The organism is Paraburkholderia sediminicola, from assembly GCF_046030555.1.
GTDB lineage: Bacteria > Pseudomonadota > Gammaproteobacteria > Burkholderiales > Burkholderiaceae > Paraburkholderia > Paraburkholderia sediminicola_E.
The window spans coordinates 1-55426 of the sequence record NZ_JAQQCH010000035.1 but is presented as its reverse complement, the minus strand read 5'-3'; the positions used below and the strand labels follow the sequence as shown (position 1 = coordinate 55426).

The window sequence follows — 55426 nt, the reverse complement described above, 5'->3', positions numbered from 1 at the left end:
CAAATATGCGGCGCTGGCGGCGCCGGCCCACCGGGGCGCAACGACCGGTTAAGCCGTCCGCGATGAGCCTGGTGGCCCTGCGCGTCAATGAAAGAACTGTTTTGAAGAGGTGAGCGGTGGCAAGACACGAGTTGGATGAAATCGACGTCAGAATTCTCGAGGAATTGCAGCGTGACGGTTGTTTGACGAACGTCGAGCTTGCTTCCCGTGTCAACCTGTCGCCGTCACCGTGCCTCGCGCGGGTGAGGGCGCTGGAGGCGCGCGGCGTGATAAAGCAGCGCGTCACGTTGCTGAGTGCGGAGCAGCTCGGACTGAACGTGAATGTGTTTATCCAGATTTCACTCGATAAACAGGTGCGCGATTCGCTCGACACGTTCGAGCGTGCCATTCGATGTCTGCCCAACGTCATGGAGTGTTACCTGATGTCCGGCGACGCGGACTACCTCATTCGTGTCCTCGTCCGTGATGTTCATGCGCTCGAGCGGCTCATCGTGGATGAATTGACGCGCATCCCCGCTGTGTCGAATATCCGCTCGAGCTTCGCGCTCAAGCAGGTGATGTATGGCACCGCGCTACCCGTCACGTCCCGGCGGTAGTCCCTGCTGCATTTGGGCGTACGGCGCACGCTCTGAGCAACAACCCATTTTGGCGACTCTGCTGTCGCTCCGGGTGGCGCGTATCGGGTCGAGTGTAGGGGCGAGCCATATAACCTTTACCGCAATGTTCCAAAGGCTCGCTGTGTGCCCGGAAACGGTCGCCTGAGAGTAGGAATGTCGAATGTCTCGTTTGGGTCGGGCGCGCCTTCATCGAAGTCGACTGGAGATCTTCGACGCTGCGCCAAGCGGACGACCGGTTTTGAGCAGTGAGCGGGCATACCAGCGCCGATGGGCGAACGACCGCAATGGTCGATGAGCCGGCAGAGCAACGGCACGGGGTAATTGCAATCGAACGACGATGGGTATTGAACGGAGGCGGGCTGGCATTTTTGTCGCAATCATCGGCGGCTACTTTGTTTGCGGAAAACTTCCCTCCACAAACGCACGCGTCTGCGCCAGATCGGTCTTCGCATAGGCGGCTGTCGTCTGCACCGATGCGTGACCGAGCAGCGTCTGCGCGACCGGCAGCGGCACCGCGTGCTCCACCACCAGCGCGCGCGCATAGCCATGCCGTAGCCAGTGGGTCGATGCTGCGCGCAGCATCGTGCGCGTCGCCAGATCTCCGGATGACACCTGCGCTTCGGCGGCCAGAAGCACGGCCTTGACCTCGTCGTACAGGCCGCTGTGACCCAGCGCGTCGCGCTTCTCACTGTGAATGAGGGGCACCCGTTCAAATGGTGACGGCCGCTCCGGCAGGGCCCGTGCAAGACGGTAGGCGCGCAGCGCCGGCATGCAGACGGACGGCAGCGGAATCGACCGGCGCTTGCTGCCTTTTCCCAGCACGTGGAGTGTCCACTGATCCTGCGGGTCAACCTCAAGCCTGGGCAGGCCCTCCGCTTCAGACCACGCCAGTTCTGCGAGTCGCACGCCGGCATAGCGATACAGCGACCAGATCGCGCGGCGACGCGCCCAGACCAGCGCCGACATTGTGGCCGGCGCGGTGCCACTGACCACCGCGTCGCACAGCGCCAGCACCTTGATTGGCATGATCCGGGACGGCGTCCAGCTGTCACGGGTGGCTGCGCCGCCGGACAGTTCAGCGGCGGGATTGGCGATCACGTAGCCGGTCCGCAGCCAGTAGCGGAAAAGGCTCGACACAACGGCGAGCGCCCGGGCACGGGTGGCGGCCTGCAGGCCAGCCGATTGGTTCCGTGTGGTGCCCGTCGCGGGTGTGGTGCGGCGGGTGCGCTCGAGCGACGTCCTGTACGTGAGTAGGTTGTCCCGGGTCAGGTCGGACAACGGCCCCAGTTGATGGCGATCGCACCACAGGATCAGGCGTCGCAGTTCCGCCAGATAGGCGCGCAACGTGTGGGGCGAGCGGCTTGCACGCTCGCGCAGGAAGAGGGCGACGGCCTGGGCGTCGTCCGCCACGCCCAGCGTATTGGTGACGGGCGACGCATTGGCAAAGCGGCCCGCGCGCGCCAGCCAGGCGCGGCCGGATGCGTCCGTTCCGGGCGCAAGCGCCGCCAGCCAGACGGCGGGATCGGCCGACGGGCTGGTGGATTCCGGCATTGCGACGGCGGTCATGGGCGCGTCTGCGCTCACCGCCGGCATCGCTGGTCGTGTGCCCGGCTGGTCCGGGGCGAACCTGAAGCGCCGGTGCTGCTTCAGCAGACGCAGCAGCACTGTGGCGGGCGCCGGTGCGCGATCAGGGGCGACCACCCGAAGCCGTCCGCGCTCCCAGTACTCGATGGCCGCATCGTGATCGAGCAGCAGCGCGAACACCACAGGATGGTCACGTTTTGCGTCGGCGAGCGACGGACAACCGCGCTTGAGTAACGTGAGCGTCCAGCGCGTATAGACCGGGTGGCCGGTGGCATCGGCCATGTATGCAAGTGCGGCGTCGATACCGTCAGGCAGGCGCTGCGGGGGCGCCGTGGCGGTATCGACCCAGCCGGCGAAACCGGCTGACCTGTTCATTTGGAGCGCCGCCGGTTGCTTGCGCTAGGTGCCGGCGACCCGCTGGTTGCCTTCCTGTGCCGGGATGGCCCGGTGGTGCCGGCGCGACTGTCCGGGATCCGCAGCAGCGCACGCTGTTCCGCGACAAGCGTGGTGAGTGCCGCCGCCTCTGCGGCCGCCCGCTGATGCGCGTCGCGCTCAGTGGCCAGGTCGGCCAGCAGGCGATCACGCAGCCCCTCGAGCGCTGCTGCCCGTTCCTGCGCCCGGGTGATCTGTTCCGTCAGACGTTCGCGTTCGGTCTGCAGCGCGTGGCGCTGATGTTCGGTTTCCTGCAGCAGTTGCCTGGAGAGACCTTCGTAGCGCGTATGAATTGCGGCGAATTCCTTTGCGTGCGTCTCTTTCTCTTGCACCAGGCTCGAGGCGGCCGCGTCCAGTTGCCGCTGCAGGTCTGCGGCGGCCGTCCGGTGAGCGTCGGACCGCTCGGTCAGGCTGCGACAGTCGGCCCGGAGGGTCGCCAGTTCGGTGTCGCGCGTGCCAAATTGCGAGCGCAGTTCCGCCAGTTCAACCCGCAGCATTTCCGTGCGCAGGTCGGCGTCGCGGTGAGCTGCGGCCGATGCCTCCGCCTGTTGTATGGCGCCAGCCCGGAGCCGCATCACATCGTCAAGCTGGACGGCGACGGCCGCCTGCCATAAGGCGCGCATGTGCGCCGCAATTTCGTCGGGCAGATCGGGAATTGCCACGCCAGCCAGGCCCGAGCGGACCACTTCGGCCTCGATGTCGTTCAGTACGCGCGACAGGGTGGAAGGGTCACCGGCTCCGAGCCGTGCGCGCAGTTTGCGCACCGACACGACCTTGCGGAAACGCGTGCCGGAGGGCGGGTCAGGGTCGCCGGCCTCGGCGAGCATCGCGAGCACGGCAGAACGGATGTCGTCACGGGTGACGGCGGCGGGGCGCGGCATGACGGATCTCCAGTGCGCCGCCCAGAGGTGCGGGCCCGGAGGGGCGGGCAGGGCACGTGGGCGCGACGCAGGCGGGAAATTCCACTTTAGATTACGCACACGGCTTACGCCAGAAAACCGGTTTCCAGCCGGGAATAAACAGGGAAGCCGCGATAACATCGGTTATCACCGCAAACGCCTCCGCCCCGCTCGGGGCCAACCAGACCGTGCGTACGCGCGATGGAGAACACCCGTTATCGCGACGAGTCTTCCTGAAAAATCTGTGTTCCTAACGGGTATTGATTATTGATTGGGCTAAGCAGCGTTATCTGTCGTTAGCTGGGGACGGTCCGGTCCGTCAAATGAAAGGAATGCGAGAAATGGCTGAAAAATGTAGGGAAAAGTCTCATCTGCCAAGATGAGGTCTTGGCTACGAGTGATCAGCCTGAGAAGCGCCGCCATGCGTACTCTATCGCAGATGAGCCTCGCTTCCGCCCAGAGTCCGACAAGCGTTTCAAACAGTCAAAATACCAGTGGGGCTTCGGCCTGGTAAGGATCCCATAGCACGGGTCGGACACGTAGAATTTGAGATGCTATCTCCGGTGGCAACACGCACTCGTCGAGCGGGTGGCGTCGCCACGCTGCGTGTTCGTTTTCTCGCAAGGGGTCGGGGTCAAAGAGCGCCGGTCGCACCACGTCCGGGAGTTCGAAAAGCAATGCCCGCAACTCCATTAAGGTTGTGTCGGGATGCAGCATTTTGAAAACCCGAAGGTCGAGCGAGGGTCCGGCTAGTGCACCTCGCGAATCCGCGCTTATCGTGCCGACAAGATCGAATCCAAATTTGCCCCGTGGCCCGCGGATCGGCGCGCTTTTACCAGAAATGTAACGTTGCATCAGATTGCTCGACCGTTTTAGACCGTCAGCGCGTCCCAGTGAGCTATCTGCTGCTGAGTACTCAAGCGAGATTGTCGACGGCTTCTTCCGCAAATAGTGGCAAACGGCGTAGGCCCACGCCATGCCGCGCAAGCCGTTGAGGCGCTCCAGTCGGGTTGGTTGGGTTTGAATGTCTGGTGTTGCGAACGGCAAAATCCACTTCCTGCGAGGGCGGAGTTCAGACTGCGCGGAATCGTTCATTCGTAAGGTCCCCAAAAATGTAATTGAAACCATGGTTGCATTTACCGGCGATGTCTGTGACATCTGACGTCTCAGGGCGTTACTATCCTGAAGTTGGTGGTCGGTCGCACCCCAATTATTTTGCACTGCGTTCGCCATGATCATCAATGTTGAGGTTTACCCGCGAGGTCCGAATGGCCGGTGATTTTCGATATACAGCGGATGCCTTAGCCGAGTTGGAGGCCAGGCTGGAGGGGCGGTACGGGGCTCTGATGGGATCAGCTGCGCTGGCTGACGCGTTAGGATTCGCCTCGGTTGGCGCTTTCAGGCAGGCTTGCTGGCGCGGGAGAATCGGGATACCGATGTTCGCTGTCCCGGGGCGGGGCGGACGATTTGCACTCGCGCAAGATGTTGCTCGGTGGCTGTGGACGCTGCGCGAATCAGCTCATTCCCAAGCGTCGAACCGTTGAGCAATCCAGATTCTGGCCGGCGTCGTGCGAGAAGTCTAAATATGGAAGGAGTGAAATGACCATGCGCCGGCTAAATGCGTGGACACGAGTTTTACCGTATTAGCTCCTGTGACGTCTTCGCGGAGCGCCGCGTGTCAGAGGGGTCGTAGAAATATGCCGTGCATTAAACAGAATACCACCCTGCAGTAACTTGCCAAAGGAAACGATATGAAGGAATCCTGATTTGTGAGGCCAAATGGAAAAAGGCCCTTGGGCGACAACCCAAGGGCCTTTGGAGACTGCTATTACGCAACTGATACTGTCCCTATCCTAGTAGGCCTCCATTCCGCTGTCAAGTGCAAAACGGTCCGCCAGTGCAGCGGCTGGCTGCGTGCACTCAAACAAATCGCCACGCGCTTTTGAGATGGTCAAAAAGCCGGAGGGAGGCGCGACATCGCCCGCCGTCGGCGGGGGTGCGGTCGCCATCAGACGGACCCAACGGCCGTGTGCGTGTTTCAACATGATGTGGTTTGGGGATTACCTATGCTTTCTGATAATGAGTTTGATAAATACGCCGCAAGAACGGGGCTGACCGGTAATCCGTTTGTGTTCGTCGAGGAAATCCGGCGACGGAAGGCAGAGCCAGTCATCGGAAATAGCCAGCGCGAAAATTCGCTGGTATTCGTCACATCGAGAAAGATGGCTGGTCGGCAGATACGGACGCGGAGCCGGTCACTTCACGCAAGCGCTGTGAAGTGGCACGAGTTCAATCCGGCCGTCGCAGAGTATTACCTCAATGCACACACTTTTGATCTCACCAGCCGCGATGATACTGGCAAGGTTCGAAACCGGCAGTCGCATACGGTGCAACTCCTCGTCCTTGCCGACGACGAACCTTATTTCGAAGACTGGCGTGAAGAGAAGGATCTCACCGAGGCAGAGCGACGCGATGCCGAGCGCCACGTCAAGATGTCCCGCTACCATCGCGACGAGTTGGGGCGCTGGCATGATCGTTTGCTTGAAGATGCATGCGGCCAGATCGGCCTGAAGCATCGCTTACGTACCAGTAGTGACATCCCACGCACATTTGTCGAGAACATGCGTGTGCTCGAGGACTATCTCGATGATCGAAATCCCTTGTTAGCGACCGACATTATCGCGGATCTCCGCGAGATGGTTAGCAAGGAGCCTGTGCGTTATCTTGACCTACTCGACAAGGATGGACTGAGCGCGGATCTGCTGCTTTCTGCCATTGCAACGGGCATCGTCTACGTCGATCTTTCCTGTGTGCAAGTTCGCGATCTTGACCAGCTTATACTCTTTCGCGACGAGGGTATGAGCCGCGCTCACGCTTCCCTGGTTGAAGGTGTGCTGCCTCAAGAAGCTGTTCCCCTGCCTGGGGTCGGTGCGTTACAGCTCGGCATGACCATCCGCTACAACGACCAGAACTGGGAACTCATTCATCAGAGGCTGGATGACACCGCCGAGGTCCTGTTCCGCACCGCAGACGGTCGCCAGATAGTCATGCCGCGGCATGAGGCGCTGCAGTTGCTAGTCGCGCAACAAGACCACTGCGAACGAAAGCTGACCCTGCAGGCCGAAAAGCGCCGGTCGCTCGCGGACTTTAGCTCTGATGCATTGAAGTTGGCGGCAAGCAAGCTTGCAGCGGTACGCGATGGCTCAGACGGATTTTCTGCGTCTACGCTTTCAAGAGCGAAGCGGGTGGTTAGAGGCGCTGCGTCGACTATCGACGCGCTCATTACGCTCGCAGGTCGGCACGCAGACAAAGGTCACCGCGGACCTCGTCTTCCGGCTGCTGTTGATAGGCTCGCGACCGAGTGCATCGTCAAGCACTACAACAGCCCGCCTGCACCGAGTGCAAGACAGGTGCATGACAAGTTCGTCGAGCGTTGTGTCGCGACGGGTCTTAGCCCTATGTCCTACGTTACTTTCCTCAAGCGGGTGAAGGACCACGTGAGCTTGCGGGACCGTCAGGGTAAGCGTGTCGCGTATCGTGATTCTGATATTCCGCTGATTCTTGACATTCGGGAGCCAATCCACGGGTTATTTCCGCACGAAGTCGTCTATATCGATCACACTTTGGTCAACCTGATGACGGCAGGTCCCAATCGCGAAGATTGGGGAAAGATATGGATAACGGCAGCGGTCGATGGGCACGTGCCAGTGACACGTGCTCTTTATCAAAGCTACGATCCCCCTTCGGCTTGGTCGGCTCTGATGGTCTTGCGGGATTACGTGCGTCGTTGGCGACGTCTGCCACGCGTGGTAGTGGTCGATGGAGGGAAAGAGTTCCGTTCACATGCGTTCAGGATCTTCTGCCAGATATTCGGAATAGATATCCGTTATCGGGGTCCCGGGAGGCCACGCGGTGGAGCGCCCGTTGAGCGGATGTTTGGGGTGACCGAACAGGAACTCATTGGGGGACTCGAGGGCAGTTCCATTCAGTTAAAGGACGCTCGCATGACGACCAAGTCAGTCTCGCCGAACCAGTTTCGGATCTGGACATTTCCCGTCTTCTGCCGTGCCCTGGAGCATTATCTCTTCAAGGTTCGCCCTCTAGCCGTGCACACACGACTAGGGGTGTCGCCGCAAGACTTTGAACATATGCGATTGCAGCAGACAGGATTTCGGCTACATACAACGGTCGAGTTTGACGAAAATCTACTGCTACTTACCTGTCCATCGCCTCCCCAACCCTCGCACCGAGTCTATCCACACAGGGGAATCTGGGAGAGCGGGCACTACTACTGGCACAGTGATTTTTCTAGGCTTGCGGGGAAAAAACTGGAGGTTCGGATTGAGCCCTGGAAGGCCTCAATCCTCTATATCAATACGGGGTCTAAGTGGATCGTTGCCACTGCCCGTAATGTGGACCCACTGAAAGGCCGTACCCGCTATGAAGTCATTCAGGCACAGCGGGCACAACAGATTTTTGCAAGGCTCGCGGCCGAACGAGATCGCCGAAAGCCCGAGCGCGCGACTCGGCTTGTGGAGGCGCGTGACCCGCTTAATTTTGATCTTACGATAGCGACAAAACAGGAAGTCATGGTGGGTTACTACCGCTCCTTGAATATGGGCATTGCGAAGTTCGACGAAATGGAGCGGTCGGATTCCCCGAAAATACCTGAGGTTCCAGGTTGCGAGCCGCCAGACGAGGGCGGTGTCTGGGCTGCCGATGAGGCCAAGGGTGATTTCTCATCCTCAACCCTGGTGGTGGCAGACGAGCTTAGGGCCATGTCCGAAGAACTTGGAGGCTGCGATGACGAAACCGCACTCATCTGAGCATATCCGCCAGATATCCATTGCCGAAAGGCTGCGCTATGGCCGCCTTACCCGTGAGCAGGCGATGGCCCTATCAGATAACGAAAAGAGACGTTACTTTTATTCGATTCAGGTGCGTCACCGAAATCTGGCGAACGTTGAAAAGGAGCTGTCGCGCTATATAAGCGGAAACACCGACACTCGCATTCTCACGCTGATTGGTCCGCCAGGCGCAGGAAAGACTTCTTTTGCAGAAAATATTCTAGCGAACCGTCTTAAGGCAACAGAGCTAGGCCAGCGCCCGTTCATTATGGTCTCGACACCGGCGCACGGCAGTAACAAGGTGCCATGGACGGGCATGTACAGAAAAATTCTAAAGGCCGGTGGAGAGCCACTCGTCGACTTCAAGCGCGTGACCGACGTCGCGGATGGAACCGTCAAGGTTCGAAGTAATTCGATCGGCTCCCTTTCCGCCCTTCGGGATTCGATTGAAAGCATGCTAAAAAACCGGATGACGCTTGTTCTAGCGCTTGATGAGATACTTCACATGCTACGTTTCGGTGCGCACCACGACGCGATTATGGACACCTTCAAGAGTCTGGCCGACGAGACATCCTGCCAGATACTTTTGATTGGCTCCTACGATCTTTTTGACCTAGCCTACAGTTATGGGCAGGTCGCACGTCGAGGGGAAATCTTTTATCTCGGCCGATACGGTCACAATTTTACCGCGGCGAGTAGGCCGAGTGCGCCGGCCAACGTGGAAGATCTCGAAGAATACACATCCATCGTTCTCAAACTCCAGGCTAGATGGCCTTTGGAGGACGTGCCCCAGTTTACTGACATCGCCGAAGATCTGATGAAAGAGACACTGGGCATTGTGGGACTTCTCAAGGAATTTCTAACTCAGTGCCTCGTTTTACAGATTGAGAACAAAGGGAAATGGAACTCAGCGTTCGTCTATCAAGCGATGAAGAAACCATACGTCATCCGAAAAATAAGAAATGAAGTCGAATCTGGCGAAAAGAAAATGCGGGAGGCAGGTTTTTTCGACACTTCTTTTGGTTCGGAGTTTGCCAGCAAGATCGGTGTGAAGAGGTTCGTGGCATGACGAAACGATCTCTCGACGCTGAAAAGATGAGCTCTGCACCGATCCCCGAGAGCAGTGCTGAAGCAGCGTATCCGGTGCTGCCAATTCTTTATCCACTGAAGCCCAAAGGTATTGGTACGGGACAATGTGAAAGCATCGTCAGTTATCTCTGCCGTCTTGCCAATGAGCATCATTTCGCAGTAGATATTTTGATGAATAGGATCTTGTCTGAGATAGGTGATGAGGACTTTTCGAACTGGCAGCACTTCTCAAATTGGAGCAGTAACGTCGCTATCAATATCTCTGCACCACAAAGGACTTCTCGCTTGCTCGCGGCCTTGGAGGCGTCGACCGGAGTGTTGGACATTAGCAATCTTTCACTGCGCAGATTGAGTGATGCAGTTGACCTTCGCGGGTCGTCATCGGTTCAGCAACATCATTGTCCGGAGTGCTTTCGCGAGAACTCTGATCCTTTGGCAGCCCATCGGCCAATGATCTGGGATCTTTCGCTCGTCCGTGTATGCCCGATTCATCATGTTCCTCTTATCTCTTCGAAGTGTGGCGCTCCTCAATCTGGTCGTTTATCTCGATGGAGACGGTTTCATGCGCCGGGTATCTGCGCGACTTGTGGAAGCGTTGGTTATCGATGTTGCGCTACAGATGGTGGTGCCGTCAGTGAAGGGGATCTCTGGGTCGCCAATGAAATGGCGGCTCTAGTCTCATGCGTCTCGAGCGGTGAGCAGTTTTTCGCGATAGACACGCACAGAAGCGTTATAGAGATAGCTACGTCGATTGGCGATGGTTATCCCTACAGATCCGCAAAGATCTGTGGGTTCAGCAAGGCACGGTTGTTCGACTGGATCAACGCTACGAAAAAAGTGAGGCTTGGCGCGTTGATTGCGCTGTGCGCGGCTTCCGGCGTAAGTGTGGTCGATGCGCTGCGCGGGCGAACCGCGCCAAGTCAAACACCAGTTCAGCATCAATACGTTGGAGCTCGGAATCCCCGGCGAGCCGCGGCGTTGACGCGCCGGGCTCTGACGGTGCGCGAGGCGGTGATCGCCGACGCTTGTCCGTCACTCAGAAGCGTCGCCGAGTCGCTTGGTATTAGCATCAAATATCTTGAGCAGAGTTTCCCAGAGGAATCTAAGAAGATAGTCCTGCGTCGTCGGCAATGCGCTCGAGCCGAGACCGCACGCCGTCAGTCTGATGCAAATATGCTTATGCGAGAAATTGCTAACGAACTCGCGGAGGCAGGACGCCGATTCACAAAGCGAAACATATGGTTAAAATCGAAGATCTTGGTAACCAATCGGTCACGATTTGAAGCATCCTGGTTGAAGATAAACAGTGAGTTATCCGACGAAGAATATTCTGTTGATGTCGTCGATGCGGGAGATAATGAGTGAGCGGAGCCACGAACAATCTAAATGATGCGACGCCAACTTGTACGGTGCTGTATTCGCTCGCTCCAAAGGGTCTGGGTACGCACGAATGCGAATCGCTTTTAAGTTATGTCGCGAGGTTGGCGGAGGCTCATCGTGTTTCACTCGCCGCCCTGTGTGAATATGTCCGCCAGCAAACACCTAGCGCAGGTTGGCGGCGGTGGTTGAATCCGGTTGTGGGGTTGTCGCTCCGTGTGCCCGAAGCTTTTATTAGCACTCTCATTGCATTGACTGGGCAATCTTCGATAAAGCTTTGCTCATTCGATAGCCTATCCAACGTGGTGCACCTACATAAAGCGCAAAACTTCAGATCGCAAAGGCACTGTCCGATGTGCGTAAAACGTACTCGATATCCGGAAGGCTGGCATCGTCTGATCTGGAGCATCGAAATCGTGCAAGCCTGCCCTGAGCATAAGGTCCTGCTAGTGGATTCGACCTGTGGTGCATCGCACGACGAATGGGTTTATCAAAGCGATCGTGCCTATACGCCTGGTGTCTGCAAGAATTGTCGAAAGCCTGGGTTTGCTTGTATCGGTAAGGCACCCCAAAAAGCGGCTGCGCAGCAGTTATGGGTGGCTAAGGAAGTCGGAAAGCTGGTCCAAGCGATAACTCGCGGGGAACGCTTCGATGCAAGCAGACTGCCGTCAGGGATCTCGATTATCGTTAAGCAGAGGTGGAAAAACACAGCAGAAGCGGCAAGAGAGCTTGGAGTCGCATTTTCAACACTTCATCTTGCGCTGTCCGGCGAAGCCCGTATAAGCCTGAGACTACTGGTATCGCTCTGTTCAGCCGGCGGTGTCAGCGTTGTGTCTGTCTTGCGCGGCGAAGTTAGTAGCCTGCTTCGAAAGCGCGAGCCAATCGTTTTTCAGAGGTATTTTTCAAAAGACAAGCAACCGAGGCGCGTATCGCGGTTACGAAGTGAAATTGAGCGAGTCTTGGCTCGGGAGCCTGATGTACGGTTGGTGCGACTGGCCCAGATGGTTGGCGTCGATACGAGCTTTTTCTATCGGAATTTTCCAGATGTGATAGAACATCTGAGGGAGATGCGAAAAACGGAAGCGCCTTTGAAGCGTTGGAGGGCGAACCTTAAACTTGCGCGACGCTTTCTGGCGGCGAAACGCGAACTGCTTTCTTTGGGCCGCGAGTTCAGCACTGTGAATGTCTACAATTCTGTTGGGGTAATAGTACGTTCCGGAGTGCCTTTACGCCTGTATCTCTTCGTGCGCGAAAAACTCTAACTTAAAGTGGATGGGGGAAATAAAGCATTTGTTGGCAGAGGAAAGCATATGTTGAAATTATTTTCGATAAACCTTAAGGCGACTTTCCGCGTCAACTTATGCTTTATTAGTCACTCCCGCACACACCGGAACCCCGCATACACATACTGATAATGCGGCTGAAACCAGTTCCGGAAAGCCGGCCGCAGCATGCATTGCGCAGTGCGCGCCGAGCCACCTTTGATCACATAGTGCTGCCCGTCGAAAAAGTTGGCGGAGTAGCCCGGATAAAACGCAAACGCTTCAAACCCCGGCAGCGCGTCGAACACCGTGGCGGTCCACTCCCAGCCATTGCCGAATTGACCTTCCACGCCGAACGCGCTGACGTTGTCCGGATGCGCGTCGACCGGCTGTGGATCCCAGCTGCGAAAATCGAAGTTGCCCGACATCGCATTGGGCGCGCCGTGCGCCGCGCGTTGCCATTGTGCTTCGCTGGGTAGCGTCTTGCCGGCCCAGCGTGCGTAGGCGCTGGCTTCGGCGTGACTCACGTACGCAGGCCAGTCGAGCGGCAGGGGCACGTCGTCGAACATGGTGCGCAGCATCCATGCGCTGCCCTGATCGCTTCCGGTTTGCTGCGACCAGCCGGCGGGGTGCGCGATATGTTCGGCTTCCTTCCACGCCCAATCCTTGTCTGTCCACCACTTCGGTTCGCGATAGCCGCCTGCCTCGATGAACGCGCGAAATTCGCCGTTCGTCACCATGTGGCGGTCGATCTCGAACGCCGGCACGTCGAGGCGCATTTCGCCGAACTCATTGTCCCAGCCAAAACGGCCGCTTTCGCGCGACATGCCGAGCACTGTTGAACCAGCCGGCACGCTAACCATGGCGGGCAACGACGGAACACGTTCAGGGCGGGTGAGCACCGGCTCTCGCAACTCGGTGACCTTCTGCGCAAGCGGCAATTGATGCAGCATGTACGCGAGCGTTTCCGCATGCATCAGCCGATGCTCGATCGCGACGTTCAGCAACTGCTCGGACGCGTCAGCCTGGGCACCCTCGCGGCCGACGCGCGCCGCGTCGCTCAGCGCGTCGAGTTCGCGGTCGATCTGCTCGCGGGCGTGCCGCGCGTAGTCGCGCACGGCGTCGAGCGACGGCCAGTCACCGGGTTGATCGGTCGGAAAACCGCCGTCGACAGGATCGATACCGAAGGCGAAAAGCTGGTCGAGGTGTGGATCGAACGCCGGCAGATCGCACAGGCGTTGATCGAAAAGATTACGATCGAAAGCTTCCAGATGGCCGACGTAAAACACGATCCGGTGGCGCTCACGGATCGGCCGTTCATACAGAAACTCGGGTTTGACGATGGAAAACAGGGCGTCGGTCACTTGACGCGCGTCGATCAGACGCTGAACGAGCGGGTGATGCGGGGCGGGGTCGCGATTCATTTCGCCGGGTCTCCTTGCGGGGGACGGACTAAAGACTGTACCCGCTCGCAGGAGCCATGCCAAGGCGAATGCGTGCTAAAAAACGGAGGATGGGGACGTGGCTGCGCGGGCCAGGTCCGTCGTGTGTGGCTTATACCTTCTGCAAGCCTTCCAGATCGACGATCCGGATATGTTTGCCCTGTGTGTCGATCAGGCCGCGCTTTTGAAATCTTGACAGGGTGCGGCTCACGGTTTCGAGCGTCATGCCGAGATAACTGCCCATGTCCTCGCGTGTCATGCGCAAGTTGAATTCCGCCGATGAATAGCCGCGTTGCGCGTTGCGCTCCGACACGTCAAGCAGGAATGCCGCCACGCGTTCGTCCGCTGAAAGTGAGCCGAGTACCATCATCTGCCCAGCTTCGCGGACGATCTGCTCGCCCAGCAGTTTGTGCAGGCGGTCCTGCATCGAACTGATTTCGCGGCACAGGGACTTGAGGGCCGGGTAGGGGACGATACAAACGGTGCTGTCTTCAAGGGCGACGGCGCTGCATGCATGCACGTCTTCGCTGATGCCGTCGAGGCCGAGTGCTTCGCCGGCGAGGCGCAGTCCGGTGACCTGCTCGCGTCCGTCACGGTGCGCCATGACGGTTTTCAGGGAGCCGGAACGCACGGCGTAAATATTGTCGAAGCGGTCGCCGCTGCGATACAGCGCTTCGCCGCGCTGCACCGAGCGCGCGCTGCAAATGAGCGCTTCGAGTTTGGTGAGTTCGTCAGGCGACAGGCCTTGTGGCATGCAGAGCGCCCGCATCGAACAGCTCGAACAGCGCGCCGCGGTGCGCGCGGTTGCCCTCACCGGCGCGGCACGACGGCTGCCACGCGCCGGTGGCGAATTCAGCGTGGAATCGGCGGCGCCGGCGGAGCGAGTCACAGCGGTAGGAGTAAGCATGTTCTGCAGCCATTGGTCAGGGTAACAACTGATTGTCCCACCGCCCATGCCCCCTGTTTAGCGACAAAATGACGCGTTCGCGCAGTCAGGCATCTTGAGCGATGTCATCCAGCCGCCGCTGCTTGTGGTTATGGACTGCTATGCATCGTGCCGAACGTGTGCTGCCCGATTTTTGGAGATGGCGCTCTGCGCGTGCCACCTCAATGCGGTAGGCACACGCAGTTGCAATAGGCGTTACCCGGCGCTTAAGCCTCTTCGCTTGCCTTGTCCGCCGCGGACGGGATCAGCAGGACGGGCAAGCTCGCCTGACGCACACAGCGCTCTGCGACGCTGCCGAGAATCAGGCGCTGAAAACCGCGCCGGCCGTGTGTGCCCATCACCAGCAAATCGGCGTTGAAGTCGGCGGCGGCTTTTAGCACTACCGCCGAAACGTCGTCGAGCGAGGAGGCTTCGCCCACGGCGAGTTCCCCTTTGACGCCTTGCGCCGCCATGGCCAGGGCGAACTCCGCGCCGAGCTCCTTGCCCTCTTCGATCAGGCGGGTACGCAGAATGGATGGGTCATAGCCGGGCGCTTCGAAATACATTGGCGTGTTTTCGACGACGTAGAGCGGCTGCATGACAGCGCCGGTGGATTTCGCAAGCGCGAGCGCTGCTTCGAATGCGCGGCGCGAGGTGTTGCTGCCATCGACCGCTACAAGGATGCGTGTGTACATATCGACTCTGCGTCTGAAGGATTCGGATACCGCGGCCGTTGCGCCCGGCCGGGCTCATTGACGATTGATTACCGGTGCGAGCTTAAATGATCGCTGAAAAAGCTGCATCCGGTCAGGATGTAAATCAAACACTTGTCAAATTTTGTGATGGCGGTGCTTTACACGAGAGGCGCCGTACAGCAAGTGTTTGCGGTATTCCTGTTAAGCCAAAGTGCATATATCAAACCAAGATAGGGTCAGGTTTGCCTTACAATAAAAACCTACCCAGACAAGCTGCTTCAGCACCGCTGATGAACGAGCGCAAAACAACAGGCCTGCCCGAGAAGATCTACGGCGACATCCTCAATCGCATTCTTGAAGGCGAGTACAAGGAAGGCGAGCGGCTGCCTACCGAGCATGCGCTCGCCGAACGTTTTGCGACGTCGCGGCCGACGGTGCGTGAGGCCCTGGCGCGCTTGCGGGCGGACGGCATCATCATGACGCGGCACGGCTCGGGCACTACGGTCGCGCGACGGCCGGACCCGGATGTGCGCCGGTTCGCACCGCTCGAGACGTTGTCCGACATCCGTCGCTGTTATGAATTTCGCATCGTCACTGAAGCAGGCGCGGCGGAGCAGGCGGCGCTCAAGGCCGACGCCGACGACATCACCGCGATCCAGCACGCGTGGGATCAGTTGGAACGCATCATCGAAACCCACGGCATTGGCGCACAGGACGATTTCATGTTTCACCTGGCGGTGGCGCGCGCCTCGAAGAACCCGTTTTTCATCACGGTCATGTCGTTCATCGAAGAACAGATTCTGTTCAGCATGAACCTGTCGCGCAATCTGTCGCTCGTGAAGACGGTGGAGCGGCAACGGCTCGTGCAGGCCGAACATCTGGCTGTGCTCGAGGCGATTCGCCGTAAGGACGGCCCCGCTGCAGGGAGGGCGATGCGCGCGCATCTCGAGAATGCGCTCGAGCGGATGTTCGGTTCCTGATCTTCCTCGCGGGTCCTCCGTCGGGCCGCAACTATCAGGTAAGCGCTGCCAGTCCGCGGCAACCCGGCAACCGCAACCCGTCCGCAGCAGCCGGTTCGTCGCGACCAGGCAATCGCTCGGGCGCTGGGGCGACCGAGCGACCGGGCACCCTGCGATCAGGCACCCTGCGACCGGGCACCCTGCGATCAGGCACCCTGCGATCAGGCAACCGGCGATCAGGCAACCTGCGATCAGGCAACCGGCGACCGGCGACCGGGCAACCGGGCAAACGCAACTACGGCCCGGCCCCAATCTCGCTTCCAAGCGTCAGGCGTCAGGCGTCAGGCGGCGGCGGCCATCGGCCCGAACAGGGCGGTGCGGGTCTTCGGACTGACTGCGATATCCAGCGCCACTGCACGTTCCACGCCGATCTGCAGAGGCGACCCGAGCCGGCTAATGTCGATCCCGGTCTTGCGCAGCAGCCGTTCGATCGGCGTGGTGGTCACCGTGACGTAACGCGTGATGCCCATCCGGTCGGCGAACGTCACGAGTTCGTGAATCGCCTGCATCGTCAGGTCGGCAAAGCCGAACGACTGCTCCTCGCCGCCGGTTTCGATCGCGAACCGGCTTAGCTCCCAGATATGCCGCCCGACCGGTGCGTCCGCGCCATGCAGCAATTGCGGGAAGGTGTCCTTCAGCATGTTCGGCCCCTCCGTCGGCATCAGGCGCCAACAGCCCCGGACGTGCCGGTCGTCGCCCTGAATCAGCATGTAGTGCGGCCCGAGGGCGTCATAGCCGTCGATCTCCATGCCCGCGATGGTCGGGATGTCCCATCCGAGCCGCCCGTGAAACACCCGCGCCCTCAGGCGGTACATCTCGTTGATGTCTGCGTTGTCAAATTCCTGCCGCATTCCAATCCGGATCGCTGTTTGCATGACGTTCTCCTGAACGTGTTGGGTTACCCAATACGCAAGAAAACTTATGCATTTTGAATCTTTCCGCCACCTACCTACCTGGATAGGTGTGCATGCTTATCGGATAACGCAGAATTCGAGACAAGCTTCAGCCCTCAACCGACGGGACACAAAAATGGAACTTCTCGAAAACCACTGGCAAGCGCAACCCTCGGTCCAAATCCGCCCGGCAGAGCCGTCATCGGCGGTGGATCGTGTTCTGATCATTGCCTATCGCAAGAAGAAGAAAGAAAGCCAGCGCCGCTTCTGGGCACGCTTTGGCGTGACGCAGTCGCGTGGCAGCCGGTTTGAATCGGGTGCCGAGATTCCGGCGCCGGTGTCGATCCTGCTGGGCCTCTATTTCACCAAAACCGTTTCCGATGCCGATCTGGGCCGGGCCGAGCGGGTGCTGTACAGCCGCGACGCCGCCGCCTTTCTCAACCCGGGTCAATAAGCCCCAACTGCGCGGCGATCACGGCCGCCGCGCGCCGCGAATTCACACCGAATTTCGTCCTGATGTTCTTCATGTGGAAGTTCACGACAGCTTCCGAGCAGCTCAGGATATGGGAGATTTCCCAGGTGGATTTGCCGCGCGCGGTCCATTTCAGGCACTCGCGTTCGCGCGGTGTGAGTTTGGGCAATAAAGTTTGAGTGTGCGTATTCAAATGGCGCTGGCTGGTATCGATTACCAGATCGCGCAATAAGACCAGATTCGGCAGTGCAACATTGACATGGCGCCAGAATGCTTCGGTCGGGTTGTTGTCGTTGACGAAGCACATCATGCCGGCTTCCTGGTTCGGCCCATGAATCGGCAGCGTCACACCGGCGCGCAGGCCGTGCGCACGGGCTTCCTCGTACATGGATTGCTGCGGTGCGGTTGTAAAAATGTCGGGCGACCAGATCAGCGGCGTAGCGCGCGTCGCGCAATGCGAAACAGTCGGGTCGATATGCACGAGCCCCTGCTCGTCGTAAGTGCGCCGCCATGCCGGCGCGTAGGTGCTCCGCACGTAGGCATCTTCAAGGCGAATAGTCGGGCGTGGCAGCATGGCGATCAAAAGCCTGTCGAAGCCCCACGTGTCGGCCAGGCCCGCGATCGCACCGAACCATTCCGCTTCATCTGCGGCGTTCAGCAGCGGCGCCATCTCCTCGATAAAATGTAGCGACAATTTAGCTCTCGTAGACTCGCAAACATCCCGTTGCGGTTAATTGCGGTACGGAGATCCGCCCGGCTTTTTTTATCTTCACAATCTATCACTAAAAATTATTTCGCAAGCCGAGGGTGATTTCTAAAGCAACGACCCAGCGCTGGTTCTGCAAAGAAGCGAACGAATTGCTCTTTATATCGGATTTCTTTGACCTGATTAACATTCACGGGTCGATAAAGTGGGTAATTTTCTCGTGGTAGCGGTTTTGATGCTTTTGTTTGGCACATTATTGTCAAACCACTCTGAATGAGCGGACGTGTCGAAATTCCGGGCGAAGTGACTTTAATGATCTGATTGGCCATTCCGTTTTAGCCCCTTCGCCATTCACGAACGCCCGCCAACCGCGCGCTATTGCCATACAAAAGGCCGCAGCATACTTTGCCGACTTCGCCTTCTTTGTATCGCTTTCGAGGCCAGGTTGCCTGGTGTCACTGGCGACTCAGTTGTTTGACAACGCTGCGAGCCCGATGCTAACGTGAATTCCCAGTCCCCGTGCGTCTGAGGCGTCATGAAAGCGTCACCGATTCCCGATAGCGAGTTTGTCGCGTCGATGAAGGCCGTGCCGCCGTTCGCACGCCACGCACCGGCATGCAGGACGCAACGCGTTTTGGCCTGCTTTTCCCCTCCACTTTCATCACTCAAAACATGCGCATGACCGACACCAGCCGACGTTATCCCGACCCCTCCATTCGCACGCTCGATCCGCGTTTCAAGTCGCTGATCCTCGCGTCCGCTTCCGTCGAGTGTCTGTATCAGGGCGCGCGCTGGTCGGAAGGGCCGGTCTGGTTCGGTGACGGCCGCTATCTGCTGTGGAGCGACATTCCTAACGACCGCATCCTGCGCTGGGACGAAACCAGCGGTGCGGTGAGCACGTTTCGCCAGTCGTCGAACAATGCGAACGGCCATACGCGCGACCGCCAGGGCCGCCTCGTTAGCTGCGAACATCTGACGCGGCGCGTCACGCGCACCGAGTATGACGGTTCGATTACCGTGCTCGCCGACCGTTATCGCGGCAAGCGCTTCAATTCGCCGAATGATGTGGTCGTGAAGTCGGATGGGTCGATCTGGTTCAGCGATCCGACCTTCGGTATCGACAGCTTTTATGAGGGCGAACGGCAGGAGCCGGAACTGCCCGCGTGCGTGTACCGCATCGACGGCCAATCCGGCGAGGTGACGATGGTCGCCGACGACGTGCTGGGCCCGAACGGCCTCGCGTTTTCACCGGACGAGTCGGTGCTGTACATCGTCGAATCGCGTGGCGTACCGCGCAAGATTCGTGCATTCGACGTCAACAGCGATGGCGTCGCGCTGTCGAATAACCGCGTGCTGATCGACGCCGGCCCGGGCACGCCGGACGGCTTTCGCGTCGATACGCACGGCAATCTCTGGTGCGGCTGGGGTATGGGCACCGACGAACTCGACGGCGTGCGCGTCTTCACACCGCAAGGCGAGCCGATCGGCCATATCGCATTGCCGGAGCGCTGCGCGAACGTGTGCTTCGGCGGCCGCCATCGCAACCGCTTGTTCATGGCGGCAAGCCACGGGTTGTATTCGCTGTATGTGAATGCGCAGGGTGTTCAGGGCGGCTGAGTGCGCACGGGCTGACCATGCAGCGTTCGCACAGGTTGCCTGACAACGCATTGCTGCATCCGCTTGCCGGATCCGGGTTTGCCCTCGGATAACGCGCGCAAATCATTGCACCACAAGGATTGTCAGCCGCATCGACCCATTTGCTGGGCAACGCGCCGTGGCGAGTATTTGCTTGACATCGGCAGTTCCGCTTCGCTATGTTGCATTGGTTGAGAGACACCGCCAGCAGCGCATCTGACCGGCGGACTTCCATACCAAGAAGCGAGGAGACGCAATGACTGTTTCAGGCAGGTTGGCGCGCAGGCTGGTGTCCGTATGTCTCGTGGCAAGCGCCGCATGTTCATCCGCGGCGCACGCGGCGGATCCCGTAACGCTCAATATCGTCGACGTGGCCGGCGATCTTCAACTCACACAGAAGGGTTTCGAGGCCTTCAAGGCGAAGTATCCCAATCTCGTCGCCAATCTCACGTTCACCAACGCACCCGCCCCGCAGTTGCCCGGCAAGATCAAGGCGATGCAAGCCGCGGGCCGCTCCGATATCGATCTCGTCCTGACCGGCACCGACGCGCTGGCCGCGGGCATCGAACAGAATCTCTGGATGAAGCTGTTGCCGGACAATGCGGCGGCGTTCCCCGGTGTGCTCGACAAATACGCACCTGGTCCGCGCAAGATGCAGGACCTCGCACAAGGCTTCGGTCTTGAAGTCGCTTATATGCCGGCGGGTCCGCTGCTCGAATACAACCCCGCCAAAGTCAGCAATCCGCCGAAAACGCCCGAGCAACTTCTCCAATGGTGCAAGGCGCATCCAGACAAGCTGATCTACGCGCGGCCAGCGAACTCCGGTCCGGGCCGCACATTCCTGATGGGTTTGCCTTACGTGCTCGGCGATAAAGATCCGCAAGATCCGATTCACGGCTGGGACAAGACGTGGGCCTTCCTCAAGCAACTGAACGATTGCATTCCTTACTATCCTGGCGGCACGTCGGCGGTCATGAAAGAACTCGGCGAGGGCACGCGTGATATGACCGTGACTGTGACGGGCTGGGACATCAATCCGCGCGCGCTCGGCATCGTGCCGGCGGAATTCCGCGTGCAGGCGTTCGACAACATGACGTGGGTGAACGACGCGCACTACATGGTGATTCCGAGGGGCGTGCCGAAGGAAAAGCTCGACGTGCTCTACAAGCTGATGAACTTCATGCTCGAGCCGGCGCAACAGGCCATGACCTATGACGACGGTTATTTCTATCCCGGTCCCGCGATCAAGGGCGTAAGCATCGAGCAGGCGCCCGCTCACAGCCAGGACGTGCTGAAGAAGTATGGGCGCCCGGAGTACGCGAAGCTGCTGGCCGAGCGTCCGCATGTCTTGCCGCTGAGTGCGACCGCGATGGTTGCGGCTTTCAAGAAGTGGGACAGCGACGTGGGGGCGCAGAAGACCAAGTAATCGTCGAATGAGTCCCGGCACCCGCTCGTGCGGCCGGCCCGCCGGGATTCGTGTGTCATGCACGCAGAAAGCCACTACGAAGCATCACGCGCATCCGTTCGATAGGGCCTTCGAGGTCCGCGCGCCACGTGTATCAGGAAACCGCCATGAAGCATCACTTTGAACAGTTGCGGCTCGATTCGGTGAGCCGCAGTTTCACGAATGCGGAAGGCCAGGCGGTTGCGGCGCTGCAAGGTCTCGATCTGAATATCCAGCGTGGCGAGTTCATTGCGTTGCTGGGACCTTCGGGTTGCGGCAAATCGACGGCGCTCAATTGCATCGCTGGCTTGCAGCCATTGAGCGGTGGCGGCATCTGGCTCGACGACAAACGCATCGACGTGCTGCCGCCGGAAAAACGCGGTTTCGGCATGGTGTTCCAGAACTACGCGCTGTTTCCGCACATGAGTGTGCTCGACAACGTCGGCTTCGGCTTGAAGATGCGTGGTGTCGGTAAGAGCGAGGCGATGCGCCGGGCGCGTGAAGCGTTGCAGCTCGTGCAACTGGTTGGGCATGAACGCAAGCTGCCCGGACAGCTTTCCGGCGGTCAGCAGCAGCGCGTGGCGATAGCACGGGCGATCGTGATCGAACCGCCGCTGATTCTGATGGACGAACCGCTGTCGAATCTTGATACGAAATTGCGCATTGAAATGCGTGCCGAAATTCGCCGCATTCATAGCCAGCTCGAACGGGCGACGCTCTACGTGACGCACGATCAGGACGAAGCGCTTTCCATGGCCGATCGCATCGTCGTGATGAAAGAAGGTGTCGTGCAGCAGGTCGGCACGCCGAAAGAGGTCTACACGCGGCCGCAGAATTTGCACGTCGCGCGGTTCATGGGCTATCGAAACGTAGCCGAATTCACGCTCGAAGGCACGCAAGGCGACGGCGTCGCGGTGAGCGCGAACGGCGTGCGCCTGATCGGCACGCCGATGGCCGGTTTCAACAGCAAACGCGTGAGCGTCGCGCTGCGTCCAGAGGATATGGAGCGCGCGGCGCCTGGCACGGAAAACGCCTTCGACGCCCTGGTGACAACAGTCGAATACGGCGGCCACGATTCACTGCTGCGGGTGAAGACCGCGTTCGGCGACTTGTGGGCACGCATCGGTGGCGAATTCGAAGAGGGCGAGCGCATCAGCCTGCGCGTGCCGCCATCGCGCACGCTTGTCTACGACGCAGAGGCGGTATGAATACGCCCACGCTGTCGCCGCCACCCGCCGCTTTTGCGCCGCGCGACGCCAAAGCGTGGCTGGTCGCGCCGGCGTTGATCTTCATTGTGGCGTTGTTCATCTATCCGTTTGCGTATGGTTTAGTGCTGTCGTTTCAGCCGATGAATGGCGGCGGCCTGTGGGCCAACTATCTGATGTTCTTCACCGACAGGTCGATGTGGCCGACTATTCTCGTCACCCTCAAGCTCGCCGTGCCGGCGACGCTGATCAACGTGGGCGTGTCGGTTCCAGTGGCGTTCGCGCTGCGCCGCAATTCGCCCTACCAGAAACTCATCACGACGCTGCTCGTGATTCCCGTCACGCTTGGCACCGTGCTGATCGCTGACGGCATGCTCACGTATTTCGGCCCGAACGGCTGGTTTCCACAGGCATTGCAAGGCCTGCATCTCTACACCGATGAAGTGCGTCTGACGCATAACTTCTGGGGCGTGCTGATTTCGCTGATCGTGTCGGGTTTTCCGTTTGCGTTTCTGCTGACGCTGTCCTATGTGACCGGCATCGATCCGACGCTTGCAAGTGCTGCCGCCACGCTCGGCGCGAGCCCGTGGCAGCAGTTTCGCCGCATCTATTTGCCGCTGCTGGTGCCCGGTCTGACGATGGCCGCGTGTCTGTCGTTCGTGCAGGCGTTCTCGGTATTTCCATCCGCGGTGCTGCTCGGCGCGCCCGCAGGCCCGACGCGCGTGATGTCGATTGCAGCGGCCGAAGCCGCGTTCGAAAGCTACGATTATTCGCTCGCCTCGGCGATCGCGATGGTGATGGGCTTCGTGCAACTGCTGGTGGTTGCCGCCATGTTGGGCGCGCGCCGCTTCTTCTACAGCGGTCCGGTGACGGGAGGCAAAGGCTGATGGCTAGCGATCGCCACACGGCGCATCCTTCGTGGTCCGCATCGAACGAAAACAACGACGGCGCCCAGCAACCCAGCAAGCGCGTGAAGCAGCGCGCCAGTGTGCCGGGCCGCATCTGGCACGTGCTGGTGTGGGCCGCGATGGTGTTTTTTCTCGTCAATGTGGTGTTGCTGATTGCGACCGTCGCCGTGAATTCGACGGCGACGCGCTGGTTCGGCACCTTGTTGCCACAAGGCTTTACGCTGCATTGGTATGCGCAGGCGTGGAGCGATTTCCAGTTGGCCAGCGTGTTGTGGGTCACCATCGAAGTGGTCGGCGCGGTGGTGGTATTGTCGATCGTGCTCGGCGTGCCCGCGGCGTATGCGCTCGCCCGCGTGCAGTTTCGCGGCAAGCGCATGGCGATGCTGATTTTCCTGTTGCCCCTGATGGTGCCGCCCGTGACATACGGCATTCCGATGGCGACCGTGATGTACAAGGTCGGCCTTGCCGGTACGCTCGGCGGCGTGATTCTTGCGAATCTCGTGCCGGCGTTGCCGTTCGTGATCCTGGTGATGACGCCGTTTATCGAACAGATCGATCCCAATCTCGAAGCAGCGGCGCGCATCTTCGGCGCGAACACGTTTCGCTATTTCCGCTATGTGTTGCTGCCCTTGCTGGTGCCCGGCATGTTGGCGGCCGGGTTACTGGTGCTGGTGCGCACCATCGGCATGTTCGAACTGACATTTTTTACAGCAGGGCCCGCGACGCAAACGCTCGTGGTCGCCTTGTACTACGCCGTATTTTCGACCGGCGTGCGCGCGCCGCAATCGATCGACGCGATGGCGATGATCTACATGGCGATCACGCTGATCTGGGTGCTGATCGCACTGCAATTCGTGAGCCCGACGCAGATCGTGTCGCGCGTGAAGGAGCAGAAGCATTGAGGCAACTTGCGCGCCGGAGAGTCACCGAGTTTTCTGAGGACCGTCGAGAGAATCGTGAAGCTGCCTTAGAGTGGCCACACGCAAGGGAGGGGGACGCGATGCGGCTGGACCGCATCGCGCAACCTTATTGTCGCGACCTTTTTTAATACCCCACGCGATACACACGGCCTGTCTGCGCGCCTTCCACGCTGCGCAGATAGGCCTGCGCGGTACGTTCCGCGCTCACCGGCTCGAAGCCGCGGAAATAGGGCCCAAAAGCGTCGAGCGCTTCGGTCAATACCGTTGGGCTCACCACGTTGATGCGAATGCCGCGCGGCAATTCGATCGCGGCGCCGCGCACGAAACCTTCCAGGGCCAGATTGACCGTGGTTGCATTCGCGCCTTCGCGAATCGGTTCGTCGCCGACGACGCCGCTCGTCAGCGTGAACGAACCGCCGTCGTTCACGTATCGCTGGGCGCACAGCACCACGTTGATCTGACCCATCAGCTTGTCGCGCAGGCCGACCCAGAACTGCTCGACGCTCATCTCCGGCAGCGGGCCGAAATGCACCTTGCCGGTGGTGGTGACGATGCCGTCGACCTTGCCGATCTCGCCAAAGAGGCGTTCGATGCTGGCCGGGTCGGTGCTGTCGACACGATACTGACCGCGCGTGGCGCCCACCTCGATCACTTCATGGCGTGCTTTCAAGGCCTTGCTCACGTCTTGGCCGACCGTTCCGGTTGCGCCTATCACGACGATCTTTTTCATCTGTTGCTCCGTCTGGTATTGGATGCGGTCGATTGTGTCGGCGTTCGGCCAGCGGAAAAAGCCTGTTCGGCTTGCAGGTCCTGCAACCCTGAGTTTCTAATCGGTGGCGAAATGCGCGCCGTCATTCAAACGGCGCGCACTTTGAAATGGACTGATTATTCGGCGCGAGCGGCGTAATTCAAACGAATGCGCGCGCTGCGAATAGTTACTTCGTCCGTAGTAATTCGATCACGCGAGTAGGCCGCAGATGATTAAGGGCGTAGTGAATGCGGCCGCGTTCGCGCCGATTGCGGAGCGGGCGCGGGTCGTCGAACGGATCGTCCGCTGAATCGACGCCCTGTGGCGCGACCATGCCTTTGTCGATGACCGTATAGCCCGGCTCGAGCGCCAGCAGCAGATGATTACCGCCCACCCGGCTGTCGAAGCCGGCCATGCCGTCGTGCGCCTCCGGCACGCTGTTGCCGAGGCTCGCGTTGCTCGTCGTGATCTCGTCGGGCGAGATCGGGCTGTGACCGGCGATACGGGCGGCCTCGAGATTTTTGCCGTCGGTGTCGACCGTGCTGTCGTGGGTGCGGTCGTTGTGCAATTCCGTTGTGATCGGGCCGGTGGTGTCCGGCTGCTTGCCAGCGTCTGCTGGCTTGTTGATATCGCTGTTCATCATGCGTTCTCCGTTGAAGAGGACATGGTTGAAGTGCAGCAAAACCCGTTCCTTCTGACACAACGCGGGCACAACATCTTTATGCGCGCGAGTTGTACTGCGCTTGCGTGACAGTTGCCCTCGCGGTTATGCACAGTCACATATGCAGGCATTTCGCCTCGCGATTGCGTCCGGGATTTTTTTCGTTTTTTTTAATGGACGCCCATTTTCTACAGAGTATGATCTTACTCCGACGAGCGAAGCGCGGTTAAATTGACGACATGCGTCCGGCAGTTTTGACATGGCCGACAACGAACAAACGCGCACTACTCAAAACATCTTACGGGGCCGTCAGGGCGGGTGACACATGCACTTCGATGCTGCATTCACACATCGCGGCTACTTGCTGAATTGCGCGCCGGCGCGCGCGTGCGATGGCACTTGGCAACCTTATGTGGTTATCTCCCGCTCGAGCGACGGCGAACTGGTCGCCAACCGTTTTTTCCCCACCGACTTGCGTTTTCCTGACGAAGCCACGGCCATCGCGCACGCACGCGACTGGGCGGTGCGCTGGATCGATGCGAGCAGCGTGACCATCTGACGCGCATCCGCCATGCGCGGGCCGGCATACCGGGCAGCTGCGCGAGCCGCGGCAAAACGCGGTAATCTCTTGGCATAATCACTCTGAACCGTGCCTGTCGCATGGCGCTGTCCATTTATGCCTAACGTGCCTTCCCACAACTGGGGCCTCGAACAGATCGTTGCGGACTTGCGCGCGTCGCGTGAAGAATTGCACCGCACGCGACATCCGCTTGGCATTCGCGAGCTGCCATCGCGCGAAGCGGTAATTAACATTGTCACCGGCTTACGCGCGGCGCTGTTTCCCACGCACTACGGCGCCCCCGATCTCACCGACGAAACGGTCGACTACTACGTCGGCCACACGCTCGAAAGCACGTTGCGATTGCTCGCCGAACAGATTCGCCGCGCCTTGCGCTTTCTGCCCGAGTTCGGCGAAACGCCTGATGCGGATCTGAAGGAGCGCGCGTTCGGCATCGCGCGCGAATTCGGCACGCAGTTGCCCGCTATTCGCGCGTTGCTGGTCAGCGATATTCAGGCCGCTTTCACAGGCGATCCGGCGGCGCAGCACATCACGGAAATTCTGCTGTGTTATCCGGGCGTGTGGGCAATGACGCACCATCGTCTTGCGCACGCTTTGCATCGCCTCGGCGTGCCATTGCTCGCGCGCTTCATCAACGAGATCGCGCACTCGGCGACCGGCATTGACATTCACCCGGGCGCGACCATTGGCCCGAGCTTCTTTATCGACCACGGCACGGGCGTCGTGATCGGCGAGACCGCGGTCATCGGCGAGCGCGTGCGCGTCTATCAGGCTGTGACGCTCGGCGCGAAGAGCTTCGCTGCGGACCTTGACGGCACGTTGGTCAAGGGCAACGCGCGCCATCCGATCGTTGAAGACGACGTCGTGATTTATGCCGGTGCGACGATTCTCGGCCGCGTCACCATCGGCCGCGGCTCGGTGATCGGCGGCAATGTGTGGCTGACGCATAGCGTGCCGCCGGGCAGCAGCGTATCGCAGGGCAAGATCCGCGAGGGTGAGCGCACGGACGAGGGACGTGGTTGATGAGCGTGCTCTCGCGCGCGTTCGCGGCTGTTGCGCTGCACGCAACGCTCCTTAACTTCTGAGATGCGAACCATGTCGCGCGTCCGCGTCCACATGCCTCGTTGCGCGATTGTCGGCGTCGAAGCGACGGTGGCTGAAACCGCGCATTCGTTTCCGCGCCATTCGCACGACCGCTTCGGCGTCGGCGTGATCGTTGCAGGCGGGCATCGCTCTTCGAGTGGGCGCGGCGTGGTGGAAGCGCGGGCGAGAGACGCGATCATGGTGAACCCAGGGGAAGTACACGACGGCAGCCCGCTCGACGAGCGCGGACGTGCATGGCGCATGTTGTATTTCGAGCCGTCGATGCTGACCGATATCGCCATCGAGTTGAATGGTGTGACCGCACCTGAGATTGAACTGACGCAACCGGTGGTACATGATCCGTTGCTGAAGGTGCTATTCGAGCGCATGTTCGCGGTATCGGTGGAAGCGCAAACCGTGCCGGACGATCTGGTGCGAGAGGAGGCGCTGCTCGAGCTGCTTGGGTACCTGGTTCGAACTCACGCGACCACGCACGCCAGTTCGCGGATGGATCGGCCACTGGGTCCAATTGCGCGAGCGAGGGCCCGCATTGATGACGATCCGTCGTCACCGCTCACGCTAACCGATCTCGCAGTCGAAACCGGCATGAGCCGCTTCCAGTTGTTGCGGGGCTTCGCCCACGAGATGGGGTTACCGCCGCATGCGTACAGGATGCAGCGCCGGGTAGCACTTGCGAGGCAGTTTATCGCGCGTGGCGCGCCGCTGGCAGACGCGGCGATTGCAGCGGGCTTTGCCGACCAGAGCCATATGACCCGAGCGTTCGTACGATTGCTGGGGATCACCCCGGCCAACTACGCGTTTGCGACGCGCCGATAACCAGCGAAGAGGGTACGAAGCCCTTCGGCGCGCAGAGAGCGTGACGGCCTTCGAACAGAAGCCGACGGCATACACGAGTCCCGAGCAAAGCCACTGGTCTTCCCGATGCTCCGTTCCGGCGAGCACGCAGTGCGAGGCGGGAAGTATGACGGCCTTGTCACCAAGGTCAAATGCGCGAGGACACAGATTCCAGATGCACCACTACCGTAACTGCGCGAAGGACCCGCTTAAGAATTAGCGATGTAAAGCCGCTTTCTTTGCTTATCTTTCTTTGCGGCGACAAAGAAAGTAAGTGCCGCCCCGCACAGGGGCGACGCCAATAAACCAATAACAAAACAAGGAAGGGCCAACGCCATAAGAACACAGACAAACAGGCACCGCGCAGGCAAAAAAACAAACCCCTACCCCATCCTCAAAAACCGCAAAACCGAAACCCCATGCACCCCGTGCAACCAGACCTGCGCCCCCACAAACCAGGCAGCGACCCAGGAAGCCCCAACAACAATCAAATCACAGTGCCCACTATTCCAAAGGTTGAGAGAATGCCGCCCGGCAACCCATGGCACCCCCAAAGGATTCGGCCAATCGGCCAGCAAATGCATCAACCCACCACAAGCAAACCCAAACACCGGCGCAGCATAAACAGAATGCCCAAGCCAATGATAAGAACCCGCGAGCAAAGCGAGCCACCCCACGCCCCAATGTGTCAACGTGCGATGCGTAATCCACAATCTTCGCGCGCGTGACCACCACGCCACCTCCAGCCAATCCGGCGCCGTACTTCCCGCCACCCCGGCGATGAAACTCAACAGCACGCCGATATGAAACGAACCGCCGCCGCCGATGCGAGCGACCACTGCCGCCGCGATAACACCGGCCGCAAACCCAGTCGCATGATGTGCTTTATTGGATGCCATCGAAACTCACAACGCAGCGCGCCGCAAAAAAAGCCAAGGGGCGGCTATGTTCGCAGATGAGCAGATAAAAAAATAGCCGACACGCGACATAAAAATTCGCGCATCGGCGTGGCCTCCAACAACGCAGCCGAGCGATCAGGAAATCAGGTCGCGCAGCGCGCAATATCGAAGCGCATTTCCGGTTCCGGTGGATCGTCCGGCGCATTCGCGGGATGCATTACCTTGATGACGGAGCCGGCGTTGGACGGCGTCAGCGTGACGAAATAGGAGTTGTTCGAATCCGAGCCGACGGCGATCTCAGTCGCGGCCCCTACGCGCGACATCCGCACGCGTGACAGTTTGCTTTGGAGGCAATCGGAGATATCCGCAGGGGTGCGCGGCGAAGACACGTAGATCATCGGCTGGGACGCATCGCGGGCGGGGCCGCTGGAAGAACCGCAGGCAGCGAGAAAAGCGGTGACGGCAGCAGCAGGAGCAAGCAGGAGAAGTCTTTTCATGGTCCGATCGTCGGCGTCCCCGGTCATACACGGGAACTTGGGGCGCGGGCGAAGCGCGACGCGATTGAACGCAACGTTATGCTTCGCGACGAAGCTGCCGTTCAATCGCAACGAGGTTGCGGTGAGGAAGGCAGCCGGCCTCAGTATACCCATCGCGCGCTTGCGGCGTCACCATCGCTACGTCGAAACGTAAGAACGTAAGGCCCATGAAAAAAACCGCGCGTGATTGTGTCACGCGCGGGTTCGGTTGCAGAGCGGACCGGTACACCGCGCTGCGCTTGCCGTCAGAAGAATTTAGAAGCGGTGACGCAGGCCGACAGCCGCTGCAACCTGGTTGCCGGTCGACGACGGCGCCAGTGTGTTGATCGACGCCACGTTCGCACCGAAGTTGCCGAGTTCGCCCGACGCGTGCTGGTACACGCCTTCCACGTACACGTCGGTACGCTTGCTCAGCGAGTAGTCGCCTTGCAACGACACCGTGTGCCACTTCGGATCGCCCGAACCGTTCGACCCCGACATCTTGCCGTCGGTGAACGTGTACGAAGCCGCGAGGCTCAGGGCCGGCGTCAGTGCGTATTTGCCGTTCAACTCGTAGTTGTCCAGATGCAGGTTCGTGCCCGCCACGCCAGGCAGCGTGACACCGCCGACGTCCACGCCCGTGATGCCGTCCAGCTGCGTATGCGTGTACACGAAACCGGCCGTTGCCGGACCATACGTGTAGTTGATGCCCGCACCGAATGTGCGTTGCAGATTCGCTGCAACGGCGGCGGTGCCGTCGCCTTGCGAAACCGCGCCGCCCAGGTTTGAGCTGCCCGACTTGTTCAGTTGCAGGTAAGCCGCGGCAACGCTCAACGGGCCGTTGTCGTACGAAGCACCGGCGCTCCATGCGCGGTTGTTCGAGAACTGGCCTGACGAATTGCTGAAGCCGTACAGGCCGCCGAATTTGAGTCCGGCGTAGTTCGCGCTCGTGTACTTCACGGCGTTCTTGATCGAGAACGAGTTGTCCAGATTGTCGTTGTCGAACGGGTGGGCGGCGAGGTTGTTGCCGTAGCCCGCGCCCGCTTCGGACAACGGCGCCAGGTAATCGACCACGGAGTCATATTGACGGCCGAGCGTCAGCGCGCCGTACTGATCGCTCTTCAGACCGACGAACGCCTGACGATTGAACATCGTGCCGTTTTCCGAGTCCTGGCCGTTGTTCAGGTTGAAGCCGTTTTCCAACGTGAAGATGGCATGCAGACCGCCGCCAAGGTCTTCGCTGCCACGCAGGCCGAAGTAGGTGTTCGACACCGAACCGCTACCTTGTTGCCAGTTGCTGTGGCCGCCCTGGTTGTTCGAGTAGACGAGACCGGCGTCCAGCGTGCCGTACAGCGTGACGCTGCTTTGTGCGTGGGCGGTGATGGCGAACGCGCCCATGAGGCCTGCTGCGATGAGGGTTTTTTTCATGTTTAGATAACTCCGGGACAGTGCAAAGAGAATCGCATTCCAGTGCTTACAGCCCATTCATCTGGCTGTCTGACGATCCGCTGCGAAGTGTATTCCTGCTATTCATATCTTTAAGCGCATACGGCGCAACAATGCATTTTCTAATTCGTAATAGCGGATTGGAAATTGTGTAAGTGCGGGTAAATAAAGAAAAAATCTGTTTGGGTAATGACTGTCGCAAGGGCTTGTCAATCAGTGCGGTGTTGCTCGGTCGCGACGTCCCCGCTGGGCCTTTCTTTGCAAGGATTGGCGGGCGTCGTCGGGCAATCTCCGATTCATTCTGTTTTCTGCAACGCACTCTTCCAATTCCTGTTCTCTATCCCGGCGAATTACGGTTCTACAATTCGCTTCACCCTTTGACCAAGGGTGTCTTTTTCATCTTTTTATACGCGGCTTCCGGGCTGCGTTCTTTTCGACTTTTTTATAATCGATTTATAAGTTCCTGCGAATAGCGAAATGCACCATTTCGATTGGCGAGGGGCAAGCCCGGCTTGTCCGTTCGTCAGGGGGCCGTATTCGGCGCGAGCGGGACGGGTAGAATCGCATGCTTGAGATGTGCTTCCGCCCCCGCGAACGTGAGTAAACCTGTAATGATCGATAGCCCCCTTCCATCGTCCGACACCGCTGCTGATTCCACGAGGGAGGGCGCGTCCGGAATGAACGAGGACCTGCACGAAGGCCAGCCCGAAACCCTGCGCGAAGCGCGTCTGTGGCGTGACGACGGCTGGACCGCGCGCGTCATCAAGAACGAAGACGATGATGGCTGGGCCGTCGAAATGATCAAGGACGGCGAAGCGGAACCGGCGCTCGTCGGCCCGTGGACGATGGGCCGCAACAAGAAGGATCCGAAGCCGCTCGACACGTCGGCGTTCAACACGCTGGTGAAAACCGCGTCTGAAGTGCTGCGCCGCCATGAGCAGCAACTGCGCGCCCAGTTGCATAAAGAAGTACGCGTGGCTAGCGCGGACGGCAATGGCGAACTCGACATCACGCTCGACATCGTTCCCGACGAAGACGAACCGTACGCGCTGCTGACCGCACTCGACACATTCGGCGAACAGCTCGCGCAAGTGCAGGTCGCGCCGAACTTCAAGCTGAGCAAGGCGAGCGCCGCTGCGTGGGTCGAAAACGAATTCCGTCGTCCGGGCTAGATCGGCGGCGGTGGGGTTCAGTCAACGAATCGCTGAATCTAACATTACTAAATACTGTCAATATAATTTCACATTCGCTACATAGAATCCTCGCGTCATAGCGGCGCGAGCGTGAACCATGCGGTTTTGGGTCTGAGTACGTGCCGGCTGTGCAACCACCCCACGCCACCCAAACCCTGGATCACGACAACATGGCAGAGCCGTTCGACCTTTCCCGCCGCAAGGCCCTGAAACTACTTGCCGGTGCGCCGATGCTGCCATTGGGCGGCCTCGCGACGGCGTCGATGCTCACCGCGTGCGGAGGCGGGGGCGACGACCTGGCGGTCCCGGTCAAACCTGCGGCCAGGTTTGTCTCGGCGGCATTCAACGGCATGGCCGCGCCGACGCTGGCAAATCCCGCCGCGATGGCGACAACCACCGTCGGCTCGACTCTCTCGGTGCAACTGAGCGACGGCAGCCGCCGCACGTTCAAGCTTGCCTACCAGCCATTCTTTGTCACCGGCGATAGCGTCCCGAACATCAAGGGCGGGACGATCCTGGCCGGTGGCTATTTCGACATCAACAATCAGCCGATTATCGATAAGTCGGTAGCCGGTAAAGAACGCCAGTTCTATTCGGACTGTCCGGACGGCAGTTCGCTGATCCGTCTCGACAAGCCCACGGTGAAGGGCCTCAAGGGCAATACGGTATTCGCCGTCGTGCAGTTCGAATACGCCACCCGCGATCAGAGTCTTGTGTCGATGTACGGCCAGTTGCCGTCGCCGATCGCCGTGCTGACGCTCGATCAGGACCCTGCGACCGGCAAGCTCACGCTGGCGGGCTATCACAACGTCGATACATCGAAGGCACACGGCTTGTGGATCACCTGCGGCGCGAGCCTGTCGCCGTGGAACACGCATCTGTCGAGCGAAGAGTACGAGCCGGACGCCACGACGATCGCCACCAACAGTCAGTTCAAGGGCTTCAGCCGCAGCCTCTACGGTGACGAAACGACTGCCAGGCCCTATCACTATGGTCATTTGCCGGAAGTGACCGTCAATCCCGACGGCACCGGCACGATCAAAAAGCACTACTGCCTTGGCCGCATCTCGCACGAACTGATTCAGGTGATGCCGGACAAGCGCACCGTGCTGATGGGCGACGACGCGACCAACGGCGGCCTCTTCATGTTCATTGCCGATCGCGAGGCCGATCTGTCGGCGGGCACGCTGTATGTTGCGAAGTGGACGCAGGTGTCGGCGAGCGGCGCGGGCGCGGCGACGCTCTCCTGGATCAATCTGGGCCATGCGACCAGCGTCGAAATCGAGGCGCTCGCCAACCAGCTGAGTGCGAGTGACATCCTGGACGTCGCGACCAAAGACCCGGCTGATTCGAGCTATACGAAGATCAACTACAACGGCACGTTCAACTGGGTGCGCATCAAGCCGGGCATGACCCGCGCGGCGACCTTCCTCGAGACGCATCGCTACGCGGCTTTGGCCGGCGGCAGCATGGGTTTCACGAAGCTCGAAGGCACGACGGTCAATATCAAGGACAAGGTGCTGTATTCGGCGATGTCACGCATCGAGAAATCGATGGTGCGCGGTCATGCGGCGTCGACCGATGTCGCCGTCGACAAGGCGATCAACGCAGGCGCGGTTTACGCGCTGAGCATGAAGGGCGGCCAGCGCGACCGCAGCGGCGGCGCGATCGACAGCGACTGGGTGCCGGTGGACATGGCCGCGCCCGCGGCGCTGGTCGGCGAGGATCTGTCTACCGCCGATACGCTTGGCAATACGGCGAACCCGGATCGCATCGCGAATCCGGACAACCTGAAGTTTTCGGAGAAACTGCGCACGCTCTTTATCGGCGAAGACAGCGGCATGCACGTCAACAACTTTCTGTGGGCCTACAACGTCGATACGAAGACGCTCGCGCGAGTGTTGTCCTGCCCCGCGGGTGCGGAATCGACGGGCCTGCATGCGGTCGACGAAATCAACGGCTGGACTTACGTGATGAGCAACTTCCAGCATGTCGGCGATTGGGAAAGTCCGTTGCACGACAAGGTCCAATCGACGCTCGATCCGCTCGTGCGGGCGAACTATAAGGATCGCTTCGGCGCGACAGTGGGGTATCTGACGGCGGATCCGGCGGGGATCAAGCTGTAGGGGGCGGAGTGGGGCGATGAGCGCAAAATTCTCGACCATCGGCATATCGCTCGCGCATTTTGCTTCGACAGGTATCACTGGTCGTTTCGTCTGCCCGCGATCGTGTCGCAGTTAGGGGAGCGGCGTTGTTACTTCACGGGTCATTCGAACTGGCTCGTGATTGAAGACGTCACGCATCGCGGTGAGCCGGTCGAATACGAAGTGTTTTTCCGCCTGCGTCGGGCGGGAGCGAGCGCGTTGCGGGTGGTGATCGAGAGCGCCTATGTACGCGACGTCAGCAAGGGAAGGGTGGGGAGCCCACGCAATCGGCGGAACATCGTGCGGTTTCGTGTGATGGCGGCAAAAATACTGAGGGGCGAGTCGATCCGCGATCCGAACCTCAACCGCTCTTAATTGGAAACCATGCACCAGAAACAGGTGAGGCCCCACGTGGGGGCCTCATAACTTCGCGGGTGCGCTTGATCGGTATGACCCGACGTAACCAGCACGGCTGGACCCTGTTTGACCAGGAGGCAGATAGACGCCCTTGCGGCCCCCGGAAAATCCATCTGCAGTAGTTATAACGCGTAAGACCCCCGGCTTCTATCTCCCAATCGGCCATTCCAGGGGGCCTCGCAGCCACGCGCCGCCTCAACTCCGTTTGCAGAAAATCGCGGTCACGAGGGGCGCCACGCGATGGACGATCGCCGTGCTGCCGGCTTCGGCAATCGCGCTCTGCACTTTGGATTCGCCGCCAAACACCACGACGCCATAGGCCGAGCGGGCCACCGGCTCACCGTCTCCGACCCGAAACATCGGGTCGTCTTTTTCGTAGCCGACCACCGCGAAAACGTGAAAGCCGAACGCGGTCAGGTCGGCGCCGGACGTCGGCGAAAATGCATTGATCGAGTTGCTTTCGACGCGCGTCGGCTTGGGATCGATCATCTGCTGCTGGGCGAGATCGGCAATGAACTGATGACCGCTCTCATTGCAGGCGAGCGGTGCGTCGAGGGCGGCAGCATGACTGCTGAGCGGTAGCGCGGCGGCAGCCAGCGCAAGGAGTACAGACGAAAAGAAGCGTTTCATATGCGTGAATGGCGACCCGCGTTCGATGTAGTGTGTTCGCAACGGGCGGCGGCGGTGTATCGCGACCGAAAGACGTTGCGCATCGAGGCGATCTGGCGTGACAGGCGCAACTGGATTCGCACTTTAACGTGATTCGGCATATCTTGCGCGCCACCTGACCCGCAGCGGCAACATAGGGTCCTTAAGAAAACGTTAAGGAACGAAGCACGCTTTTGCGATCCCGTATATATTTCCGGGTTATGAATTCGCGACCATCAATTCCGACTAACGTTCCGTCCCCCAGAACATGGGATGCGAGACTCGCCCGCCGCCTTGTCACGCCGCTCGTCAACACCTGGGTCACGCCGAACCATTTGACCACGCTGCGCTTGCTGATCGGCGTGGCTGGCGCGCTATGCCTCGCGCACGGCGGGTTTGCCTGGGCCAATGCGGGTGCCTTTCTGATCGTGCTGTCGAACTTCGTCGACCACACGGACGGCGAACTCGCGCGCATCGGCGGAAAGTCGAGCCGGATCGGTCACTTTTACGATCTGGCTTGCGACGCGCTCGTGACCGTCATGTTATTCGTCGGCATGGGTGTCGGTACGACACATGTCGGCTCATTGAAAGTTGCACCCGGCTGGCTGGGTGCCGTGGCCGGCGTTGCGGTTGCGCTGATTTTCTTCCTGCGCATGCGCATTGAGGATATGGCGGGCAAGGCCGGCACCAGGCAGGCGTCTGTCGGCGGCTTCGAAACCGAAGACGTGTTGTATCTGCTGCCCATTGTCACGCTGACGAGCGTCGTCATGCCGTTCGTCGTGGTCGCGTCGATCGGCGCGCCGCTCTTTGCCGCCTGGGTGGTGATCGATTACTGGCGCGCTTCGCGCCGCGCCGCACAGTCGGCGGTTGCTCCCGCCAAGGGGTCTGAAACCAGTCAAATGTGGGCCAGTGAATGAGTATGCACGCCGAAGACGACGTGATCGCACCAATCTCAGTTGAACATTCGCCGGCCTCTTTGCCGGCCATGCCGGCTACGCCTGCGCCGAATGCCGACCGCGCGGTTGCGAGCCGCACGCATACATTCGACACCCCGCGTCTGTCCAAAGATTTCACCGATCAGGGCGCGTTCCTGTATCTGGAAGATTTCCTCGCGCCCGAGGTCACCGCCCAGCTCGTCCAGAGCGCGCGGGGTCTCCTCGACGAAGTGAACCGCAACTATCTGCCGGGCCACAAGCAGGGCGGCAGCGTAAGCCGTCATACGATCGACCGCCTTGCACCGTTCATCGCCGAGCTGTATCGCTCGAAGGAACTGATCGGCTGGCTCGAGCGCCTGAGCGGCGACAAGCTGCAAGTCTCGCCCGCGGACGACCCGCATGCGTACGCGCTGTATTACTACACCCGTGCCGGCGACCACATCGGCTGGCACTACGATACTTCGTACTATGACGGTCGCCGCTACACGCTGCTGCTCGGCGTGATTGACGAATCGTCGTGCCGTCTCGATTACGAATTGCATACGCGCAATCCGGACGTGCCGGATCAGCCCGGTTCGGTGCAGATCCCGCCAGGCGGTCTGGTGTTCTTCGACGGTGACAAGCTGCGCCATCGCATCACGCCGGCCGCCGCAAACGAAATGCGCGTGTCGCTCACCTTCGAATACGTCACCGACCCGAACATGCGGCCGTGGCGCCGTTTCATCTCGAACATGAAGGACGCGATCGCGTACTTCGGTTTCCGCCAGGTCTTCCGTCAGATGACGAGGCGCGGCAAGGACCACGCATGACACGCGCGGCCCTGATTCTGCTGTCGATCGGGACGGCGCTGTTTGTCGGCCTGCTCGCGTGGCAGGGCTTCGGTTCTGTTGCCTCGGCGCTGGCTGCGGCGGGTTGGGGGCTCGCGCTTGTCGCGGTGTTCCACCTCGTGCCGCTGGTACTCGACGCCGGCGCGATTTCGGTGCTGTTCCAACGCCATCGCGACAACGCGCATCACGAGGTGACGCTACGCGACGCGCTGTTCGCGCGCTGGATCGGCGAATCGGTGAATAGCCTGTTGCCGGCCGGCCAGATTGGCGGGCCTGTGGTGATGGTGCGGCAACTGTCCCAGCGCGGCATGCGCATGCGTGACGCGGCCGCTGCGATCACCGTCAGCACCACGGCGCAGGCCCTCGCGCAAATCGTCTTCGCCCTTTTTGGTTTGCTGCTGTTCGGCGCCTACGCCGCGCACGGCGCGCTTCACGATCTGCGAACCGCCACGCTGATCGCCACCGGCGTACTGGCCGCGATGATCGTGGGTTTTTACTATGCACAGCGGCGTGGCCTGTTCAGTCGTCTGCTGGGTGTGGTGTCGAAGGTGTTCGGCAAGCGCGACTGGTCGTCGCTCACCACGCGCGCCGAAGCCGTCGACGCCGCCGTGCAGGCGATGTACCGCGAGCGTGGCCGCGTCGCGGTGAGCTTCGCACTGAGTCTGGTGGGCTGGATCGTCGGCACGGTCGAGGTATGGCTCGCGTTGCGCTTTCTCGGTCATCCGGTCGACTGGGTCGATGCGCTCCTGCTCGAAAGTCTCGGGCAGGCGATTCGCGGCGCGGCCTTCATGATCCCGGGCTCGCTCGGCGTGCAGGAAGGCGGCTATCTGTTGCTCGCGCCGCTCGTGGGCTTGCCGCCGGATGCGGCGCTGGCGTTGTCGCTCGCCAAGCGCGCACGTGAAATCCTGTTAGGTTTGCCGGGGCTACTGGTTTTGCACTTCAGCGAACGAAGCTGGCAACGGCGGCGCGCCACGGCGCGTGTGCCGGTTGCCGATTAATCTCCGTATTTTTTCAAAGGACTGCGCATGCGTGCCATCATCCTCGCCGCGGGCCTCGGCCTGCGTCTCCAGCAACCGCCGCAGGCACAGTTCCCGAAGTGCCTGCTGCAGTTCGACGGCATGAGCCTGCTCGAACGGCATCTGCAGATGCTTGAAACCGCCGGCGTGACGGACGTCGTGCTGGCGCTCGGTTTTCAGCCGGAATCGGTGCAGGCGGAACTGGAGCGGATCAACTGGCCGCATAAGGTGGAAACCGTCCTGAATCCGCGTTTCGACCTGGGCAGCGTGTTGACGGTGCATACGGTGGCCGAGGCGCTGACGCGCGGCGGCGACGTGCTGCTGATGGACGCCGACGTGCTGTACGACGAGCGCATTCTGAGCGCGCTGGTGGCGGGCGAAACGGTCAACCGTCTGTTGATCGACCGTGATTTCGAAGCCGGTGACGAACCCGTCAAGCTGTGTCTGAAAGACGGCGTGCCGGTCGAATTGCGCAAGCAGCTCGCCGTCAATCTCGAGTACGACACCATCGGCGAATCGGTGGGCTTCTTCCGCTTCCGCCAGGAAACCGCGCAACGTTTCACCGAGATCGTCGCAGGTTACGTGGATAGCGGCCGGGCCAACATGCCGCACGAAGAAGCGGTGCGTGATCTGCTGCTGGAGCGCAGCCAGGTGTTCGATACTGCCGACGTGACCGGCTCGCCGTGGATCGAAATCGACTTCCCGAACGACGTCGCTCGTGCGAGCACCGAGATTCTGCCGCAACTGCAACCGCTGGTCAGCGCGTCGCGTTAAGTTTCCTCCCCGCATTTTTGCTGCTGTATTGCATGGTGAGTCGACGGTATGCCGGCTCACCGTCGCTTCGCTTTTCTCTTCGACGTTCCTGTCGTTGCCACTCCTGTTTTTCGTAGGCATTTGCGCTTCGTTGCGCGCTCAACCACCGGGCATCAGGTAGCGGCGCGCCATTGGCACGGCTACAAAAAGACCTCGCTTAACAACATCTGTTGTCGATGCGATGCCATAATCGCAGCTTTACACCGGCGGCTTTGCAACCCGTCGTCATGCCAATGCCTCTCGCTTTAGGCACTTTCATTGTTCCGCTGATCGTCGCGTGTGCGATGTTCATGGAAAACGTGGACGGCACGGTCATCGTGACGTCGCTGCCAGTTCTGGCACGCGATCTCGGCCAGGATCCCATCACCCTCAAGCTTGCCGTGACGGCATACGTCATCGGCCTCGGCGTGTTCATTCCGATTTGTGGCTGGGTCGCCGACCGCTTCGGTTCGCGCACGGTGTTTCGCACGGCAATCGGCATCTTCATCGCCGGCTCGCTGATGTGCGCGGCGTCCACTTCGCTCGGCACCTTCGTGGTCGCGCGCTTCGTGCAAGGGATCGGCGGCGCGATGATGGTGCCGGTGGGGCGCATCATCATTTTTCGTTCGGTGCCGAAGTCGGACTTCATTCGCGCGGTCAACTATCTGACCGTGCCCGCGCTGCTCGGGCCAGTAGTCGGGCCACCGCTCGGCGGCTTCATCACGACGTATCTGCATTGGCGTCTGATTTTCTTCATCAATATTCCGATTGGCCTCCTGGGCATCTGGCTCGCGAACAAGCACATCGCCAATGTGCGCGAAGCGCATCCTGGGCGGCTCGACTGGACTGGCTTCGCGTTGTCGGCGAGCGGCGCCTCGCTGCTCATGCTGGGGCTCTCACTGGTAGGCGGCGAACTGGTCTCGAACACGGCATCGGTCAGCATGTGCGCGATCGGCGTGGTGCTGCTGGTGATGTACGTGCTGTACGCCAACCGCGTCGAATTGCCGGTGCTCGATTTGCGGCTGTTGCGCATCCCGAGTTTTCACGCGAGCGTGATTGGCGGCTCGCTGTTTCGCATCGGCCTTGGCGCAGTGCCGTTTCTGTTGCCGCTTGCGTTGCAGGAAGGACTGGGCATGACGGCGTTCAAGTCGGGATCGATCACCTGCGCGTCCGCGTTCGGCTCGCTCTTCATGAAGGCGGCCGCGTCGCGGATTCTCGGGCGTTTCGGTTTCCGCTCGGTGCTCATGTTCAATGCGGGCTGCGCGGGCCTGGCTATCGCGGTCTATGGTCTGTTTTTCCCCGGCACGCCGCATTGGTTGATCTGGTGCGTCGTGCTGTTCGGCGGCTTCTTCCCGTCGTTGCAATTCACCTCGTTGAATACCTTGGCGTATGCGGATATTCCGAGTCGCGACGTCGGCCGCGCGACCAGCGTCGCGAGCGTGATCCAGCAGATGTCGTTGGGACTCGGTGTGACGATCGCCGGCCTCGTGCTGCAAATTTCGCATAACGTGCAAGGTCACTCGACCATCGTGTTCTCCGACTTCTGGCCGGCGTTTCTGGTGGTCGGCCTGTTCTCGTTCCTGTCGATTCCGGTGACCGCGCGCTTGCCCCATGACGCTGGCGATGAGATCGCGCGCGGCAACCGTGGGCGCGCATGAGTGTTCAGCGCTTGGGCGCGTTCTAGCTTGCGGCGCGCTTTGTTCACCGCGATCGATGTCGCTTCGGATGGGATCGATCACTGACATTCAGCGTCATTGAATGGCGCGGTTTTTGTGTGCCGCAGCATGCACCACATGCGTGCAACAGCTTCGCAAATGCCGGACCGGCATGTTATAAGCCGGGGGCAGCTTTTGTTATCGTGAGATGAAAGAGTCGTCTTGGGGGATATCCAATGAAGTTGTTTCACAACGCCAAATCGTCCGCTAGCGGACTTGCGCTGGTCGCGCTCGTCACCGTTTCAACAGGCTTTCTCGAAGCCGCACCGGCCTTCGCTAAAGTGCCTGCCAAGGCGCAGCCGGCCGTTCTCACGGCTTCCGCAATCGCGGTCGCTGACAAGTACAGCGCCGACGCCGCCGAGCAGATCTTCAAGGAAGGCGGCAACGCTGTCGATGCAGCCGTTGCGATCGCCTTCACGCTTGCCGTGACGTATCCGGAAGCGGGCAATATCGGCGGTGGCGGTTTCATGACGCTTTATGTCGACGGCAAGCCGTACTTCCTCGACTATCGCGAGCGCGCACCGCTGGCCGCCACCAAGAACATGTATCTCGACGACAAGGGCGAAGTCATCAAGGGCATGAGCCTGTTCGGCTATCGCGCGGTGGGCGTGCCGGGCACCGTCGACGGCATGTGGCAGGCGCAACGCCGCTTCGGCAAGCTGAAATGGAAGCAGGTGCTCGCACCGGCGATTCACTACGCGCGTGATGGTTTCGAAGTCAGCGAGCAATTGCAGCAGCGTCGCGACGACGCCGCAAAAGACTTCGCCGGCAAGACCAACTTCGACACCTACTTCGGCAATCTGAAGCAGGGCGTCAACTTCAAGCAACCGGATCTCGCCGCCGTGCTGCAGCGCATTTCGGATCAGGGCGCGAAAGATTTCTACCAGGGCAAGACGGCTGATCTGATCGCGGCGTCCATGCGCGGCCACGGCCTGATTACGAAGGCCGACCTGCAGCAGTACAAGGCGGTGTGGCGTCAGCCGATCCAGGCCGACTGGAACGGCTATCGCGTGATCACCGCGCCGCCCCCGAGCTCGGGCGGTATCGGTCTCGTGCAGTTGCTGAAGATGAAGGCCGACATTGCGCCCGACTTCAAGGACGTCACGCTTAATTCCGCGCAGTACGTGCACCTGATCGCTGAAATCGAGAAGCGCGTGTTCGCCGATCGCGCGCAGTATCTCGGCGATCCGGACTTCTACAAGGTGCCGGTCGCACAATTGACCGACGACGCCTACATCGCCAGGCGTGCCGCTGAAGTGAACCCGACTACGCCGTCGGATACAAAGAGCGTGCAGCCGGGTCTGGGCACGACGATGCCGGAGAAAGCGGAAACCACGCACTTCTCAGTGATCGACAAGTGGGGTAACGCGGTATCGAACACGTACACCATCAACGGCTACTTCGGCTCCGGTGTGGTGGCGGATCGCACGGGCATCGTGCTGAACGACGAGATGGACGACTTCTCCGCGAAGCCGGGCGTCGCGAACATGTTCGGCGTGGTGGGCAGCGACGCGAATTCGATCGAACCGAAGAAGCGTCCGTTGTCGTCGATGAGCCCGACGATTCTGACGAAGGACGGCAAGGTGTCGCTCGTGATCGGCACCCCAGGCGGTTCGCGCATCTTCACGTCGATCTTCCAGGTGATCAACAACATTTACGACTTCAACATGCCGTTGCAGGAAGCCGTGGGCGCGATGCGCTTCCATCATCAACTGTTGCCGCCGAACACGATCTTCTGGGAGCCGTACAAGCCAATCGACGGCGAGCTCGCCAAGCAGATCGAAGCCAAGGGCTACGTGCTGAAGGGGCAGGATTTCAGCGGCGACATCCAGGCGATCAAGGTGAATGGCGATACGCCGGAAGCCGCAGCCGATCCGCGCGGCCGTGGTGTCACGCGGGTGATTCAGTGAGCGTTTGAGTTAAATCGTTCAGGTGTATCTAAGCGGCGCATCTTGACGGATGCGCCGCATGCAGGAAAAAGCCTCGGGCTCGATTGAGCGCGAGGCTTTTTTATTCACGAGATTGACGGCGCGTGAGGCTCTTTTTTATCCCGGAGTTCGATTGAACGTGAGGCCATTCTTTACGGCAGGTAGTCGGGCGAATCAGCTTGTCTGCTCGACCGGCGTCAAGGTCAAGTCGAGCCGTTGTGTGCCGCGCAACACGGTCACGCTAACTGGCTTGTCGATACGCGACGCGTCGAGCGTGCGTTGCAGGCCATCGACGTCTTGCACCGCAAGCGCGTCGATCGCGAGGATCGTGTCATCCGTTCGCAGACCGCCGAGCGCAGCCGGGCTGCCTTTAACGATTTCCATGACGTGCACGCCGCTCTCCGAGCTCAGCGCGAAATAGCGCTGCACGCGACGCGACAGCGGCCTCGTGGTGCCGGCCACGCCGATGTACGCGCGCCGCACGCGGCCGTGCGCGAAGATCTGCATGATGACCCACTTGGCCGTATCGATCGCCGTGGCGAAGCAGATCGCCTGGGCGCCGGGAATGATCGCGGTATTCACGCCGATCACCTGACCGGCCGAATTGATCAGCGGGCCGCCCGAATTGCCGGGATTGAGTGCGGCATCCGTCTGGATCACGTCGTAGATCATGCGGCCCGAATTCGAGCGCAGCGAGCGGCCAAGCGCCGAGACCACGCCAGTCGTCACCGTTTGCGCGAGGCCGAGCGGATTGCCGACCGCGATTGCAATCTGGCCGACCCGCAGCTTCGACGATTCGCCGAGTTCGACGTGCGGCAACGGTTCCGGCGAGCCGATGCGCAGGACGGCGAGATCGCTGCCGGGGTCGTCGCCGACCAGATCGGCGTCGAATTTCGCACCGTCGGCGAGCGTCACCTTGATGTGCGTCGCGCCGTGTACGACGTGGCTGTTGGTGAGCAAATAGCCGTCGGGCGTGAACAGAAAGCCCGAGCCGGTGCCGCCGCGCGTCCCGCGGCTATCGCGCCCCGCGGGGGCGCCGGGCAGCCGGCGTTCGACGGAAATGAAGGCGACCGCTTGCTGAACGCGTTCCAGCGCGCCGATCACGGTGCGGGAATAGGCGTCGAGCAGCGCGTCGTCGGACAAAGTGTTGAGTGGATCGCGCCCGGGGGCGTCGGATGCGGCGCGCGACAGGTCATCGATGAAGCGTGGACGGCTTCCCATGGCGATGCTCCGGATAAACGGGAATGCAGATGCGGGGCGGTGGGAGGGTTTTCAAGTGCGGGCGGGGCGGGGTGCGCAGAAGCAGCCTATGAGACACTTTGCTGTGTCAGGTCAGGCTAACGCTGGCGTCGTTGTCCAAACGAGGCGTTGGCCAGTGCCCGGATCGACCGTCCATGCTCGTGCCGGCGAACGCGAATGCCAACGCCCGCAATGGGCCAGGCACATGCCATGCAAGCCCGTCAGGCGCCTGCCATTCCAGGGAGATAGCCGCCATGAACTCACCCTCTGCGTCAGCGTCAGCCTCCGCCTCGTCCGGCCGGCCGACAGGTCAGACGGAATCGGGCACACCGCCCGAACCGCGCATCGAGTCCCTCAGCGCCATCACGCTCGCCACCCGCGATATGCCGCGCGCGGTGCTGTTTTACGAAGCGCTCGGTTTTCCAGTCAAATTCGGCGGCTCGCAGGAAGCGTTTACGTCGTTTGCATTCGGCGGTTCGTATCTGAATCTGATCGTCGATGCCCGCGCGCCCGTCAACTGGTGGGGACGCGTGATCCTTTATGTCTCAGATGTCGACGCGCTCTACCGGAAGGCGCTGGCGGCGGGTTTGAAGCCGTCGCTCGCACCGTCCGATGCGCCGTGGGGCGAGCGCTATTTCCACCTCACCGATCCCGACGGCCACGAACTCAGTTTCGCGAGGCCATTGCGTTAGCCGCAGGCCGGCGGCGCAAAACTCGCTATCATGGACGCTCAAAGGCGCGCAGGCGGCAACGGTCGCCCATTGCGCCAAAGCGCGGTTGCCGCGCCGGTAACACGGCTGACACTTCACGCTTCGATAATCGAACGCGTTCGCGACGCGTATGCGCCGCGCGCCTAACCATTTCCGTTGCCAGGAGAGTCGCAATGAAAGAGCTGGACCCGAGACCCGAGGCCGAAGTGCGGGCAGAACGGCAACGCCGTTTCGAGGAGGACCTCATCGACGCGTACGACGAGGAACTCGAAATGGAGGTCGACGACCGCATCATCGACGGCGCGGATGGCTTCACCCCCGAGCATCGTGAGGCGCGCAAGATGTACTTCCGCGAGCTGTTCCGGTTGCAGGGCGAGCTCGTCAAACTGCAGGACTGGATCGTCCAGACCGGCCACCGCCTCGTGGTGATTTTTGAGGGACGCGACGCGGCCGGCAAGGGCGGCGCGATCAAACGCATCACGCAGCGGCTCAATCCGCGCGTGTGTCGCGTGGCGGCGTTGCCGGCGCCGAATAACCGCGAACGCACGCAATGGTATTTCCAGCGTTATGTGTCGCATCTGCCGGCCGGCGGCGAAATGGTGCTATTCGACCGTAGCTGGTACAACCGCGCGGGCGTTGAACGCGTGATGAATTTTTGCAGCGACGACGAGTACGAAGAGTTTTTCCGCTCGGTGCCGGAATTCGAAAAGATGCTGGCGCGAAGCGGCGTGCAGATTCTCAAATACTGGTTTTCGATCACCGACGAAGAGCAGGAAATCCGCTTTCAGAACCGCATCCACGATCCGCTGAAGCAATGGAAGCTGAGTCCGATGGATCTGGAAAGCCGGCGCCGCTGGGAAGCCTATACGCAGGCGAAAGAAGTTATGCTGCAGCGCTCGCATATCCCTGAGGCGCCGTGGTGGGTCGTGCAGGCGGTCGACAAGAAACGCGCGCGCCTGAATTGCATTCACCATCTGCTGAGCCAGGTGCCGTATCACGAGATCGAGCATTCGCGGGTCGAGTTGCCCGCGCGGGTCTATCACGACGAATATAGCCGCCAGGCGGTGGCGGCGTCGATGATCGTGCCCGAAATTTACTGATTGGGTTTCGGCTCGGCGGAATGAAAAAAGCGCGGCAAAGACCGCGCTTTTTTACGTTCGCTGTGGCCGGACTTGCACCCGGCCCCCGCGCTTGCAGCCGTTTTAGAACACCATCCGGAACACCCAGTACAGACCTGCCGCCAGCGCGATTGAAACCGGCAGCGTCAGTACCCAGGCGAGAATCAGACTGCGCACGGTGGCCCATTGCAAGCCGGAGCCGTTGGCCGCCATGGCACCGGCCACGCCTGACGACAGCACATGCGTCGTCGAAACCGGCAAGCCGTACATGTCGGCCGCACCAATCGTCAGCATGGCCACCACTTCAGCCGACGCACCCTGTCCATAGGTCAGATGCTGCTTGCCGATCTTTTCGCCGACCGTGACGACGATCCGCTTCCATCCGACCATCGTGCCGAGACCCAAAGCGATAGCAACCGCGACCTTGACCCACGTCGGGATAAATTTGGTGGCGTGATCGGTTTGCGCCTTGAAGTTGTCGATTGCTTTGGCGTCTTCCGTCGAGAAGGCCGGCTGTTTGCTCTTCTCCATCAGACGAATTGCTTCGGACGCCACATACATGTTGTTACGCACGTTGTCGACGATGTTTTGCGGCACCGCAGCCATCGATCCCGACGCGCTGACCTGGTTGCCGATCTGTGTGGTCAACGCCTGCAGGGCCGGCAAGGTGGCGGGCGTCAACTGACGCGTACGCACGTACGCTTCGACGTCGGCACGCGGATTGGTGGACGGCGCCGCGCCCTGGGTGTACTTGCTGAGCGTTGTCGAGGCCTGCTGCGCCACCGCGAGGAAGGTTTGCGTTTCCGCCGGTGTGACCGCCTTGTTCAGCGCGTACGCCGTCGGCACCGTGCCGATCAGGATCAGCATGATGAGGCCCATGCCTTTCTGCCCGTCGTTCGAACCGTGCGCGAACGAAACGCCCGTGCAGGTCAGAATCAGCAGGCTGCGAATCCAGAACGGCGGCGGCTCCTTGCCCTTCGGCTCCGCATACAACGCCGGAACGCGCACCACGGCCTTGAGGATCAGTAGCAGCAAACCGGCGGCGAGAAAGCCGACCAGCGGCGAAAACAGGAGCGACTTGCCTACGCCGAGCGCTTGACCCCAGTCCACGCCGCTCGTGCCGCTTGATCCGTGAATCAGCTGATTCATCAGGCCGACGCCGATGATCGAGCCGATCAACGTATGCGAGCTCGACGACGGCAGTCCGAAATACCAGGTGCCCAGATTCCAGATGATGGCCGCGATCAGCAGGGCGAAGACCATCGCAAAGCCCGCGCTGCTGCCCACTTGCAGAATCAATTCGACGGGCAGCAGTTGCAGAATGCCGAACGCGACCGCGCCGGTTGAGGTCAGCACACCGAGGAAATTCCATGCGCCGGACCAGACCACCGCAATGTTCGGCGCCAGCGAATGCGTGTAGATCACGGTGGCGACGGCGTTGGCCGTGTCATGAAAGCCGTTGACGAATTCGAAGCCGAGGGCGATCAGGAGCGCAATGCCGAGTAGCAGGTAGGGCAAAAACGATGCTTCGCGTACGGGTTGCAAATCGTCCGCCAGATGCATGGCGCAATAAGCAGCACCGATCGCGATCACAACGAGGAAGATGAGGAGGCCGATATTGCGCCCCTTTCCACTTGCAGTGCCCGGTTGCGGGTATGAAAGTTCCGGCATGGCGTGAGCCCCAAAAGTTTGTCGCGGAGTCATCGATCCTGCGGGGACTGTGTGTCGCATTGATGACAATGGCGTGACGGCTATGCGGGACGGATGTGCGCGGAAGGGCGTGGGGCGTGGCCGTTCGCTCGGTCCCGATGCATGCATGGCGGGTCAGGATGATCAGCGGTCCGAATCGAACTATATGTGAAACTCTGCCACACGTACAAATGGCCGGTTTGAATGGCCGTCTACGGGGCCACCAGGTTCGCGGGACGGTGGTAGGCACCCGTCGCGTGAAGGAGCGGGATACGCAAGGCACACCGTCCCATACGTTTTATGCATGTTGGCTATGGACTCACCAGTTGATATTCACTAGGCCTTTTTTTTGCTAGGCTGACATAAACGGCCCTGAAGGACATGCGATGAAGCAAGCGAGCCGGAAACTCGGCAAACAGAATGCGGATAGCAAGCCGGCCGGGGCAGTAACGTCGGCGGAGTCGGCTTTTGCGTCGTACGCGGCGCCGCTTGTCGGCGATGCGATCGAACACGCCAGCGCGGTGCGCGAAGACGCGTCGCCCGAAGCACTGCACAAACTGCGCGTGTCGCTGCGGCGGCTGCGCTCGTTGTGGTGGGCGTTCGAACCCTTGCTGGACAAAGGCGAAAATACGCGCCAACGGGCGCTGTATAAATATCTCGCGGCGGCTGCCGGCAAGACGCGTGATTGGGACATTCTGATCGAACTGATTACCCAGGACGAGCGTGTTGCACATGAGATGACGCCCAGGCTCCAGGAGGCGCGCGGCGATGCATTGGCGACGAGCCGTGAAACGCTTTCAAACGCGGACGTCAAACATCTGTTGCAAGATGCCCTGACCAGCGCCAAAAAGGAATTAAACACGGCTCATGAGCGCGTGCCGCTGCAAAAATTCGTCGATAAGCGTGTGGCCGTTTCCGAGCGAGCGCTGAAAAAGCGTATAAAACGCGCGTCTCACGCGAAGCGTTCCAATTACGCCGCGTTTCATGACGTTAGAAAGGCGGGAAAGAAATTGCGCTACCTGCTCGAGTTTTTCGAGCCGGTTCTGCACAGCAGCCACAAGCGTATCCAGAAGCGGTTGAAGCAGATTCAAAAGCGTTTCGGTACGCTGAACGATGTGGTCGCGAGCGAGATGCTGCTGCGCGACAATACGGGCCTGCTGGCCGGATCCGGCGACGCCGATGCAGCGCTTCACTGGCTCGGTAAGGAGCGCAAACGGCGGATGCGCGCGGCGGCGGGCCTGCTGCGCAAACTCTGACGCGGCCCGGGGCGGCTGCACGTTATAACGAAGCGGCCCGCATCAGCACGCCGGCCGTGCATCCACTCCTGATTGCTCAGGCGGATCGTTTGCGAAGGAGGTGATGCGCACGTGGCATATCGAACACTTTCGCTGCGTCGGCGGCTGCGATTTATGTCGCGCGCCGGTGCAACCGGCGTGTCGCGTTACATGGGCAACCACCCGTTTTCGGCCGGTATGGCCGGCACGCTGGTCGCCGTTGCGATGGCCGGTTTGACGCTGCTGACGCTGGGCAGCGGCCGTACCGACGCGCTCGACCATGCGCGCGAAACGGCACAAAACCTCGTCTCGATTGTGTCCACCGATCTCGAACGAAACGTCGAGATCTACGATTTGTCGCTGGAAGCCATGGTGGACGGGGCACGGGATCCTGATACGTGGAGCTTGCCTCGGAACTTGCGGCGAGCCGTGCTATTCGATCGCGCAACCACCGCGGCCTATCTTGGCGGTGCCTATGTGATTGGGCCGACCGGTCGAGTGATCGCTTCGCAGAACGGCGAGACCGATCCCGCCGTCAGCCTCGGCGACCGTGACTACTTTCTGATGCATCAACGCAGCCCGGCCGTCGGGCTCTATTTCTCCCACCCATACCGCTCGCGGCTGCGTGACGGGAAGCTGTCGATCGGTCTCACACGGCGCATCAATGAAGCCAATGGCACATTTGGTGGCGTTGCGCTTCTGGCGATTCGCATCGAATACTTTCAGCATCTGCTGAATCGGATCAACACGGGTGAACTGGGCTCCGTATTCATCGTGATGGACGACGGCACCTTGCTCGCGCGCAAGCCGTTTTCCTCGCGTGATATCGGCTCGAGCATCGCGAAGTCGCCGACCTTCCAGGTGATGGCCGCGCACAACTCGGGCTCATATGTCGCGAACTCCGCGGTGGACGGCGTGCGCCGGATGTTCACCTATGCGCGCGTGCCGGGCACGCCGCTGATTGCCGTGGTTGCGCCGTCCGTGGACGAAGCGCTCGCGCCGTGGCGGCGCCGCAGCAGGATTGCCGGCGGGCTGACGCTCGCTTTCGGCGCGGTATTCGTAATGGTCTCGTGGCTGCTTGCCTTTGCCTTGCGCGACAAGTTGCGCGCGCAAGCGGCGCTGATGCGTCTGGCCGCGACCGACCCGCTGACCGGACTCAGCAATCGCCGTGTGCTCGACAGTCGTCTTGACGAAGAGTGGCGGCGCGCGCGGCGCTCCGGGCAATCGCTATCGGCGTTGTTCATCGACATCGATCATTTCAAGCAATTCAACGACGTCTATGGCCACGCGAGCGGTGACGAGGCGTTGACCGCCGTGGCCGAATGCATCTCGGCGACGGTACTGCGCTCGGTCGATCTGGTGGCGCGATACGGTGGCGAAGAGTTTGCCGTCATCTTGCCGGACACAACGGCGGAGGGCGCGCTCAACCTCGCGGAAAAGATTCGCCGCAAGGTGCAGAGTCTGCAAGTCGTGCATAGCGATGGTGAGGCGATCGCTGTCACGGTGAGCATCGGGTGCGCGACCTGTGTGCCGGCGGAAGGCGCGAAGGCGCTCGACCTGCTGGCCGCTGCCGACCGGCAGCTATACGCCGCCAAGGCAGCAGGGCGCAACCGGGTCAATTCGGCGATGTGGGCCGGACATTCGACGGTGCAGGATTCGTCGCCGTGAATAGCAGCGTGAGATGGCAACGCCTTGCATCTGACGGCGTTCTGGCGCCAGGCCGGACGTTCACTCTGCGGCTGGTTCAGGCGCTTTAGCCGCGCCGAGGGGCGAAACCGCGCAGAGTCACCGCATTGCGTGCTTCGTCGTAGGGCTCCCGCGCGCGTTTGCCGGTGGTCAATTGGTCCGCCGGCGCCAGCGGCTCGACAGGAAACCCGCGTCTTTGCCAGGCGTCGAGGCCGCCCCTCAGTGCGCGAATCCGCGTGTAGCCGTTCAGGCGCATCCGTTGCGTGATCTCGACGGCGGTCGCGCTGTCCGGGCAAATGCAGTAAATCACCCTGTCATAGACGAGCAGCGCGCCGTCGGTCTGTTCAGGCGAGCGCGGGTCGAACGTCAGCGCACCGGGAATTGGGTGCAGCGCTCCCTCAACCGATGGTGTGGGGCGAGCATCCAGTACCTTCGGCGGCGCGATGCCGCGCCATCCGCCGGATGTTGTTGCTTGTGACGGATTCGCGGAGGCGGCGTGCGCTGAACGGCGTCGTTCGCGGCGTCGCTGCAGCAGGTGGTACACCAGATAGGCCAACGCCGCGGCCAGCAGGATGTCGATCACCGTGCCGCCGCGTGCTTTGACGAAGGCGAGCAGCATATGCAACTGCCTCTCCACTGCGGCGCCGCCGAGCAGCCAGAAGGTGGCCCACGCCAGCGCGCCGGCGAGGTCCCACATTGCATAGATGCGGGCATCCACGACTGTCGTGCCCATGAGCGGCGGGGTGATGAGTCCCAGGCCGGGAACGAACTTCGAGATTGCCACCAGCGGCACGCCGAAACGCTCGAATAGCGAGCGAGCCTTATCGACCCTGGAATCGACTGCCGGAGAGATCCGGCCAAGGGCGGCGATCAGTTTGCGGCCGTAGATGCGGCCGGCGGCGAACCACGTACCGTCGCCGATGAGCGCACCGAGCACGGCGGCGAACAGAACCGGCCAGAAAGACAGTGTACCGGCGGCAATCGCCGAGCCCGCGAAGAGCAGTATGGGGACGGCAGGGATCGGCAGGCCGAGGCGTGTCAGCAGAACGTTGAGAAAAACGACTGCGCCGCCCCAGGTTGAAACCGCCGACGACGGAAACGCTACCAATTGCGGAACTCCTGTTATGACGGTTGGGGTTCTATTTCAATCAGGATACTCGATGAGCCTGGTTGCGGTGCCGGCCAGCCCCACCTGACCGTAAGCCGGATTCGCGCCGGTATTTCGTGAAGCCGACGCTGCGCCGCGATTCGTTGGCAGGCTTGTCCGCTGCAATTTCGTTCAAGACCGCGCGCGTTCACCCCGTCTAATCTGCCTGTTCATTCAAAGGAACAGGACAGCAGCATGAATTCACGATATGTCGGATACGTGTTTTGCGCGCTGGCGATGATCGGGGTCGGCAGCACGGTCGTCGTCAGCAAATCGATCGCAAGCGGATTGCCGCCGTTCAGCGCGACCGCGTTGCGGTTTGCCATCGCGTTTCCCCTGTTTGTGCTGGTGATGCGCTGGCGTGGTGTGCGCTGGCTGCGTCTCGATAGACACGATACGTGGCTCGTGATCGCCCAGGCGGGGGCGGGCAGCGTCGGTTATACGGTGTTGCTTATCAGCGGGATGAAGCTCGCATCGGCCGCCGATGCCGGTGTGATTGCCGGTACCCTTCCGGCTGTATCGGCCATGGTCGCCATGCTTGCGCTGGGTGAGCGCCCCGCGCCCGCGTTGATCGGCGCGATTGTTCTCGCCACCTTGGGCGTGCTGGTGTGCACCGTGCGTATCGACGATTTCACCGCGCCGCATGCGGCCAGTTCGCTGGCAGGTAACGCCCTGGTATTCGCGGCGATCGTCTGCGAGGCACTCTTTATTTTGCTTAATCGCAAGTTGCACCGGCCGGTCGCACCGCTGCCGCTGTCGGCGTTGATGTGCGGTATCGGGTTCGCGGTGGCGATCGTGCCGGCATGCTTCGAAAGGCCCTGGCGTGTGCCGTTCAATGCAAGCGCGCTGAACGGCGTGCTTTATTACGCGCTCGTGCCGACCGTGGCGGGCTTTGTTCTCTGGTATGCGGGCGCTGCACGCATCAGCGGCGCGGAAGCCGGACTCATGACCGCGCTCGTGCCGGTGAGTGCGGTGGCGTTAGCCGCTGTCGTGCTGCGTGAGCCCGTGAGTGCGGCGCAACTGGCGGGTGTCACGTGTGTGCTGGGCGCAGTGTTGCTGGCCACTTTTGGCCACATGCGTACTGTACGTAGCGCGGCGTGAGGTGGCAGCCTGAGGTGGCAGCCGGAAGGCAGGTTTTCGGGGCGTGCCTCCAGGGCCGCAGCTCGAAGCCTTGACATGATGTTCAGCCTTGGAGCAGGCAAAGCAGCAGCCTGGGCCACAGGCTGCCATGCGGCGCAAGTCGACGTGGCAAGTAGGCGCGAATTGGCAGTCAACGCCGCATCGCTATTCAGGTATTGGCGATCGCCACGATACCCGGATTGGCCACGATCGACAAAAACTCGCGCCGCGTCGACGGATCGGTGCGGAACGTGCCGAGCATGCGGGACGTGACCATCGTGACACCGGCCTTGTGCACGCCCCGGGTCGACATGCATTGATGCGCGGCCTCAAGAATCACGCCGACGCCTGCCGGTTGCAGCACTTCGTTCAACGTATCGGCGATCTGCACCGTCATCTTTTCCTGGATCTGCAGACGCTTGGCGAACGCATCGACGAGGCGCGCCAGCTTTGAAATACCGACCACCCGATGCTGAGGAAGGTACGCAACGTGCGCCCGCCCGATGATCGGCACCATGTGGTGTTCGCAATAGCTTTCGAAGCGGATATCTTTCAGCACGATCATTTCGTCGTAGCCGTCCACTTCGGAGAAGGTGCGGGCGAGGATCTCGCGCGGGTCGACCTGATAACCCGCATAGAACTCCTCATACGAGCGCACCACGCGCGCCGGCGTATCGAGCAGGCCTTCGCGCTCGGGATTGTCGCCGGCCCAACGCAGCAGCACGCGTACCGCTGCTTCCGCTTCGTCGCGGCTGGGGCGGTCTGCTGCGGCCGCGGGTTTGGTTCTCTTTGCTTTGCTGCTGGCCATCCGTCGCTCCTCCGGGATCGCGCGTCGACGCTAAACGGAGCGCGCGGGGTCAATGAGTGAGGCCATTGTTCCATGTTTTGCGTCGAATCGTGTCGATGCCCCTTTTGCTGCTGGGGCATGAGCTCACTTCGGCCACTCATCCATATCGTCGTTGAAGAGTTCGGCGACGATGCTGCGCAGCCAGCTTGCCCGCGGATCGTTATGAAACTTGCGATGCCAGTGCTGCCGCAGATCGAAGCGCGGCAACGGTAAAGGCGGCTCGACCAGCGTGATCGACGCGTGCTCCGACACGTACGCGAAGCCGATTGCGTGCGGCACGGTCGCGAGCAGATCGGTGCGCGCGAGGATGAACGGCAGGCTCATGAAATGCGGCGTTTCGAGTACGGCACGGCGCTTGATCCGTTTCTTTTCCAGGTAATGTTCGAGGACTTCCTGGCTGCGTCCTTCGGCACGCACCACGGCGTGGCCCGACGCCACGTATTGAGGCAGTGTGAGCGGCGCCTTCGAAAGGGGATGCCCGGCGCGCATCAGGCAGATGAATCGATGGGTGAATAGCCGTTGCTGGAAGAAGTTATTGCCCGACAGATCGGGGAAATAACCCACGGCGAGATCGACGTCGCCCGATTCGAGCCCACGTTCCACGTGCGAGGGTGAGAGCGACACCGAGCGCAGATTCGCATAGGGCGCGCGTTCGGCGAAGAGTTGCAGGAGTCGCGGCAGAAAGACGATTTCGCCGACGTCGGAGAGCGCGATGGAGAAGGTATGGGTGCTGGTGGCCGGATCGAAGTTCTGCACGTCGAGCATGCCTTTCTCAATCCGCAGAAGCGCGTCGCGGGCGGCGGGGAGGATGGCGAGCGCGCGAGGCGTGGGTTCCATGCCTTTCGATGTTCGAACGAAGAGCGGATCGTCGAAGTATTCCCGCAGGCGGCCTAGCGCGGTGCTGACGCGGGGTTGGCTGACGCCTAATTGCTCCGCTGCGCGGCTGACGTTGCGGGTGTCTTCCATTGCTACGAGGTAGGGGATCAGGTTTAGATCCAGGGTTGTTTCAGACATGCTGGGGTCTTTCTGCCTGCGGCGCTGGGGTTTGGATATTTCGTATTTGGATAGAGGGTAGTTTAATAATCTTGGTTTTGGATAGTGGTTTTTTGTCTGCGGTGTGGGTTTGTCTGTTTGTTCGCCTACGGCGTTGGGGGCTTGATTTTTGGTTGCCTGGGCGGCGCTTGTTTCGTCTGTATGCCTGCGGCGCTGGTCTTTCCTTGGGGTTTTTGCCTGCGCGGCGCTTTGTTTCTGTGCGCCTATGGCGTTGGCCTTTCCTTGAGTTCTTAGTGGTTTATTAGCGTTCGCCCCTGTGCGGGGCGGCACTTACTTTCTTTGCCGCCGCAAAGAAAGATAAGCAAAGAAAGCGGCTCACACCGCTAATTCTTAAGCGGGTCCCCCGCGCAGCCACGGTAGTGGTGCATCTGGAAACTGCGCCCTCGCACATTCAACGCTTGTGACAAAGCAATCATGCTTCCCGCCTCGCACTGCGTGCTCGCCGGAAGGGTTCGTCAGGAAACACGGGCATCTGTGCTCTGGCACACTCCGCGTGAGCGACAAGGCAGTCATGCTTCCCGCCTCGCACTGTGCTCGCCGGAAGGGTTCTTCAGGAACCACGGGCTTCGTTTGGGCGGGGTGGGGGCCGTCGGCTTCGCCTTGGCGGGGCGCCGAATGGAGCGCCAGTGCGAAAACGCGGTGATCGGTTCTATGAAGTGCGCTTCGGCGCGCGCAGCGCCGCCGGAAGTATGACGCCTTTGTCATCAGGGCTGAATGTGCGAGGGCACAGATTCCAGATGCACCACTAGCGTGACTGTGCGGGGGACCCGT

Annotated in this window: 48 protein-coding genes; 29 read left to right on the top strand and 19 right to left on the bottom strand. The window is 60.7% G+C overall.

What is annotated here, in order from left to right; all coding sequences use genetic code 11:
* The first annotated feature begins 116 nt into the window (after positions 1-116).
* Positions 117-596, top strand: coding sequence for an Lrp/AsnC family transcriptional regulator (locus PQQ52_RS31835; RefSeq protein ID WP_408220537.1), 480 nt, complete (start codon positions 117-119; stop codon positions 594-596).
* A 408-nt stretch (positions 597-1004) separates the two neighbouring features.
* Here PQQ52_RS31835 and PQQ52_RS31830 read toward each other — a convergent pair whose 3' ends face one another.
* The 3 genes from PQQ52_RS31830 to PQQ52_RS31820 form a co-directional block, all read right to left on the bottom strand.
* Entirely contained in the window at positions 1005-2576 is a 1572-nt protein-coding gene (locus PQQ52_RS31830; protein ID WP_408220535.1) for a tyrosine-type recombinase/integrase, read from the bottom strand.
* Complete coding sequence (locus tag PQQ52_RS31825) at positions 2573-3514, bottom strand: DNA-binding protein (RefSeq protein WP_408220533.1); 942 nt, start codon at positions 3512-3514, stop codon at positions 2573-2575. The genes PQQ52_RS31830 and PQQ52_RS31825 overlap by 4 nt, the downstream gene beginning before the upstream one ends.
* A 501-nt stretch (positions 3515-4015) precedes the next feature.
* Positions 4016-4627, bottom strand: coding sequence for a hypothetical protein (locus PQQ52_RS31820; protein ID WP_408220532.1), 612 nt, complete (start codon positions 4625-4627; stop codon positions 4016-4018).
* Between the two features lie 971 nt (positions 4628-5598).
* Here PQQ52_RS31820 and PQQ52_RS31815 point away from each other — a divergent pair.
* The 4 genes from PQQ52_RS31815 to PQQ52_RS31800 are packed head-to-tail and all read left to right on the top strand — an operon-like array spanning position 5599 to position 12107.
* Complete coding sequence (locus tag PQQ52_RS31815) at positions 5599-8358, top strand: integrase catalytic domain-containing protein (RefSeq protein WP_408220530.1); 2760 nt, start codon at positions 5599-5601, stop codon at positions 8356-8358.
* Complete coding sequence (locus PQQ52_RS31810; protein ID WP_408220528.1) at positions 8336-9448, top strand: ATP-binding protein; 1113 nt, start codon at positions 8336-8338, stop codon at positions 9446-9448. Before PQQ52_RS31815 ends, PQQ52_RS31810 begins: the two co-directional genes overlap by 23 nt.
* A complete protein-coding gene (locus tag PQQ52_RS31805) occupies positions 9445-10833 on the top strand; it encodes a TniQ family protein (RefSeq protein WP_408220526.1) in 1389 nt (462 codons plus the stop codon). Before PQQ52_RS31810 ends, PQQ52_RS31805 begins: the two co-directional genes overlap by 4 nt.
* Positions 10830-12107, top strand: coding sequence for a TniQ family protein (locus PQQ52_RS31800; protein WP_408220524.1), 1278 nt, complete (start codon positions 10830-10832; stop codon positions 12105-12107). Before PQQ52_RS31805 ends, PQQ52_RS31800 begins: the two co-directional genes overlap by 4 nt.
* A gap of 110 nt (positions 12108-12217) precedes the next feature.
* On the opposite strand, the gene PQQ52_RS31795 is transcribed toward PQQ52_RS31800, so the two are convergent.
* From PQQ52_RS31795 to PQQ52_RS31785, 3 genes are all read right to left on the bottom strand, one after another.
* Positions 12218-13531: an SUMF1/EgtB/PvdO family nonheme iron enzyme gene (locus tag PQQ52_RS31795; RefSeq protein WP_408220522.1), complete on the bottom strand. Its 1314-nt coding sequence runs from the start codon at positions 13529-13531 to the stop codon at positions 12218-12220.
* Positions 13532-13661: 130 nt separating this feature from the next.
* Positions 13662-14318, bottom strand: coding sequence for a helix-turn-helix domain-containing protein (locus tag PQQ52_RS31790; protein ID WP_408220544.1), 657 nt, complete (start codon positions 14316-14318; stop codon positions 13662-13664).
* A gap of 383 nt (positions 14319-14701) precedes the next feature.
* Positions 14702-15169, bottom strand: a complete 468-nt coding sequence (locus PQQ52_RS31785; protein WP_408220520.1) for a universal stress protein — start codon at positions 15167-15169, stop codon at positions 14702-14704.
* Positions 15170-15459: 290 nt separating this feature from the next.
* On the opposite strand from PQQ52_RS31785, the gene PQQ52_RS31780 reads away from it, so the two are divergent.
* Positions 15460-16149, top strand: a complete 690-nt coding sequence (locus PQQ52_RS31780) for a FadR/GntR family transcriptional regulator (RefSeq protein ID WP_408220518.1) — start codon at positions 15460-15462, stop codon at positions 16147-16149.
* A gap of 320 nt (positions 16150-16469) precedes the next feature.
* Here PQQ52_RS31780 and PQQ52_RS31775 read toward each other — a convergent pair whose 3' ends face one another.
* Positions 16470-17063, bottom strand: coding sequence for an acyl-homoserine-lactone synthase (locus PQQ52_RS31775; protein ID WP_408220517.1), 594 nt, complete (start codon positions 17061-17063; stop codon positions 16470-16472).
* Between the two features lie 154 nt (positions 17064-17217).
* Between PQQ52_RS31775 and PQQ52_RS31770 the strand changes: the two genes are divergently transcribed.
* Positions 17218-17535 carry a helix-turn-helix domain-containing protein gene (locus PQQ52_RS31770; protein ID WP_408220515.1) on the top strand — a complete coding sequence of 106 codons (318 nt, stop codon included), beginning with the start codon at positions 17218-17220 and terminating at the stop codon, positions 17533-17535.
* On the opposite strand, the gene PQQ52_RS31765 is transcribed toward PQQ52_RS31770, so the two are convergent.
* A complete protein-coding gene (locus PQQ52_RS31765) occupies positions 17519-18223 on the bottom strand; it encodes a helix-turn-helix transcriptional regulator (RefSeq protein ID WP_408220543.1) in 705 nt (234 codons plus the stop codon). The two genes, PQQ52_RS31770 and PQQ52_RS31765, sit on opposite strands and share 17 nt — an antisense overlap.
* A gap of 714 nt (positions 18224-18937) precedes the next feature.
* Between PQQ52_RS31765 and PQQ52_RS31760 the strand changes: the two genes are divergently transcribed.
* From PQQ52_RS31760 to PQQ52_RS31740, 5 genes are all read left to right on the top strand, one after another.
* Positions 18938-19876 carry an SMP-30/gluconolactonase/LRE family protein gene (locus tag PQQ52_RS31760; protein WP_408220513.1) on the top strand — a complete coding sequence of 313 codons (939 nt, stop codon included), beginning with the start codon at positions 18938-18940 and terminating at the stop codon, positions 19874-19876.
* A gap of 274 nt (positions 19877-20150) precedes the next feature.
* Complete coding sequence (locus tag PQQ52_RS31755; RefSeq protein ID WP_408220511.1) at positions 20151-21320, top strand: extracellular solute-binding protein; 1170 nt, start codon at positions 20151-20153, stop codon at positions 21318-21320.
* Positions 21321-21466: 146 nt separating this feature from the next.
* Positions 21467-22546 carry an ABC transporter ATP-binding protein gene (locus PQQ52_RS31750; RefSeq protein WP_408220509.1) on the top strand — a complete coding sequence of 360 codons (1080 nt, stop codon included), beginning with the start codon at positions 21467-21469 and terminating at the stop codon, positions 22544-22546.
* Positions 22543-23430, top strand: coding sequence for an ABC transporter permease (locus PQQ52_RS31745; RefSeq protein ID WP_408220507.1), 888 nt, complete (start codon positions 22543-22545; stop codon positions 23428-23430). The genes PQQ52_RS31750 and PQQ52_RS31745 overlap by 4 nt, the downstream gene beginning before the upstream one ends.
* Positions 23430-24353 carry an ABC transporter permease gene (locus PQQ52_RS31740; protein ID WP_408220505.1) on the top strand — a complete coding sequence of 308 codons (924 nt, stop codon included), beginning with the start codon at positions 23430-23432 and terminating at the stop codon, positions 24351-24353. The genes PQQ52_RS31745 and PQQ52_RS31740 overlap by 1 nt, the downstream gene beginning before the upstream one ends.
* A gap of 142 nt (positions 24354-24495) precedes the next feature.
* Here PQQ52_RS31740 and PQQ52_RS31735 read toward each other — a convergent pair whose 3' ends face one another.
* Both PQQ52_RS31735 and PQQ52_RS31730 read right to left on the bottom strand, forming a co-directional pair.
* Complete coding sequence (locus tag PQQ52_RS31735) at positions 24496-25101, bottom strand: short chain dehydrogenase (RefSeq protein WP_408220503.1); 606 nt, start codon at positions 25099-25101, stop codon at positions 24496-24498.
* Between the two features lie 205 nt (positions 25102-25306).
* Complete coding sequence (locus PQQ52_RS31730) at positions 25307-25759, bottom strand: DUF3005 domain-containing protein (RefSeq protein WP_408220541.1); 453 nt, start codon at positions 25757-25759, stop codon at positions 25307-25309.
* 346 nt (positions 25760-26105) lie between these two features.
* Between PQQ52_RS31730 and PQQ52_RS31725 the strand changes: the two genes are divergently transcribed.
* The 3 genes from PQQ52_RS31725 (at position 26106) to PQQ52_RS31715 (ending at position 28280) form a co-directional block, all read left to right on the top strand.
* Positions 26106-26339, top strand: a complete 234-nt coding sequence (locus tag PQQ52_RS31725; RefSeq protein ID WP_154559118.1) for a hypothetical protein — start codon at positions 26106-26108, stop codon at positions 26337-26339.
* A 117-nt stretch (positions 26340-26456) separates the two neighbouring features.
* The gene (gene epsC / locus PQQ52_RS31720) at positions 26457-27383 is read left to right on the top strand and encodes a serine O-acetyltransferase EpsC (RefSeq protein WP_408220501.1); all 927 of its coding nucleotides are present in this window, start codon (positions 26457-26459) and stop codon (positions 27381-27383) included.
* A 72-nt stretch (positions 27384-27455) separates the two neighbouring features.
* On the top strand, positions 27456-28280 hold the full coding sequence (locus PQQ52_RS31715; protein ID WP_408220499.1) for an AraC family transcriptional regulator: 825 nt from the start codon (positions 27456-27458) through the stop codon (positions 28278-28280).
* A gap of 401 nt (positions 28281-28681) precedes the next feature.
* Here PQQ52_RS31715 and PQQ52_RS31710 read toward each other — a convergent pair whose 3' ends face one another.
* The 3 genes from PQQ52_RS31710 to PQQ52_RS31700 form a co-directional block, all read right to left on the bottom strand.
* Complete coding sequence (locus tag PQQ52_RS31710) at positions 28682-29197, bottom strand: metal-dependent hydrolase (protein WP_408220497.1); 516 nt, start codon at positions 29195-29197, stop codon at positions 28682-28684.
* Positions 29198-29340: 143 nt separating this feature from the next.
* Complete coding sequence (locus tag PQQ52_RS31705) at positions 29341-29847, bottom strand: hypothetical protein (RefSeq protein WP_408220495.1); 507 nt, start codon at positions 29845-29847, stop codon at positions 29341-29343.
* Between the two features lie 141 nt (positions 29848-29988).
* Positions 29989-31140 (bottom strand): porin, encoded by a 1152-nt coding sequence (locus PQQ52_RS31700; protein WP_408220493.1) that lies wholly within the window; start codon positions 31138-31140, stop codon positions 29989-29991.
* A 629-nt stretch (positions 31141-31769) separates the two neighbouring features.
* Between PQQ52_RS31700 and PQQ52_RS31695 the strand changes: the two genes are divergently transcribed.
* The 3 genes from PQQ52_RS31695 to PQQ52_RS34635 all read left to right on the top strand — a co-directional run bounded on the left by PQQ52_RS31695 (position 31770) and on the right by PQQ52_RS34635 (position 34870).
* Positions 31770-32330, top strand: coding sequence for a hypothetical protein (locus PQQ52_RS31695; protein WP_408220491.1), 561 nt, complete (start codon positions 31770-31772; stop codon positions 32328-32330).
* A gap of 191 nt (positions 32331-32521) precedes the next feature.
* Positions 32522-34477, top strand: coding sequence for a PhoX family protein (locus tag PQQ52_RS31690; RefSeq protein WP_408220489.1), 1956 nt, complete (start codon positions 32522-32524; stop codon positions 34475-34477).
* 27 nt (positions 34478-34504) lie between these two features.
* A complete protein-coding gene (locus PQQ52_RS34635; RefSeq protein ID WP_494478226.1) occupies positions 34505-34870 on the top strand; it encodes a YjaZ family protein in 366 nt (121 codons plus the stop codon).
* 237 nt (positions 34871-35107) lie between these two features.
* Here the strand turns inward: PQQ52_RS34635 and PQQ52_RS31680 are convergent, their stop codons facing one another.
* On the bottom strand, positions 35108-35542 hold the full coding sequence (locus tag PQQ52_RS31680; protein WP_408220485.1) for a hypothetical protein: 435 nt from the start codon (positions 35540-35542) through the stop codon (positions 35108-35110).
* Between the two features lie 239 nt (positions 35543-35781).
* On the opposite strand from PQQ52_RS31680, the gene PQQ52_RS31675 reads away from it, so the two are divergent.
* The 6 genes from PQQ52_RS31675 to ggt all read left to right on the top strand — a co-directional run bounded on the left by PQQ52_RS31675 (position 35782) and on the right by ggt (position 42755).
* Positions 35782-36477, top strand: a complete 696-nt coding sequence (locus PQQ52_RS31675) for a CDP-alcohol phosphatidyltransferase family protein (protein ID WP_408220483.1) — start codon at positions 35782-35784, stop codon at positions 36475-36477.
* Positions 36474-37304 carry a HalD/BesD family halogenase gene (locus PQQ52_RS31670; RefSeq protein ID WP_408220481.1) on the top strand — a complete coding sequence of 277 codons (831 nt, stop codon included), beginning with the start codon at positions 36474-36476 and terminating at the stop codon, positions 37302-37304. The genes PQQ52_RS31675 and PQQ52_RS31670 overlap by 4 nt, the downstream gene beginning before the upstream one ends.
* Positions 37301-38320: a flippase-like domain-containing protein gene (locus PQQ52_RS31665; RefSeq protein WP_408220479.1), complete on the top strand. Its 1020-nt coding sequence runs from the start codon at positions 37301-37303 to the stop codon at positions 38318-38320. Before PQQ52_RS31670 ends, PQQ52_RS31665 begins: the two co-directional genes overlap by 4 nt.
* Positions 38321-38347: 27 nt before the next feature.
* Positions 38348-39112 (top strand): phosphocholine cytidylyltransferase family protein, encoded by a 765-nt coding sequence (locus PQQ52_RS31660; RefSeq protein WP_408220477.1) that lies wholly within the window; start codon positions 38348-38350, stop codon positions 39110-39112.
* A gap of 272 nt (positions 39113-39384) precedes the next feature.
* A complete protein-coding gene (locus PQQ52_RS31655; RefSeq protein ID WP_408220539.1) occupies positions 39385-40788 on the top strand; it encodes an MFS transporter in 1404 nt (467 codons plus the stop codon).
* 233 nt (positions 40789-41021) lie between these two features.
* Positions 41022-42755 carry a gamma-glutamyltransferase gene (gene ggt / locus PQQ52_RS31650; RefSeq protein WP_408220475.1) on the top strand — a complete coding sequence of 578 codons (1734 nt, stop codon included), beginning with the start codon at positions 41022-41024 and terminating at the stop codon, positions 42753-42755.
* Positions 42756-42947: 192 nt separating this feature from the next.
* On the opposite strand, the gene PQQ52_RS31645 is transcribed toward ggt, so the two are convergent.
* Positions 42948-43994 carry a S1C family serine protease gene (locus tag PQQ52_RS31645; protein WP_408220473.1) on the bottom strand — a complete coding sequence of 349 codons (1047 nt, stop codon included), beginning with the start codon at positions 43992-43994 and terminating at the stop codon, positions 42948-42950.
* Positions 43995-44266: 272 nt separating this feature from the next.
* Here PQQ52_RS31645 and PQQ52_RS31640 point away from each other — a divergent pair, with 272 nt between their 5' ends.
* Together PQQ52_RS31640 and ppk2 are read left to right on the top strand one after the other, a co-directional pair.
* Entirely contained in the window at positions 44267-44704 is a 438-nt protein-coding gene (locus PQQ52_RS31640) for a VOC family protein (RefSeq protein ID WP_408220471.1), read from the top strand.
* 191 nt (positions 44705-44895) lie between these two features.
* Positions 44896-45822, top strand: a complete 927-nt coding sequence (gene ppk2 / locus PQQ52_RS31635; protein WP_408220469.1) for a polyphosphate kinase 2 — start codon at positions 44896-44898, stop codon at positions 45820-45822.
* A gap of 102 nt (positions 45823-45924) precedes the next feature.
* On the opposite strand, the gene PQQ52_RS31630 is transcribed toward ppk2, so the two are convergent.
* A complete protein-coding gene (locus PQQ52_RS31630) occupies positions 45925-47511 on the bottom strand; it encodes an inorganic phosphate transporter (protein WP_408220467.1) in 1587 nt (528 codons plus the stop codon).
* Between the two features lie 404 nt (positions 47512-47915).
* Between PQQ52_RS31630 and PQQ52_RS31625 the strand changes: the two genes are divergently transcribed.
* Complete coding sequence (locus tag PQQ52_RS31625; protein WP_408220465.1) at positions 47916-48785, top strand: CHAD domain-containing protein; 870 nt, start codon at positions 47916-47918, stop codon at positions 48783-48785.
* A 111-nt stretch (positions 48786-48896) separates the two neighbouring features.
* A complete protein-coding gene (locus PQQ52_RS31620) occupies positions 48897-50471 on the top strand; it encodes a sensor domain-containing diguanylate cyclase (protein WP_408220463.1) in 1575 nt (524 codons plus the stop codon).
* Positions 50472-50556: 85 nt separating this feature from the next.
* Here the strand turns inward: PQQ52_RS31620 and PQQ52_RS31615 are convergent, their stop codons facing one another.
* A complete protein-coding gene (locus tag PQQ52_RS31615) occupies positions 50557-51597 on the bottom strand; it encodes a VTT domain-containing protein (protein WP_408220461.1) in 1041 nt (346 codons plus the stop codon).
* 234 nt (positions 51598-51831) lie between these two features.
* On the opposite strand from PQQ52_RS31615, the gene PQQ52_RS31610 reads away from it, so the two are divergent.
* Positions 51832-52737, top strand: coding sequence for a DMT family transporter (locus PQQ52_RS31610; protein WP_408220459.1), 906 nt, complete (start codon positions 51832-51834; stop codon positions 52735-52737).
* Positions 52738-52924: 187 nt separating this feature from the next.
* Here the strand turns inward: PQQ52_RS31610 and folE are convergent, their stop codons facing one another.
* Both folE and PQQ52_RS31600 read right to left on the bottom strand, forming a co-directional pair.
* Positions 52925-53563, bottom strand: a complete 639-nt coding sequence (folE, locus tag PQQ52_RS31605) for a GTP cyclohydrolase I FolE (protein ID WP_408220457.1) — start codon at positions 53561-53563, stop codon at positions 52925-52927.
* 123 nt (positions 53564-53686) lie between these two features.
* Positions 53687-54616, bottom strand: coding sequence for a LysR family transcriptional regulator (locus PQQ52_RS31600; protein WP_408220455.1), 930 nt, complete (start codon positions 54614-54616; stop codon positions 53687-53689).
* Positions 54617-55426: the final 810 nt, after the last annotated feature.

What these genes read in the sequence shown, in the direction of transcription:
- PQQ52_RS31830 (WP_408220535.1), bottom strand. Translation starts at nt 2,576, where the DNA reads ATGAACAGGTCAGCCGGTTTCGCCGGCTGGGTCGATACCGCCACGGCG.
- PQQ52_RS31825 (WP_408220533.1), bottom strand. Translation starts at nt 3,514, where the DNA reads ATGCCGCGCCCCGCCGCCGTCACCCGTGACGACATCCGTTCTGCCGTG.
- PQQ52_RS31820 (WP_408220532.1), bottom strand. Translation starts at nt 4,627, where the DNA reads ATGAACGATTCCGCGCAGTCTGAACTCCGCCCTCGCAGGAAGTGGATT.
- PQQ52_RS31815 (WP_408220530.1), top strand. Translation starts at nt 5,599, where the DNA reads ATGCTTTCTGATAATGAGTTTGATAAATACGCCGCAAGAACGGGGCTG.
- PQQ52_RS31810 (WP_408220528.1), top strand. Translation starts at nt 8,336, where the DNA reads ATGACGAAACCGCACTCATCTGAGCATATCCGCCAGATATCCATTGCC.
- PQQ52_RS31805 (WP_408220526.1), top strand. Translation starts at nt 9,445, where the DNA reads ATGACGAAACGATCTCTCGACGCTGAAAAGATGAGCTCTGCACCGATC.
- PQQ52_RS31795 (WP_408220522.1), bottom strand. Translation starts at nt 13,531, where the DNA reads ATGAATCGCGACCCCGCCCCGCATCACCCGCTCGTTCAGCGTCTGATC.
- PQQ52_RS31790 (WP_408220544.1), bottom strand. Translation starts at nt 14,318, where the DNA reads ATGCGGGCGCTCTGCATGCCACAAGGCCTGTCGCCTGACGAACTCACC.
- PQQ52_RS31785 (WP_408220520.1), bottom strand. Translation starts at nt 15,169, where the DNA reads ATGTACACACGCATCCTTGTAGCGGTCGATGGCAGCAACACCTCGCGC.
- PQQ52_RS31780 (WP_408220518.1), top strand. Translation starts at nt 15,460, where the DNA reads ATGAACGAGCGCAAAACAACAGGCCTGCCCGAGAAGATCTACGGCGAC.
- PQQ52_RS31775 (WP_408220517.1), bottom strand. Translation starts at nt 17,063, where the DNA reads ATGCAAACAGCGATCCGGATTGGAATGCGGCAGGAATTTGACAACGCA.
- PQQ52_RS31770 (WP_408220515.1), top strand. Translation starts at nt 17,218, where the DNA reads ATGGAACTTCTCGAAAACCACTGGCAAGCGCAACCCTCGGTCCAAATC.
- PQQ52_RS31765 (WP_408220543.1), bottom strand. Translation starts at nt 18,223, where the DNA reads ATGGCGCCGCTGCTGAACGCCGCAGATGAAGCGGAATGGTTCGGTGCG.
- PQQ52_RS31760 (WP_408220513.1), top strand. Translation starts at nt 18,938, where the DNA reads ATGACCGACACCAGCCGACGTTATCCCGACCCCTCCATTCGCACGCTC.
- PQQ52_RS31755 (WP_408220511.1), top strand. Translation starts at nt 20,151, where the DNA reads ATGACTGTTTCAGGCAGGTTGGCGCGCAGGCTGGTGTCCGTATGTCTC.
- PQQ52_RS31750 (WP_408220509.1), top strand. Translation starts at nt 21,467, where the DNA reads ATGAAGCATCACTTTGAACAGTTGCGGCTCGATTCGGTGAGCCGCAGT.
- PQQ52_RS31745 (WP_408220507.1), top strand. Translation starts at nt 22,543, where the DNA reads ATGAATACGCCCACGCTGTCGCCGCCACCCGCCGCTTTTGCGCCGCGC.
- PQQ52_RS31740 (WP_408220505.1), top strand. Translation starts at nt 23,430, where the DNA reads ATGGCTAGCGATCGCCACACGGCGCATCCTTCGTGGTCCGCATCGAAC.
- PQQ52_RS31735 (WP_408220503.1), bottom strand. Translation starts at nt 25,101, where the DNA reads ATGAAAAAGATCGTCGTGATAGGCGCAACCGGAACGGTCGGCCAAGAC.
- PQQ52_RS31730 (WP_408220541.1), bottom strand. Translation starts at nt 25,759, where the DNA reads ATGAACAGCGATATCAACAAGCCAGCAGACGCTGGCAAGCAGCCGGAC.
- PQQ52_RS31725 (WP_154559118.1), top strand. Translation starts at nt 26,106, where the DNA reads ATGCACTTCGATGCTGCATTCACACATCGCGGCTACTTGCTGAATTGC.
- epsC (WP_408220501.1), top strand. Translation starts at nt 26,457, where the DNA reads ATGCCTAACGTGCCTTCCCACAACTGGGGCCTCGAACAGATCGTTGCG.
- PQQ52_RS31715 (WP_408220499.1), top strand. Translation starts at nt 27,456, where the DNA reads ATGTCGCGCGTCCGCGTCCACATGCCTCGTTGCGCGATTGTCGGCGTC.
- PQQ52_RS31710 (WP_408220497.1), bottom strand. Translation starts at nt 29,197, where the DNA reads ATGGCATCCAATAAAGCACATCATGCGACTGGGTTTGCGGCCGGTGTT.
- PQQ52_RS31705 (WP_408220495.1), bottom strand. Translation starts at nt 29,847, where the DNA reads ATGGGTATACTGAGGCCGGCTGCCTTCCTCACCGCAACCTCGTTGCGA.
- PQQ52_RS31700 (WP_408220493.1), bottom strand. Translation starts at nt 31,140, where the DNA reads ATGAAAAAAACCCTCATCGCAGCAGGCCTCATGGGCGCGTTCGCCATC.
- PQQ52_RS31695 (WP_408220491.1), top strand. Translation starts at nt 31,770, where the DNA reads ATGATCGATAGCCCCCTTCCATCGTCCGACACCGCTGCTGATTCCACG.
- PQQ52_RS31690 (WP_408220489.1), top strand. Translation starts at nt 32,522, where the DNA reads ATGGCAGAGCCGTTCGACCTTTCCCGCCGCAAGGCCCTGAAACTACTT.
- PQQ52_RS31680 (WP_408220485.1), bottom strand. Translation starts at nt 35,542, where the DNA reads ATGAAACGCTTCTTTTCGTCTGTACTCCTTGCGCTGGCTGCCGCCGCG.
- PQQ52_RS31675 (WP_408220483.1), top strand. Translation starts at nt 35,782, where the DNA reads ATGAATTCGCGACCATCAATTCCGACTAACGTTCCGTCCCCCAGAACA.
- PQQ52_RS31670 (WP_408220481.1), top strand. Translation starts at nt 36,474, where the DNA reads ATGAGTATGCACGCCGAAGACGACGTGATCGCACCAATCTCAGTTGAA.
- PQQ52_RS31665 (WP_408220479.1), top strand. Translation starts at nt 37,301, where the DNA reads ATGACACGCGCGGCCCTGATTCTGCTGTCGATCGGGACGGCGCTGTTT.
- PQQ52_RS31660 (WP_408220477.1), top strand. Translation starts at nt 38,348, where the DNA reads ATGCGTGCCATCATCCTCGCCGCGGGCCTCGGCCTGCGTCTCCAGCAA.
- PQQ52_RS31655 (WP_408220539.1), top strand. Translation starts at nt 39,385, where the DNA reads ATGCCTCTCGCTTTAGGCACTTTCATTGTTCCGCTGATCGTCGCGTGT.
- ggt (WP_408220475.1), top strand. Translation starts at nt 41,022, where the DNA reads ATGAAGTTGTTTCACAACGCCAAATCGTCCGCTAGCGGACTTGCGCTG.
- PQQ52_RS31645 (WP_408220473.1), bottom strand. Translation starts at nt 43,994, where the DNA reads ATGGGAAGCCGTCCACGCTTCATCGATGACCTGTCGCGCGCCGCATCC.
- PQQ52_RS31640 (WP_408220471.1), top strand. Translation starts at nt 44,267, where the DNA reads ATGAACTCACCCTCTGCGTCAGCGTCAGCCTCCGCCTCGTCCGGCCGG.
- ppk2 (WP_408220469.1), top strand. Translation starts at nt 44,896, where the DNA reads ATGAAAGAGCTGGACCCGAGACCCGAGGCCGAAGTGCGGGCAGAACGG.
- PQQ52_RS31630 (WP_408220467.1), bottom strand. Translation starts at nt 47,511, where the DNA reads ATGCCGGAACTTTCATACCCGCAACCGGGCACTGCAAGTGGAAAGGGG.
- PQQ52_RS31625 (WP_408220465.1), top strand. Translation starts at nt 47,916, where the DNA reads ATGAAGCAAGCGAGCCGGAAACTCGGCAAACAGAATGCGGATAGCAAG.
- PQQ52_RS31610 (WP_408220459.1), top strand. Translation starts at nt 51,832, where the DNA reads ATGAATTCACGATATGTCGGATACGTGTTTTGCGCGCTGGCGATGATC.
- folE (WP_408220457.1), bottom strand. Translation starts at nt 53,563, where the DNA reads ATGGCCAGCAGCAAAGCAAAGAGAACCAAACCCGCGGCCGCAGCAGAC.
- PQQ52_RS31600 (WP_408220455.1), bottom strand. Translation starts at nt 54,616, where the DNA reads ATGTCTGAAACAACCCTGGATCTAAACCTGATCCCCTACCTCGTAGCA.